The 57,671-nt window shown below is 63.0% G+C and carries 45 protein-coding genes and 1 pseudogene (1 of these 46 cut by a window edge); 20 read left to right on the forward strand and 26 right to left on the reverse strand.

What is annotated here, in order from left to right:
• Positions 1-48 precede the first annotated feature (48 nt).
• The 5 genes from FMA36_RS15090 to glpD form a co-directional block, all read right to left on the reverse strand.
• The gene (locus FMA36_RS15090) at positions 49-807 is read right to left on the reverse strand and encodes a DeoR/GlpR family DNA-binding transcription regulator (RefSeq protein ID WP_130731813.1); all 759 of its coding nucleotides are present in this window, start codon (positions 805-807) and stop codon (positions 49-51) included.
• 30 nt (positions 808-837) lie between these two features.
• Complete coding sequence (gene fbaA, locus FMA36_RS15095) at positions 838-1,944, reverse strand: class II fructose-bisphosphate aldolase (protein ID WP_159263120.1); 1,107 nt, start codon at positions 1,942-1,944, stop codon at positions 838-840.
• Between the two features lie 51 nt (positions 1,945-1,995).
• The gene (gene glpX / locus FMA36_RS15100) at positions 1,996-2,982 is read right to left on the reverse strand and encodes a class II fructose-bisphosphatase (RefSeq protein WP_159263121.1); all 987 of its coding nucleotides are present in this window, start codon (positions 2,980-2,982) and stop codon (positions 1,996-1,998) included.
• Positions 2,983-3,016: 34 nt separating this feature from the next.
• On the reverse strand, positions 3,017-4,516 hold the full coding sequence (gene glpK, locus FMA36_RS15105) for a glycerol kinase GlpK (RefSeq protein ID WP_159263122.1): 1,500 nt from the start codon (positions 4,514-4,516) through the stop codon (positions 3,017-3,019).
• Between the two features lie 78 nt (positions 4,517-4,594).
• Complete coding sequence (gene glpD / locus FMA36_RS15110) at positions 4,595-6,157, reverse strand: glycerol-3-phosphate dehydrogenase (RefSeq protein WP_159263123.1); 1,563 nt, start codon at positions 6,155-6,157, stop codon at positions 4,595-4,597.
• Between the two features lie 455 nt (positions 6,158-6,612).
• Here glpD and FMA36_RS15115 point away from each other — a divergent pair, with 455 nt between their 5' ends.
• The 4 genes from FMA36_RS15115 (at position 6,613) to FMA36_RS15130 (ending at position 9,919) form a co-directional block, all read left to right on the forward strand.
• Positions 6,613-7,425, forward strand: a complete 813-nt coding sequence (locus FMA36_RS15115; RefSeq protein ID WP_159263124.1) for an MIP/aquaporin family protein — start codon at positions 6,613-6,615, stop codon at positions 7,423-7,425.
• Positions 7,426-7,545: 120 nt separating this feature from the next.
• Positions 7,546-7,992, forward strand: a complete 447-nt coding sequence (locus tag FMA36_RS15120) for a hypothetical protein (RefSeq protein WP_159263125.1) — start codon at positions 7,546-7,548, stop codon at positions 7,990-7,992.
• 416 nt (positions 7,993-8,408) lie between these two features.
• Entirely contained in the window at positions 8,409-8,675 is a 267-nt protein-coding gene (locus FMA36_RS15125) for a hypothetical protein (RefSeq protein WP_159263126.1), read from the forward strand.
• An 11-nt stretch (positions 8,676-8,686) separates the two neighbouring features.
• Complete coding sequence (locus FMA36_RS15130) at positions 8,687-9,919, forward strand: AAA family ATPase (protein ID WP_159263127.1); 1,233 nt, start codon at positions 8,687-8,689, stop codon at positions 9,917-9,919.
• Between the two features lie 41 nt (positions 9,920-9,960).
• On the opposite strand, the gene FMA36_RS15135 is transcribed toward FMA36_RS15130, so the two are convergent.
• Positions 9,961-10,404 carry an Lrp/AsnC family transcriptional regulator gene (locus FMA36_RS15135; protein WP_130731805.1) on the reverse strand — a complete coding sequence of 148 codons (444 nt, stop codon included), beginning with the start codon at positions 10,402-10,404 and terminating at the stop codon, positions 9,961-9,963.
• Positions 10,405-10,541: 137 nt separating this feature from the next.
• Here FMA36_RS15135 and alr point away from each other — a divergent pair, with 137 nt between their 5' ends.
• The gene (alr, locus tag FMA36_RS15140) at positions 10,542-11,726 is read left to right on the forward strand and encodes an alanine racemase (RefSeq protein ID WP_159263128.1); all 1,185 of its coding nucleotides are present in this window, start codon (positions 10,542-10,544) and stop codon (positions 11,724-11,726) included.
• Complete coding sequence (locus FMA36_RS15145; RefSeq protein WP_159263129.1) at positions 11,726-12,982, forward strand: D-amino acid dehydrogenase; 1,257 nt, start codon at positions 11,726-11,728, stop codon at positions 12,980-12,982. Before alr ends, FMA36_RS15145 begins: the two co-directional genes overlap by 1 nt.
• Before the next feature lie 4 nt (positions 12,983-12,986).
• On the opposite strand, the gene FMA36_RS15150 is transcribed toward FMA36_RS15145, so the two are convergent.
• The 3 genes from FMA36_RS15150 to FMA36_RS15160 all read right to left on the reverse strand — a co-directional run bounded on the left by FMA36_RS15150 (position 12,987) and on the right by FMA36_RS15160 (position 18,160).
• A complete protein-coding gene (locus tag FMA36_RS15150) occupies positions 12,987-13,937 on the reverse strand; it encodes a LysR family transcriptional regulator (protein WP_159263130.1) in 951 nt (316 codons plus the stop codon).
• A 138-nt stretch (positions 13,938-14,075) separates the two neighbouring features.
• Positions 14,076-16,154 (reverse strand): FUSC family protein, encoded by a 2,079-nt coding sequence (locus FMA36_RS15155; protein WP_159263131.1) that lies wholly within the window; start codon positions 16,152-16,154, stop codon positions 14,076-14,078.
• Between the two features lie 293 nt (positions 16,155-16,447).
• Complete coding sequence (locus FMA36_RS15160; RefSeq protein ID WP_159263132.1) at positions 16,448-18,160, reverse strand: NAD-dependent malic enzyme; 1,713 nt, start codon at positions 18,158-18,160, stop codon at positions 16,448-16,450.
• 118 nt (positions 18,161-18,278) lie between these two features.
• On the opposite strand from FMA36_RS15160, the gene FMA36_RS15165 reads away from it, so the two are divergent.
• Entirely contained in the window at positions 18,279-19,184 is a 906-nt protein-coding gene (locus tag FMA36_RS15165; protein WP_159263133.1) for a LysR family transcriptional regulator, read from the forward strand.
• A 6-nt stretch (positions 19,185-19,190) separates the two neighbouring features.
• On the opposite strand, the gene FMA36_RS19790 is transcribed toward FMA36_RS15165, so the two are convergent.
• On the reverse strand, positions 19,191-19,319 hold the full coding sequence (locus FMA36_RS19790; RefSeq protein WP_276612589.1) for a hypothetical protein: 129 nt from the start codon (positions 19,317-19,319) through the stop codon (positions 19,191-19,193).
• 27 nt (positions 19,320-19,346) lie between these two features.
• Entirely contained in the window at positions 19,347-20,552 is a 1,206-nt protein-coding gene (locus FMA36_RS15170) for a sensor histidine kinase (protein ID WP_159263134.1), read from the reverse strand.
• Positions 20,553-21,010: 458 nt separating this feature from the next.
• Between FMA36_RS15170 and FMA36_RS15175 the strand changes: the two genes are divergently transcribed.
• The 5 genes from FMA36_RS15175 (at position 21,011) to FMA36_RS15195 (ending at position 26,863) form a co-directional block, all read left to right on the forward strand.
• Entirely contained in the window at positions 21,011-22,738 is a 1,728-nt protein-coding gene (locus tag FMA36_RS15175; RefSeq protein ID WP_159263135.1) for a carbohydrate porin, read from the forward strand.
• 179 nt (positions 22,739-22,917) lie between these two features.
• Positions 22,918-25,326, forward strand: a complete 2,409-nt coding sequence (locus FMA36_RS15180; protein ID WP_159263136.1) for a TonB-dependent receptor — start codon at positions 22,918-22,920, stop codon at positions 25,324-25,326.
• A 29-nt stretch (positions 25,327-25,355) separates the two neighbouring features.
• Complete coding sequence (locus FMA36_RS15185; RefSeq protein ID WP_159263137.1) at positions 25,356-26,045, forward strand: Fe2+-dependent dioxygenase; 690 nt, start codon at positions 25,356-25,358, stop codon at positions 26,043-26,045.
• A gap of 226 nt (positions 26,046-26,271) precedes the next feature.
• The gene (locus FMA36_RS15190; RefSeq protein WP_061271879.1) at positions 26,272-26,478 is read left to right on the forward strand and encodes a cold-shock protein; all 207 of its coding nucleotides are present in this window, start codon (positions 26,272-26,274) and stop codon (positions 26,476-26,478) included.
• A gap of 58 nt (positions 26,479-26,536) precedes the next feature.
• The gene (locus FMA36_RS15195; RefSeq protein WP_240906397.1) at positions 26,537-26,863 is read left to right on the forward strand and encodes a hypothetical protein; all 327 of its coding nucleotides are present in this window, start codon (positions 26,537-26,539) and stop codon (positions 26,861-26,863) included.
• 149 nt (positions 26,864-27,012) lie between these two features.
• Here the strand turns inward: FMA36_RS15195 and FMA36_RS15200 are convergent, their stop codons facing one another.
• Genes FMA36_RS15200 through FMA36_RS19795 form a run of 4 tightly spaced genes read right to left on the reverse strand, consistent with a single transcriptional unit; the run spans position 27,013 to position 33,467 of the window.
• A complete protein-coding gene (locus tag FMA36_RS15200; protein ID WP_159263139.1) occupies positions 27,013-30,525 on the reverse strand; it encodes a YhaN family protein in 3,513 nt (1,170 codons plus the stop codon).
• Positions 30,512-31,774 (reverse strand): metallophosphoesterase family protein, encoded by a 1,263-nt coding sequence (locus tag FMA36_RS15205; RefSeq protein WP_240906398.1) that lies wholly within the window; start codon positions 31,772-31,774, stop codon positions 30,512-30,514. Before FMA36_RS15205 ends, FMA36_RS15200 begins: the two co-directional genes overlap by 14 nt.
• Before the next feature lie 39 nt (positions 31,775-31,813).
• Positions 31,814-33,283 (reverse strand): NAD-dependent succinate-semialdehyde dehydrogenase, encoded by a 1,470-nt coding sequence (locus FMA36_RS15210; RefSeq protein ID WP_159263141.1) that lies wholly within the window; start codon positions 33,281-33,283, stop codon positions 31,814-31,816.
• A 52-nt stretch (positions 33,284-33,335) separates the two neighbouring features.
• Entirely contained in the window at positions 33,336-33,467 is a 132-nt protein-coding gene (locus tag FMA36_RS19795) for a hypothetical protein (RefSeq protein ID WP_276612590.1), read from the reverse strand.
• 182 nt (positions 33,468-33,649) lie between these two features.
• Here FMA36_RS19795 and FMA36_RS15215 point away from each other — a divergent pair, with 182 nt between their 5' ends.
• Positions 33,650-34,552, forward strand: coding sequence for a LysR family transcriptional regulator (locus FMA36_RS15215; protein WP_167518038.1), 903 nt, complete (start codon positions 33,650-33,652; stop codon positions 34,550-34,552).
• Positions 34,553-34,616: 64 nt separating this feature from the next.
• Here the strand turns inward: FMA36_RS15215 and FMA36_RS15220 are convergent, their stop codons facing one another.
• The 6 genes from FMA36_RS15220 to FMA36_RS15245 all read right to left on the reverse strand — a co-directional run bounded on the left by FMA36_RS15220 (position 34,617) and on the right by FMA36_RS15245 (position 40,544).
• Positions 34,617-35,120, reverse strand: a complete 504-nt coding sequence (locus FMA36_RS15220; RefSeq protein WP_159263142.1) for a hypothetical protein — start codon at positions 35,118-35,120, stop codon at positions 34,617-34,619.
• Positions 35,121-35,161: 41 nt separating this feature from the next.
• Positions 35,162-36,016: a carboxylating nicotinate-nucleotide diphosphorylase gene (nadC, locus tag FMA36_RS15225; protein WP_159263143.1), complete on the reverse strand. Its 855-nt coding sequence runs from the start codon at positions 36,014-36,016 to the stop codon at positions 35,162-35,164.
• Positions 36,017-36,033: 17 nt separating this feature from the next.
• The gene (locus tag FMA36_RS15230; protein ID WP_159263144.1) at positions 36,034-37,569 is read right to left on the reverse strand and encodes an L-aspartate oxidase; all 1,536 of its coding nucleotides are present in this window, start codon (positions 37,567-37,569) and stop codon (positions 36,034-36,036) included.
• Positions 37,566-38,546, reverse strand: a complete 981-nt coding sequence (gene nadA, locus FMA36_RS15235) for a quinolinate synthase NadA (RefSeq protein ID WP_159263145.1) — start codon at positions 38,544-38,546, stop codon at positions 37,566-37,568. Before nadA ends, FMA36_RS15230 begins: the two co-directional genes overlap by 4 nt.
• A 138-nt stretch (positions 38,547-38,684) precedes the next feature.
• The gene (locus FMA36_RS15240) at positions 38,685-39,575 is read right to left on the reverse strand and encodes an NUDIX hydrolase (RefSeq protein WP_159264032.1); all 891 of its coding nucleotides are present in this window, start codon (positions 39,573-39,575) and stop codon (positions 38,685-38,687) included.
• A gap of 66 nt (positions 39,576-39,641) precedes the next feature.
• Positions 39,642-40,544, reverse strand: a complete 903-nt coding sequence (locus tag FMA36_RS15245) for a diacylglycerol/lipid kinase family protein (RefSeq protein WP_240906399.1) — start codon at positions 40,542-40,544, stop codon at positions 39,642-39,644.
• 319 nt (positions 40,545-40,863) lie between these two features.
• On the opposite strand from FMA36_RS15245, the gene FMA36_RS15250 reads away from it, so the two are divergent.
• Positions 40,864-42,234, forward strand: coding sequence for an amino acid permease (locus FMA36_RS15250; RefSeq protein WP_159263147.1), 1,371 nt, complete (start codon positions 40,864-40,866; stop codon positions 42,232-42,234).
• On the opposite strand, the gene arsC is transcribed toward FMA36_RS15250, so the two are convergent.
• Positions 42,226-42,597: an arsenate reductase (glutaredoxin) gene (arsC, locus tag FMA36_RS15255; protein WP_159263148.1), complete on the reverse strand. Its 372-nt coding sequence runs from the start codon at positions 42,595-42,597 to the stop codon at positions 42,226-42,228. The genes FMA36_RS15250 and arsC overlap by 9 nt on opposite strands.
• A 97-nt stretch (positions 42,598-42,694) precedes the next feature.
• On the reverse strand, positions 42,695-43,372 hold the full coding sequence (locus FMA36_RS15260) for a hypothetical protein (RefSeq protein WP_159263149.1): 678 nt from the start codon (positions 43,370-43,372) through the stop codon (positions 42,695-42,697).
• Between the two features lie 81 nt (positions 43,373-43,453).
• Here FMA36_RS15260 and trhO point away from each other — a divergent pair, with 81 nt between their 5' ends.
• The 3 genes from trhO (at position 43,454) to FMA36_RS15275 (ending at position 47,534) form a co-directional block, all read left to right on the forward strand.
• On the forward strand, positions 43,454-44,536 hold the full coding sequence (gene trhO / locus FMA36_RS15265; protein ID WP_159264034.1) for an oxygen-dependent tRNA uridine(34) hydroxylase TrhO: 1,083 nt from the start codon (positions 43,454-43,456) through the stop codon (positions 44,534-44,536).
• A 366-nt stretch (positions 44,537-44,902) separates the two neighbouring features.
• Positions 44,903-45,397: a DUF1851 domain-containing protein gene (locus FMA36_RS15270; protein ID WP_159263150.1), complete on the forward strand. Its 495-nt coding sequence runs from the start codon at positions 44,903-44,905 to the stop codon at positions 45,395-45,397.
• 241 nt (positions 45,398-45,638) lie between these two features.
• A complete protein-coding gene (locus FMA36_RS15275; RefSeq protein WP_276612591.1) occupies positions 45,639-47,534 on the forward strand; it encodes an ABC transporter ATP-binding protein in 1,896 nt (631 codons plus the stop codon).
• Positions 47,535-47,552: 18 nt separating this feature from the next.
• Here the strand turns inward: FMA36_RS15275 and FMA36_RS15280 are convergent, their stop codons facing one another.
• Positions 47,553-48,326, reverse strand: a complete 774-nt coding sequence (locus tag FMA36_RS15280; RefSeq protein ID WP_159263151.1) for an SDR family oxidoreductase — start codon at positions 48,324-48,326, stop codon at positions 47,553-47,555.
• Between the two features lie 145 nt (positions 48,327-48,471).
• On the opposite strand from FMA36_RS15280, the gene FMA36_RS15285 reads away from it, so the two are divergent.
• Positions 48,472-49,392 (forward strand): LysR family transcriptional regulator, encoded by a 921-nt coding sequence (locus FMA36_RS15285; RefSeq protein ID WP_206065121.1) that lies wholly within the window; start codon positions 48,472-48,474, stop codon positions 49,390-49,392.
• Positions 49,393-49,470: 78 nt separating this feature from the next.
• Here FMA36_RS15285 and nhaA read toward each other — a convergent pair whose 3' ends face one another.
• Complete coding sequence (gene nhaA, locus FMA36_RS15290; protein WP_159263153.1) at positions 49,471-50,595, reverse strand: Na+/H+ antiporter NhaA; 1,125 nt, start codon at positions 50,593-50,595, stop codon at positions 49,471-49,473.
• A gap of 169 nt (positions 50,596-50,764) precedes the next feature.
• Complete coding sequence (locus FMA36_RS15295; protein ID WP_159263154.1) at positions 50,765-52,354, reverse strand: cation:proton antiporter; 1,590 nt, start codon at positions 52,352-52,354, stop codon at positions 50,765-50,767.
• 287 nt (positions 52,355-52,641) lie between these two features.
• On the opposite strand from FMA36_RS15295, the gene FMA36_RS15300 reads away from it, so the two are divergent.
• On the forward strand, positions 52,642-52,824 hold the full coding sequence (locus tag FMA36_RS15300; protein ID WP_159263155.1) for a hypothetical protein: 183 nt from the start codon (positions 52,642-52,644) through the stop codon (positions 52,822-52,824).
• Positions 52,825-52,876: 52 nt separating this feature from the next.
• Positions 52,877-57,671: pseudogene (locus FMA36_RS15305) on the forward strand (GH36-type glycosyl hydrolase domain-containing protein) (it continues 3,759 nt past the right edge of the window).

A 57,671-nucleotide genomic window follows, 5' to 3' on the forward strand; every position in this document is an offset into this window, starting at 1 on the left:
AAACGCCGCCTTAACAAAAGGCGGCACCTGAAAATTCCTGCCCAGACTTCAGGCGATGTGCAGTTCCACATCATGAGCGCGCAGCATGGCGCAGATCTGTTCGGAGGGCTGCCGGTCGGTAAAAAAGCCATGCACGTGGGAAAGATGCCCCAGCCGCCCCATGGGCCTGCGGCCGAATTTGGTCTGGTCGGCCAGCAGGTAGACACGCCTTGCATTGCGCATCATGGCCTGGGCCACGCTGATCTCATCGGCATCGAAATCGAGCAGCGTACCATCATCTTCTATGCCGCTGATGCCGATCACGGCAAAATCGGTGCGATACTGCTCGATGAAGGTGCTGGCGGTGGAGCCGGTAATGCCCCCATCGTAAAACCGCACCTGCCCCCCCGTCACGATCACCTGAAAATCGGTCTGGGCGGAAAGCGGGGTGGCCACATGCAGGTTGTTGGTAATGACCCGCAGCGCCTTGTGCCGCCGCAATGCCTTGGCAAAGGCCTCGGTCGTGGTGCCAATGCTGACAAAAAGCGATGAATTGTCAGGGATCTGGCGGGCTGCAAGGTTGCCAATGGCTTCCTTGGCCCGCCGGTTGAGCACCTGCCGCTCGGAATAGGCGATATTCTCGACCGACGAGGCCAGACCCGCCCCGCCATGATGCCGCGCCACCAGCCCGCGACGGGCGAGCAGGTTGACATCACGGCGGATGGTCTGGACCGCAACATTCAGCCTCTGGGCCAGATCCTCGTTGGAGACATAGCCCTGGGTACGCACCAGCGCGGTAATTTCCCGGTGACGTTCTTCTGCTGACACGTTGCCTGATACTCCCCCTTCAATACGGCTTTATATTGCGCGCGCCACGCTGCGCCCCGTTGCCCCAAGATCGGCAAACGACTGCTCGAGCCGCGCCACGATGCCCTGTTCACCCACGCGCAGCCACTTGCGCGGATCATACAGCTTCTTGGTCGGCTTGCCGGTGGAAGGCGCGATCTGGTGGCTGAAGGCCTCCGCATGCTCGTGCACGTAGCGGCCAACGCTGCTGGCAAAGGCGAACTGGATATCGGTGTCGATATTCATCTTGAACACGCCATAGGACACGGCCTCGGTAATCTTGGCCTGCTCCGAGCCAGACCCCCCATGGAACACCAGTGCCAGCGGCTTTTCGCCCAGATTGGTGGCCTTGGCCACCGCCGCCTGCGAGTTGCGCAGGATCTCGGGGCGCAGCTTGACGTTGCCCGGCGCATACACGCCATGCACGTTGCCAAACGAGGCCGCGATGGTCACGAACCCGAGCGGGGAAAGTGCCTCATAAGCCTTCAGCACATCTTCGGGCTGGGTGTAGAGATGCGCGTTATCGGCACCATCATCAAGGTCATGGCCAACACCGTCTTCCTCGCCGCCGGTAACCCCAAGCTCGATTTCAAGCCCGATGCCCAGCGGCGCCATGCGGCGCAGGAAGCGGGCGCATTCGGCAATATTGTCTTCCAGCGGTTCAGCCGAAAGGTCGATCATGTGCGAGGAGAACAGCGGGCGGCCGGTTTCCTTCACCGCCTCTTCGCTGGCATCGATCAGGCCTGAAATCCAGGGCAGCAGCTTGCGGTCGGCATGGTCGGTATGCAGGATCACGCACACGCCGTAAGCCGCGGCCACGGTATGGACATGACGGGCCGCCGCCACAGCACCCAGCACACGGGCCTGATCGGCATCCTTCATGCCCTCGCCCGCATAGAACCGCGCGCCACCGTTGGAAAGCTGGATGATCACATCCGCCCGGTTGCGCGCCGCCGCCTCGAGCACCGCGTTGATGCTGTCGGTGCCCACCACGTTGACCGCTGGCAGGGCATAGCCCTCATCGCGGCAGGTCTCGACAAGGCGGCGGTAATCCGCACCCGTTACGACGCCGGGGCGCAGGCCCAGGCGGCTCGAAGCGGTGTGTGCTGTATTGGTCATGTCGTTCCTCTATTGCCTGTTCTTGTTGTTATGCAATCGATGAAATACTGCTCACCAGGTCTTGGTCTGGTAATCGTGGTGGCCTTCCACAAACCGGATGGTGCCGGATTTGGAGCGCATGACCAGCGAATGCGTGACCGTGCGGATGCCGCTACGGCGGATGCCGTGGAGCAACGCCCCGCCCGTCACCCCTGTTGCGGAGAACAGCACGTCACCGCGCGCCATATCCTCGAGCGCCAGCTTGCGCGAGGGGTCGGCACCAGGGTTCATCTTGCGCGCGCGCGCCACCTGGCCGTCATCTTCAAACATGAGGCGGCCCTGCATCTGCCCATGCACGCAGCGCACGGCGGCGGCGGCCAGCACGCCTTCGGGCGCGCCGCCGGAACCGACATAGAGATCGATCTCGCTATCATCGAGACAGGCGGCAATGGCGGCAGCCACGTCGCCATCGCTCAGCAGGGTTACACGCGCGCCCGCGGCACGGGCGCGGGCGATCAGCTCCTCATGGCGCTCACGGTCGAGCGTGCAGAGCATGAGGTCGGACACCGCGCATTTCTTGGCCTGTGCCAGTGACTTGAGGTTGGCCTCGATGGTGCTGTCGAGATCCACCACGCCCTCGGGCAGATAGGGGCCGACGACGATCTTGTCCATGTAGATGTCAGGCGCATGCAGGAAGTTGCCGCTTTCAGCCAGTGCGACCACCGTCAGGGCGTTGGGCAGGTTCTTGGCGCACAGGTTGGTGCCTTCCAGCGGGTCCACGGCAATATCCATGCCCGGGCCGCCCGAGCCGACCTTCTCGCCAATGAACAGCATCGGCGCTTCGTCCATCTCGCCTTCGCCAATCACCACGGTGCCATCGATGGCGACCGTATCGAACGCGCGCCGCATGGCCTCCACCGCCGCGCCATCGGCTTCGTTCTTGAGGCCACGACCGGTCCAGGCCGATGCGGCGACCGCAGCCGCCTCGGTTACGCGCACGAGTTCAAGGGCGAGATTGCGATCGGTAACCTGATAGGGATTATGCCGTGTGGTGGTCATGAAACACTCTTTTCCTGTTGGTCAATAGTCTTGATTACGCAGCAACGGTGGAACTGAGCGTGCGGCGGACTGCCACATGCCATCCGGCTACCATAGTATCGCGCTGCGCCTTGTCCATCATCGGGCGGAACAGATGTCCGCGTGTCCAGGTGCCTTCCAGTTCGGCTATGCTCTCCCAAACTCCTGTCGCCAGCCCTGCCAGGAAGGCAGCGCCAAGCGCCGTGGTCTCGACCTGTCGGGGCCGCTCCACCGGGGTCAGCAGCATATCGGCCAGGAACTGGCAGAACCAGTCATTGACCGACATGCCGCCATCAACACGCAGTGCGTTGAGCTTGCCACCGCCATCTTCATGCATGGCGTCCATCAGGTCCATGGTCTGGTATGCTACCGATTCCAGCGCCGCGCGCGCAATGTGCGCCGCCGTGGCATCCAGCGTAAGGCCACAGATCAGGCCACGGGCGTCGGGGTCCCAGTGCGGCGCGCCAAGGCCCACGAAGCCGGGCACCATATACACGCCGTGACTGTGCGGCACGCGGGTGGCCATGTCATCGGTCTGGGAGGCATGGGTGATGAGGCTCAGCCCGTCGCGCAGCCAGCGGATGGCCGCACCCGCAACGAAAATCGAGCCTTCAAGGGCATAGGTCGTCTCGGCCCCGATGCGGTAGGCGATGGTGGTGAGCATCCGGTTTTCGGACATGACGGGTTTGGTGCCGGTGTTGAGCAGCGCGAAGCAGCCCGTGCCGTAAGTGGCCTTGGCAGTGCCGGGGCGGAAGCAGGCCTGCCCCACCATGGCAGCGTTCTGGTCGCCCGCCATGCCTGCAACCTTGAGTGGCTCGCCAAACAGGTCGGGCGCCGTCTCGCCAAACACTTCGCTGTTGGTTTTCACTTCCGGCAGGATGGCGCGCGGCACCTTGAACAGGGCCAGCAATTCGTCATCCCACGCGCAGGTATGGATGTTGAACAGGAGCGTGCGCGAGGCGTTGGTGGTATCGGTGGCGTGCACGCGGCCGCCGGTCAGCCGCCACAGAAGAAAGCTGTCGATGGTGCCGCAGGCGAGTTCGCCCTTCTCGGCGCGTGCGCGCGCACCTTCCACGTTATCGAGAATCCACGCAATCTTGGTGGCCGAGAAATAGGGGTCGAGCAGCAGGCCGGTGCGCTCGCGCACGAAGGGCTCCAGCCCCTCCTCATGCATGCGCGCGCAGACGGGCGTGGTGCGCCGGTCCTGCCAGACAATGGCGCGGTGGATGGGTTTGCCGGTCGCACGGTCCCACACCACGATGGTTTCGCGCTGGTTGGTAATGCCGATGCCCGCGATCACGCCGGGGCCGCCGGCCTTTTCAATCGCCTCACGCGCGGTAGAGAGAACATTGGACCAGATTTCCTCCGGGTCATGCTCCACCCATCCCTGGCTCGGATAATGCTGGGCAAACTCGATGCGGGAGACGGAAATGGCCGTGATATCGCGGTCGAACACGATGCTGCGGGTCGAGGTCGTTCCCTGGTCGATGGCGAGAATTCTGTTCTTCTTGTTCATTATCTTCTCCTGCCCCAACAGGGCGGATGCGAGTTTGGGCCGCAGGCGTGTGACGCCTGCGGCCTGAGTATTTTTTATTTATGCGGAAGCAGGCGCCATGCCCGGCCTGCGGGCCTTGAGGTAGGCCTCAAGGCGGGCCGTGTCCTCATCGGTCACATGCAGCCCGAGGCGGGAGCGGCGCCACAGGATATCCTGCGTGGTCTGCGCCCATTCGTTTGCGATCAGGTATTCCACCTCCCGCACGCTCAGGCCTGCGCCAAACAGTTCGCCCATATCCTCCATGCTACGGGCATCACCTACGATCTCGGTGGCGCGCGAGCCGTAATTGCGCACGAGGCGCCAGCTCAGGTCGGGGCCAAGGAACGGGGCCTGCGCGCGCAGGCGGGCCAGCGCGCCCTCGAACCCGCCCTCGCCCAGATCACCGCCGGGCAGCACCTTGTCCGCCGTCCAGCCCGGTGCCGACAACACGGGCAGGAAGGGCTGGAGCTTCTCGATCGCATGCTCGGCCAGGCGGCGGTAGGTGGTGATCTTGCCGCCAAAGATGGACAGCATGGGCGCCTGGTTGCCCTGCGTGTCCACATCGAGCACATAGTCACGCGTCACGGCGGAGGCGTTCTTGGCCGCGTCATCATAAAGCGGGCGTACGCCGGCGTAGCTCCACACCACATCCGCAGGCGTTACCGGCTTGGCGAAGTAGCGGCTCACGCTCTCGCACAGGTAGCTGATTTCCTCGGGCGAGATCTCGACATCGCCGGGAGCCTGCGTCCATGGCACGTCGGTCGTGCCGATCAGGGTGAATTTCTGCTCGTAGGGAATGGTGAAGACGATGCGCTTGTCCGGGTTTTGCAGGATATAGGCCTGCGGCCCGTCAAACAGGCGTGGCACCACGATGTGGCTGCCCTTGACGAGGCGCACGTTCTTGGTGGAGTTCACCTGCGCGCGCTCACGCAGCACTTCGCTCACCCACGGCCCACCGGCATTGACCAGCACGCGCGCACGCACGGTGGTGGTGGTACCATCGAGCATGTTCTCGATATCGGCTTCCCACACGCCATTTACGCGGCGGGCACGGACCATGCGGGTGCGGGTGCGGATATCGGCCCCGCGCGCCTTGGCATCCATGGCGTTAAGCACGACAAGGCGGCTGTCCTGCACCCAGCCATCGGAATAGGCGAAGCCGCGTGTGAGCTTGCCATTGAGCGGCTGGCCAGCCGATGACGTGCGGAAGTCGAGTGACTTGCACTTGGGCAGCGTCATGTTGGGTGCCAGGTGATCATACAGGAACAGGCCAAGGCGCAGCATCCATGCCGGGCGCGCCTGCGGTGTGTAGGGCAGCACGAAGCGCATGGGCCAGATGATGTGGGGAGCGATGCGCAGCAGCTTCTCGCGCTCGATCAGCGCCTCGCGCACCAGACGGAATTCATAATATTCCAGATAGCGCAGGCCGCCATGGATCAGCTTGGTGCTGGCCGATGAGGTGTGGCTGGCCAGATCATCCTGCTCGACAAGCAGGACCGATGCGCCGCGCCCGGCGGCATCGCGCGCTATGCCCGTGCCGTTCACACCCCCGCCCACGACCAGCAGGTCGAGCAGGCCACCCGGTGCCGGGGGGGTGCGGAATGTTTCGTCCATGGACGCCATAGTCAATGTTCCTCCTGATACTCATGTTCGTAACCGAACATTCTGATCGATTCAAGAGGCCGTGCGCACATTTCTGCATGCGGCATGGTTAAATAATTCTTTCTTTTTCCATGTGCGATAGTGCCCGGCATTAGCCACAAATTCGCCATTCCGTGTAATTCATATGCCTCAGCGATTTTTGTGCATGTGCGAAATCGCGCATCCTGGTCCGCAACCCCATCCCTCACTTTCCATCACCACCACAACATCACCTGCCCCCGAATCCGGAATGTTGGAGAAATTTCATGAAATATAATGAAATATATGGAAAAAGGAGACACTCTTACCCAACGGATCGCGCACACCCCTTTCCCGGCAAGGTATGTTCGTTTAAGAACATTCCAGGGCTACAAACCGGCCACAAGGCCGACAGCCCTTTCCCATCGAATGATAATAAAAGAATAAAGTGGGTTAAAATGCTGAAAAACAGACAATTTCTGGGTGAACTCATATCCGAATGCATCGCGGTCATGATCATCGTGCTGATCGGTGATTCGGTAGCTGCAATGTACGCGCTGTATGATCCCAGCCCCTACAAGCAGGCCTACTGGGGGGTGGCCGTTGTATGGGGGCTTGGCGTTACAATCGCCATCTACATTACCGGCAGCGTGTCAGGTACGCATGCCAACCCGGCCGTATCACTGGCTCTTGCACTCTTTCGCGGGTTTTCGTGGCGCAAAGTGCCCGGCTACTGGGCAGCGCAGGTGCTGGGCGGCGTGATCGGGGCAACACTGGTCTATACGCTGTACCAGCCCGTAATCGACCATTACAACGCGGCGCATGGCCTCACCCGCGGCGCTGGCGGGGCGGCGGGAGTGTTCTTTACCCATCCGGGCGAGGGCATTACGCCGCTGCATGCCTTTGTTGATGAAATCATCCTGACCGGGCTGCTGGTCTTTGGCATCTTCGCCATAACGTGTGAATACAATACCGTCGCGCCCCAGGCCAATTCGGGCGCGCTGATCATTGGCCTGCTTGTTGCCAGCATCGGGGCGTGTTCGGGCTACCTCGAGGCATGGGCCATCAACCCCGCGCGTGACTTCGGGCCGCGGCTGTTCTGCTTTGTGGCGGGCTGGGGAGACTCCGCCCTGCCCGGACCGGACCATTTCTGGTGGGTGCCCATTGCCGGGCCGCTGGTTGGCGGAGTGGTGGGAGCCGGGTGCTACCAGTTCCTGATCCGTCCGTTCATTCCCCGCACCGCCACGTCACCCATTCCGCCCGCGCCATAACCGCCTGCTCAACATTCCGGCCATGATCTGGTAAGATGTTCGGGCGCCGCCTTTATGTGATAGAGGCGGCGCCACGGGGCTTTTTCTGCAAAAGCCTGCGACATTCTTTCAGGCGGAATCATGAACTGGGCGGCGCAAGAGCATCATTTCAGGTGGGACGGGACACTGCGCGATATTTACATCGCCCCCACCACCATGGCTGACTGGCAACACGTGCTGACCCGCCTGCGCCACGAACCCGCCCTGCTGGACTACCGGCTTGATGGCACACCCACCCCCTTGCCCGCAACCGTCAAAGACATGTTCGCCGCCGCCAAAAGCCACGCCGCGACCCTTGCATGCCATCAGGGCAAGGTAGCCCCTGCCTGCCACTTCTTCAGCCCCGGACAGATCGAATTCGATCTTGATCCGCGCAACGTGCGGTCAGGCCACGACCTGCTGGACCTGCGGCACTTCATGACCACCCTCGCCCGTGCATGTGGCAGAACGGCTCTCCTGACCCATGAAAACGCACCTGAACTGGTCATTGCCCGCGTACTGCCCACCGGACGGATGCTCTGGCCCTGAGCCCGCGCCCTGCGAAGGCATTCTTACGTTTTGTAACATATTTTACCGTTGCCGTGCGGTTCCTTCCTTAATTTCACAAGGAATTTCATATTTCCTAATGTTGATATGTTATTTTATATAAATAGTGACAATACCAATAATCATCAAGGTTTATGCTATAGTGACAATAATTAGGGTTGACAAAAGCAATAAAAAATGTAGTCATTTTCCCATACACCACCCCCCGCAAATATGCAGCTAACTGCGCCAGATGGCATACAACGCGACAGGGGGGCGGCGACAATTCAAAAAGATATCCTAGATTATTTCAGATGGAAATATTCCGTAGCGTGCGAGAAAACAAAAACAGCGCTCGAAAGATTTGATATTGCCCTTGGGCAATCTTTGCTGACTGGGCTCTGGTTATCGAACGTGTCGTGATTGGCCTGCACAGAACAAGGGAATACATTGCCGCCGTTCAGAATGAGGATAGCGATGACCTTTCCAAGTTTAAAAATATGGTCAAGGCGCTGGCCCTTTACTCGGAAGTCGGCATCAGGCCATACGACAATACTGAAAAATATCCGATGGCTGATCATGGACCATATTTTCAGTCACTATACATAGTCTCAATGATGCATACGAAACTGGTTGCGTCCTTGGAGATCCGTGCCTTGACAATACCTTTCCCACAGAATGCCTGAACAGCAACAGCATGGCCCGATCGGCGCTGGCCCTGTTCAGAACTTTCGACCCACAGCATGACAGGAGAAATTTATTTGGGAAGATGCACATAATCCCTGTTTTTTTTGAGAATTTCAAAGAAAACAGAAGAGCGGTTGACCACCAGACATATCTCAGCAGAAAGGCAGTTGAATACATCATGAATGATCAGAATAATAATGATGACAATGCCCCGTTCCTGGATCTTGATGTAATAGATAGCGAGGATTTTCTGGAGAGTTTCTTTTCTGATGAAGCAGAAGACGTGGAGCCCCTTCCCCACACGGCCGCCAGAGCGCAAAGCGCACCAGAACAACAGCCCGCCCCATCAACTGCTGATGAAACATGCGTGACCGTTTTCCCCACGCCCGTGCCGCAGGATCTCATCAACAGGCATTCAGGCCGCACAGGCACCAATAACCGGATTGGCCTGTTTGCCGAACTGAACCGCCCCCTGCCCCTTGCCGAACCCGAAACGCTCGACATGACCCCACTGATCGCGCGCTTTCCGCATGCGGCGCATGCCATCACTGAAATGGCCCGGGTGTTTAACAGCAGGCAGCGCTTTGGCAAATTCATCCGCCCCAAACCCATTTTGCTTGCAGGCCCCTCAGGGTGCGGCAAGACCAGTCTGGCGCGCGGTTTTTTTGAACATATCGGCCTACCGTTCGATACCAGGAACGTCGCCAGTATTCACGATACGTTTTACCTGACCGGCACCCACAAGGGTTTTTCCGAATCAGGGCCGTCACAAGTGATCGAGCGCATCGCCATGACCCGTTGCCCGAACATGGCATTCATCCTCGATGAAGTGGACAAGGTCTCCAACAATCCCCAGCACGGATGCCTGCAGGATGCGCTGCTTGCGGTGGCGGACAAGAAGGAGGCGGAACATTTTCGCGATTTCTGGCTCGATCTCGACGCCGACCTGTCCTGGCTGTCATGGGTGTTTACCGTCAATGACCTTGATAAGGTCAGCCCGGCGCTCTGCTCGCGCTGCACCATCATCCCGCTCGAGGCCCCACAGCCTGAGCACATGCCCGCCATCGCCGCGAACCTGATGCGCGAAATCGAAGCCGAACGTGGCCTGTGCCCCGGATGGTACCGCCTCTCCACCCTTGAACTGCGCGCGCTAGGTGAAGTCTTTCAGGGCGACCTGCGCACTTTCAAGCGTTACGTGGAAGCCGTGGCGGATGATCAGGAAGACAACATGGCCCGCGCGTAAGCCACGCCACGCCACGCCACGCCACGCCACGCCGGGGCAGCCTAACGCTGCACCACGGTGCGAATGGCAAAATTGCTCTGTATGCGGGCAACCCCGGGCATGCGCGAGAGTTCCTCCTTGTGAATGCGCTCGTAGTCAGCCGCATCACGCGCCTCGACGCGCACGAGGTAATCGGCATCCCCCGTCATCAGGTAGCATTCACGCACATCGGCGCATTCGCGCACGCGGGCTTCAAAACGGCGCAGGCATTCCTCCGTCTGCCGCTCCAGCGTGATCTGCACGATGACGGTGGTCATGCCATGCACCGAGCGCTCATCTACCAGGGCGCGATAGCCACGTATAACCCCTTCTTTTTCCAGCATACGCACGCGGCGCAGGCAGGCCGAAGGCGACAGCCCCACCCGTTGGGCAAGATCCGCGTTGCTCATGCGTCCATCATGGCGGAGGTGGCGCAGGATGGCATCTGTCAGCCGATCGAAGGGCATAGTGAATTTTCCGCTTATTTTCGTATATAATTGTGCGCAGGCGCTCGTTAATCGCATGATCATGCACAAAACGACAGGACATTTTGTTACCACACGCATACGATCAGTCATGTTCCGCCCGATGGAGTAAGCGTGCCATGCCTGACCTGCCCTTCCCCCGGCCCCTGGCTTCAGGCTGGGCCCTTGACAGTGCTGGCGCCACGCTGGAAATCGATCTGGACGCCATCGCCGCCAATTACCGCCTGCTCGATGCCCGCACGGGCGCCGCCACCTGTGCGGCCGTAGTCAAGGCCGATGCCTATGGCCTGGGCGCTGACAGGCTCGCCCCCGTGCTGGAACAGGCCGGGGCGCGGGTTTTCTTTGTCGCCCATCTGGAAGAAGGCATCCGCCTGCGCCCGCATGTCTCGACCACGGCACGGATCTTTGTGCTGCATGGCCCCATGCCCGGCACCGAGGCGCTGTTCACCCGCCACGCCCTGCTGCCCGTGCTCAACAGCATGGAGCAGGTGGCCGGCTGGCGCACCCATGCGGCACAGGCGCAAAAAGTGCTGCCCGCCGCCCTGCAGGTTGATACCGGCATGTCACGCTTTGGCCTGTCGGAGGCGGATGTCACCACACTGGCACAGACCCCCGCCCTGCTTGCTGGCATCGACACCAGACTGGTCATGAGCCATCTTGCCTGCGCCGACACGCCCGAAAACCCGGCCAACGCCATGCAGCGTGACCGGCTGCGCGCCATGGCGGCCCGGCTGCCCGCGGCCCCATGGGCGCTTTCGGCCTCATCGGGCATCTTTCTTGGGCCGGACTATCATTTCAACCTCGTGCGCCCCGGCGCGGCGCTATATGGCCTCGCCCCCAACGCGCAGGCTCCCAACCCGCTGCGCCCCACGGTCAGGCTACGCGCGCGCATCGTGCAGCGCCGCGCCATCGGCGCGGGGGATGGCGTGGGTTACGGCCTGACATGGCATGCTACCGGCCCCCGGCGCATTGCAACCCTGGGCATAGGCTATGCCGATGGCTTCCTGCGCAGCGGAGCAAAAGGCGGCGGCTGCGCGTGGCTTGGTGACTACCGGCTGCCCATCCTGGGGCGCATTTCCATGGATTCCACCACGGTGGATGTCAATGACGTGCCCGAAAGCGTGCTTGATGCCGCAACGCATGTGGACATGATCGGCCCGCGCCGCAGCGTGGACGACGTGGCCCGTGACGCGGGCACCATCGGCTACGAAGTGCTGACCGCACTGGGTTCGCGTTTCCATCGCACATACCGGCAGCCTGTCGCGTGCGATGCTTCTCCCCGCCAGAACAAGGCCTCCGTGTAATGAAAATCATCGTACTGGGTAGTGGTGTCGTTGGCGTGACATCGGCATGGTATCTCGCGCAGGCGGGCCATGAGGTCACGGTTGTAGACCGCCAGCCCGAAGCCGGGCTTGAAACCAGCTTTGCCAATGCCGGGCAGGTCTCGCCGGGCTATTCCTCGCCATGGGCGGGGCCGGGCGTGCCGTTCAAGTCCATCAAGTGGCTGCTGATGAAGTATCGCCCCTTCGTGTTCTGGCCCATGCCCGACCCGCATCTGTGGAAGTGGCTGGTGCAGATGCTCGAGAACTGCACCACCACCGCCTATAACCGCAACAAAGGCCGCATGGTGCGCATTGCGGAATACAGCCGCGACATGATGATGGACCTGCGCGCCACCACCGCCATCACCTACGATGACCGCCAGCAGGGCACGCTGCAGGTGTTCCGCACCCAAAAGCAGCTTGACGGCATTGCAGGCGATATCCGCGTGCTCGAGCAGTATAACGTGCCCTATCAGGTGCTCACGCGTGAAGGTTGCGTGGAGGCCGAGCCGGGGCTGGCCGCATCGGCGCATAAAATCGTGGGCGGGCTGCGCCTGCCGGGTGACGAGACGGGCGATGCCTTCCTGTTCACCCAGCGCCTTGCCGCCAAGGCGGCCCAAGCCGGTGTCACTTTCCATTACGATACAAGCATCCGCGCCATGACATCCGAAGGCGGCCGCATTACCGGCATCGAGACCAGCCGGGGCCGGATGGTGGCGGATTCCTATGTCGTGTCGCTTGGCAGTTACTCGCCCGCCATGGTGCGCCGCCTTGGGCTTGACCTGCCGATCTATCCGGTCAAGGGCTACTCGCTCACCGCCGATATCGTGAACGAACAGCGCGCCCCGGTCTCGACCATCATGGACGAGACCTTCAAGATCGGCATCACCCGCCTTGGCAGCCGCATCCGCATTGGCGGCACGGCGGAACTCGCGGGCTTCAGCACCAGGCTGCGCGCGCCGCGCCGCGAAACGCTGGAGCATTCGGTGACCGACCTCTTCCCCGGTGGCGGCAACATCCCCGCCGCGCGCTTCTGGACCGGCCTGCGCCCCATGACGCCCGATGGCACCCCCATCATCGGCCGCACGAAATATGACAACCTGTTCCTCAACACCGGCCACGGCACGCTGGGCTGGACCATGGCCTGCGGCTCGGGCAAGGTTCTGGCGGACATCATCTCCGGCCGCATGCCCGACATCCCGCATGAAGATCTGGGCATCGTGCGTTACGGGCAGTAATCCTTCAGGGGCCTGCCGGGGGCGTAAACCCCTCCGGCAGTTCGCCACCACGTTCGCGCACGACACGATAGACCGTGTTGCGCAGCCAGCGATGCACCGGATCGCCATCGCGCCGTGGGTGCCATGCCTGAAAGGAATGCACCGTAGGCAGCGCGAAGGGAAATTCGAACGCAGCGAGGTGCATCGAGCGGATGGGCAGGTAGTCGATGGCGATGCCTGGCAGCGGCAGGATCATGTCGGTCATGCGCAGGGTCTCGACCATGGCGTAATAGGTCGGCACCACCATCACCACGCGCCGCCGCAGGCCGAACTGCTCCTTGAGCACGGCATCGATCGGCCCATGCAGCCTGCCACGGCGCGATACGCTGATATGCTCATACCGCGCGATGGCTTCCGGCGTGATCCCTTCCGCCAGAATGGGGTGGTCGGCCCGCACGAGGGCGCGGAACGCGGTGGGGAAGATGCTCTGGCGGCGTATTTCGGGCCGCATGTCATCCGAGGCGCCGAGATACAGGTCGATATGCCCTTCGCGCAGGTCGTTGCTGGGTTCATCATCCGTTTCGGGCACGAAGGTCAGGGTGCAGCCGGGGCAGTCATGGCGCAGGGCAGCAAGGATGGCCGCGCCAAACGCGCCCACGATCAGGTCATTGGCACGCAGCATGAAATGCGGCGACAGGCTGGCAATATCAGGGGTGTCCTGCTCTTCAAGCAGTGAATCAGCACCATCGACAATGGCGCGCAGCCGCTCACGCAGGCCGAGTGCAAAGGTGGTCACCACCATGCGCCGCCCCGATGCGACCAGAATCGGGTCATTGAACACCACGCGCAGCTTGGCAAGGCTGCGGCTCATGGCGGCCTCGCTCATCTGCAGCCTGCGCGCCGCGTGCGAGACGCCTTCCTCCTCGATCAGGGCCTGAAGGCTGCGGAGCAGGTCGAGATCATAGCGTTTTCTCATGCTCCGTGCGTCTCCCCCTTGGCCGAACCGGACCGGATGCGTTGCGATTATCCTAAAAAACCGGATTTGACCAATCCGCAGCTTTATCAAAATCAGTAAAAAATTCTTGGTCTCATGCACCAGCATGCAGGCGGAATATCATTCCACCCCGGCTTCCATCGCGCTCAGGCAGGCCGTGGCCGTGCGGGCAATGCCATCAAGGCAGGCCAGCACCTCAAGCAGCCTTCCATTGCCGGGGTCGGCTTTTTCCAGCCGCGCCAGCCGCCTGCGCGCCGCCCGCACCACGGCTACCCCGCGCGGGCTGATGGGCCGGTAGCGCACCAACGCACGCAGCAGGGTGGTGATGATGTCCGTCGCTTCATCGCGCCGCTGGCGCTTGAGCCCGCGCAGCAGCAGGATGTTCAGCCCCACGGAGGAGAACATGAGCATGAGCCGAATGCCGCCGCCTGCCGTATGATCGCCCGCCTGCGCCGCGTGGCGCACCATGCGCCCGATCCGGTCAACGCTCGTGCCGATCCACCACTGGGGCGAGGGCGGTAGGGGCACGAGGCACAGCCGCCGCAGTTCACCCCGCATATGCGCGCCAAAACGCAGCCGCTCGGCCCGCGCCCTGAAGGGCAGCACAAGCCGGAACACCAGCACGCTCAGCCCGACCGCCAGCACCGTGTGCAGCGCGTTGTTGAGGAAGGCGATCTCATCCACCCGGCTCTGGTTGCCGGTCATGAGCAGGTTGGGCATGAGCAGCCCGTAGGCCGCAGCCGCCCCCGCCGTGCCCCGGTTGCACTTGGCAAGCCCGCCCACGAACAGGAAGAGGCCCAGCACGAAGGCCAGTTCCTCATAATCGCTCAGATAGGGTATCAGCCACAGGCTGAGGCACCCCGCCGCCACGGCGGACCATACCGCACCTGACAGGAAGCGCGTCGTGGCCACGACCGGGTTCTCACGCGTGGCGAACAGCCCGCACACCAGCGTGGTGATGGCAATGAACCCCATGCCACCCGGCCAGGCCGTGCATTCATACACAAGGGCGGCGAGCATGATGGCCACAGCTCCGCGCAGCCCGTTATGGAATGCGAGGCGGATATCACGGTGGCCGCCAAGGTGAAAGCGGAAGCGGTCATGCGGTGGCGGGCTGAAAATGGCATAGGCGTGGTCAAGCGCTATCTGCAGGTCATCCATGGTGGCGGCCAGCACGCCATGGGTCACGCGGGCCATCTCGTGCGCACCGCGTGCGGCACGCTGTTCGAACAGGGTGCGCAGATGCGTGACCTGCTCGTAGAGATCATCCAGCGCGCCTGCCTCAAGGCGGCAGGCGGCCAGCCGGTCACACAGATGCAGCAGTTGCCCGCGTGTATCGGCCAGGGCTGCATCATCGGCCAGCATGGCCCGCTCCGCGCCGCCAGACAGGCCGACAAGGCGGGTGACCAGAATAGAGACCTCGGCCAGCACCGCGCGGGCATGATCGCCCGCATGCACCTGCCGCCCCATCTCGATAGCCGGAAACTCCAGCCCCTGATGCACCGATATCAGCATGCCGGAAAACTCACCGGCATGGACCAGTGTGTCACGCTCATGCAGCACGATCTCGCGTAGCAGGCCACCGAGCCGGTGCAGCACGTTTTCCACCTGCCCCACCATGGTGGCCTGCGCGCGCGTGGCAAGGTTGAAAGTGAACAGCACCCCCATCGCCGCCTCACACACCACGCCCAGCACGATATAGCTGGCGCGCGACATGGCGATGAAAAACACGTTATCGGGCTCGGATGCCGCCGCCACCGCAATGATCGAGCACGTATAGCCCGACAGCACGAACGCATAGGAGCGGAAGTTGAGGCAGAACGTGGCCAGAAAGCTGCACAGCCCGATCCATGTCGCAACGGCGGGAAAAAACAGCCATGACTGCTGCGGAAAGGCCCCGATGAACACCACGGCCGCCACCGCGCCGACCAGCGTGCCCACAATGCGCCACCGCGCCTTGGACATGCTCTCCCCACGCCGCACCTGGGCGACCGACCACACGGTGGCGACCGCCCATTGCGGGCTGTCGAGTTCCATCCACAGCGCAATGGCAAGCGCTATGAGCGAGGCTGCCGTATTGCGCAGCGCAAAGCCCACGGCCTGCGGCGTGGGGCAGAGCAGCCAGCGCAGCCAGTCCATCGCCCACGGCCAGCGCAGGCGGGCAACCGGGTTGGGCATGAGCAAGCGGGACAGATCCATCTAGGCCGCCCGACCCCGGCAGGGCTGGTCGCAGCCCATCCCCGCACGGGCTGCCCTGATGCGCATGCATGGTGGCCTCAGGACGCGGCTCCACATCGGGCTGGGGCGCATGGGCAGGGTAACGTCACGGCAGCAGGCATTGTCTTGATGCAAAACCTGTACGTGTGCCCGCCTGCCAGGCACGGGGCTGTCGTGCCAATGCGTCTGACACGACGCCGCATTAAAACGCCGCATTCCTGAAACAGGACGGCATGAGATCGCCTACACGCAATTCCATGTGAAAATACCGGAATTCAGGCTTTCTCGTACGGGCGATAGCGGGCGGTCCATACCGCATCACGCAGGGCGGTCTCAACATCGTGGTCGGCGGCCTGCGGGGCCACGCCTTCCTTCTGCCCCTGCATGATAACGGCGCGGGCCACGGTAGTGGCGACAAGCCGCAGTTCCGATACCGGTGGCAGCAGCGGCGCGGTCGTGGGGTCAGCCGCCTTGGCTGCGGGCGAGAGGGCGGCAAGCGCATGGGCGGCGGCAAGGAACATGCCATCGGTCATGCGCGTGATGCCACCGGCCACCACTGCGAGCCCCACGCCGGGAAAGACGTAGGAATTGTTGATCTGGTCAACCGGGCGCAGGCGACCGGCATATTCCACCGGCGCAAACGGGCCACCCGTGCCGATGATGGCGCGCCCCTGCGTCCAGGCCAGCAGGTCGGCGGGCGTGGCCTCGATATTGGCGGTGGGGTTGGACAGCGCGAAGATGACGGGCCGCGCCGCCTGCTGCGCCATCGGGGCCACGATCTCGCGCGTGAACGCCCCGCCCTGCCCTGATGTGCCGATCAGCATGGTGGGCTGTACATGGGCCATGACCTCGGCCAGCGTAATGTGGGCGGCATCATCCACGCGCCAGCCCGCCGCCACATCGGCAGGCTGGGCGAAAGGCTGCTGGCCTTCGGTCACACCCGGCATGCCTTCACGCACGAGGCCGTTGATATCAACCATGAAGAAACGGCGGCTGGCCTCCTGCGCCGTCATGCCGCCTGCCACCATCATCTGCACCAGCAGGTCGGCAATGCCACAACCGGCGCCACCCGCGCCAAAAATGACGATCTTCTGCGCATCGAGCGGTGCGCCTCCGGCCCTGATGGCCGCAAGCAGCGCACCGGCGGTTACCCCCGCCGTGCCCTGAATGTCATCGTTATAGGTGCACATCTCGCCGCGATAACGGCGCAGGATGCGTAGCGCGTCAGCACCTGAAAGATCTTCCCAATGCAGGGCAATGTTGGGCCAGCGCGCGTTCACCGCCTGCACGAATTCGGCAATGAAGGCATCATATTCCGCACCCCGCACGCGGGCGTGCCGCCAGCCGATATATTCGGGGTCGGCCAGCAGGGTCTCGTTATCGGTGCCCATATCGAGCAGGATGGGCAGCGCGCGGGCGGGATCGAGGCCGCCACATGCGGTATAGAGCGAGAGCTTGCCAATGGGGATGCCCATGCCATTGGCCCCCTGGTCGCCAATGCCAAGGATGCTGCCGCCATCGCTCACCACGATCACGCGGACGCCATCAAACTGCGGGTTGGCCAGGATCTCGGCAATGCGGCCGCGGTGGTCGGCATAGCTCAGGAACAGGCCGCGCGGGCGGGTCCAGATATGGCTGAACTCACGGCATGCCCGGCCAATGGCGGGGGTGTAGATGATGGGCAGCCAGGCTTCGAGCGCCTCGTCGATAATGGCGTAGAAAAGCGTTTCGTTCCGGTCCTGGATTTCGCGTAGCGCAATATGTCGCGCAAAATTGTCCGGCAGGGCGGCGAGGCGTGCGCGGGCAAGGTCGGCCTGCTCGGCCAGGGTAGCGACGGATGCAGGCAGAAAGCCATGCAGCCCGAACAGGTCACGTTCGCGCCTGTCAAATGCATTTCCCTTGTTCAGCACAGGGCAATCCAGAAGTTCCCTGCCAGATAAAGCCGTTTTGAGGGAAGAGGAAAGCATGGCCCGCGCTGTATCCGACATAATGACCCGACATTGTGATAACGATTGAAAGAGGCGCAGGATACGGATCTGCACATCTTCGTGTAGGGCATGGGTGTGCACGCCAACCGTACGCCAAACGCAATCATGGAGCCGCCAGTTGCCCGACGAGATCAGTGACCTGAGATTTTTCTGCATCCTTGCCGCGGCGGGCAGCATTGCGGGGTGCGCGCGCGCCATGGGCCTCTCGCCTGCTGCCATGAGCCGCAGGCTGAGCACCATGGAGGCCCGGCTGGGCACGCGGCTGGTCACCCGTACCTCGCGCCATTTCGCGCTCACGGCCGAAGGGCAGCGCCTGCACGAGCATGCCGTGCGCATCATGCAGGAAGTAGAAGAGGCGGAAGCCGAACTGACGGCACGCGCAGGCATTCCGCGCGGGCTGCTGCGCGTGGGCGTGCCATCAGAGATCGGGCGCAAGATGCTTGCGGGCGTAGTGGCAGCCTTTGTGGAGCAGTACCCCGAGGTGACCGTGCACCTCACCCTGTCCGATGCCGGGCTGGATGTGATTGATGACGGGCTGGACATTGCCATCCGCCCCGGCATGCCGCCCGATCAGGAGGTGATGACCACCAGCCTGATCAACAGCCGCCGCGTGGTGTGCGCCTCGCCCGAATACCGTGACCGCAAGGGCCTGCCTGCCACCCCGCACGACCTGCTCAAGCACGACTGCATCTGCCTGATCCGCCGCCAGCGCATCTTTAATGAATGGGTGTATTTTGATGGCAAGGCCCGCAAGGAAGTGCATGTCACCCCCCGCCTTGCCACATCAAGCAGCGAGGTTGTGCATGACTGGGCGGTGAGCGGGCGCGGCATTGCGCTGAAAGTACTGTGGGACATTGCCGATGACCTGAAATGCGGCAGGCTGATCGAATGCCTCAGCACCTACAGGTGGGAGGATGTGACCCTGTGCGCGGTCTACCCCTCGCGCACGCATCTGCCCTCACGCACGAGGCTGTTCCTTGATTTCGTGCGCAAGGAGCTGCGGCAGGCCTATTTCGGCACATAGGCCCGATCAGCCGGGATGGGTCGGGGCGCGATAGAAAAGACACACATCGCCGCTCTCCACCGCCGCAACCGGGTCTGCCGCCTGCACGTGCCATTCGTACCGCAACGGCCCGACCCATTGCCAGATGTCGGACACCAGTTCGGTCTCGGTCAGGATCGATAATTATAGGGCATTCGCGCTGCCCGGCAGCCATACCGTGCAGCAGGTACCCTGCCCCGGCGCGCTGGTGATATCGAGCCGCCCGCCATGCCGGTCAACGATATGGCGCACGATGGCCAGCCCAAGCCCCGTGCCCTGCTCGCCGCCTGCCCCCGGCGCGGGCGAGACACGGTAGAACCGCTCGGTCAGGCGCGGCAGGTGCTGTGGCGCGATACCCGGCCCGTTATCACGCACCGAGAGCAGCAGGCCGCCATTCTCCTGCCATTGCGCCGCGATTTCGATACGCGGTTCGGCTGGCGGCTGCGGCCTGCCATAACGCAGGGCGTTCTCGCTCAGATTGACCAGCACCTGCAATATCTGGTCCGCATCGCCGCGCAACGTGCCTGCGGGGGCGGGGTGCAGCACCAGGGCAGCGCGATCAGCCTCAGGCTTGCCCTGCACCTCATCATTGAAGCGGGCAAACAGGTCGGCCACCGCAATCATGCCCTGCGGGCGCTGGTGCTCGAGCATCTGCACGCGCGAGAGGTAGAGCAGCCGGTCGATCAGGCGCTGCATGCGGCTGGCCTGCCGGGCCATGATGGCAAGGAACTTGTGCCGCGCCGTGGCATCATTGGCGGCCGGGCCCTGCAGGGTCTCGATAAAGCCGATCAGGGCGGCAAGCGGCGTGCGCAGTTCATGGCTGGCATGGGCCACGAAATCACTGCGTGCGCGATCGAGCGCGTCACGCGCCGTGGCATCAAGCAGCACCACAACGCAGGCGGGCTGCCCGTGCCATACCCCTGCCCTGACAAAAGCCTGCACCACGCGGCGCACCGGCACATCGGCCTCGATGGTGACCTCCGTCACCCCGCCGGGGCGCAGTTCGGCCACGGCGCGCTGGAGTGCGGGGTGGCGCACCAACATGCCCAGGCCCTCGGCAAATTCCACCTGCGCGCGGGCACCGGCATGCAAAAGCCGCCCACCCCGCGCCAGCACCAGCAGCGACACGGGCAGGTCATCGACCTGCACCGTATCCTCATCCACGCCCACGGGTTCGGCCTGCAGGCGCACCGGGTAGCCCGACAGCCGCCCCGCCGCGCCATAACGCCACGCGCCGTACCCCCCAAGCAGCGCTCCCGCCGCAAAACCCATCACCACAAGCACAAGCGCCGACACACCCTTCTCCCCCTTACGCGAGCCTGCCCCACGGCACCACAGGCGCGATACCATGAATGGGAGAGCAGCGGAAACCAGAATGAATTGCGAAATAAAATTACAATTTGTGCGCTGCAAAATTAATATAGTTATTGCTTGTTTGACAATTTTATAATTTTAGTCCATTCTCCTCTAAAGCTTGGAGATTGTCTGGAAAAGCCTGCCCACAAACGCCTGCAGGCCGCACGGCGGCCGAATGAAGTGCTTTCAGGCAAGCGTTGCCACAACACCGCCCTGAAAAAGACGGGATCTGAAAACTTTCATTCTTACCGGCGGTTTGTTTTAAACAATCTTCTAAAAAAACAAGAACAATGGTGTCTCAAATCATGATCCAGTCCCTCCCGCGCAATAGCGCGCCTGTCGTTTTTCCCGCCACGTTCATGGTCCAGCCTCCCGGCTGAGGCTTGCATCCTTTTTTCCCGGCATTCCTGCCCCGTCCCATGATGGACCGGGCCGCGAGAAAATCGACAGACATGACAAGACATATCTCCCCGCGCGCCAATGGGCGTGCGCGCGCGCCGTTTCCTCCCGGCTGGGGATGGCTGCTGGCCGCAGGCGCCACCGCGCTGGCCCCGGCCCAGCAGACCCATGCCCAGGCGGTTGACCCCGGCATGAAGCCGGTGCCCTCCATCATGGCGCCTGGCGCGGTCTCGGCCATGCCCTCCGTTGGCATGACGCAGGAGGAACAGATCAGCATGCGCCTCGATGCCGAGCGGCTTGGCCCCCAGCCACAGGCCATCCGCAGGCCGCCCAACACGCCCATCCCGCCTAGCGGCGTGCCGGCCTTCCCGTCTGCGGGTCTTGCCACCATGAGCGTGGCTCCCGTCAGCAGCCCCGGTGACAACAAGGCTTTCCACCAGATCGAACTCGATGCGCTGACCCGCCATGAAGGTCCTTCCGGGCTGCTGCCCGGCTGGATCGATGCCCAGCATGACAGCGACCTGGAAGACCCATACTACGTACCCACCGCAGGCAGCGGCCACCTCGTGCCGCTGCTCGACCCGCTGCGCAGGCGCCTGCGCGACCACGGCGTGAGCTTCGCCTTTACCTACAAGGGCGAGGCGATGGGCGTGATTGATGGCGGCGTGCAGCGCGGCATGAGCTACGTGCATGAACTGACCGCGCAGGTGAACTTCGACCTGGAGAAAATGGCCGGAATCAAGGGCTGGTCAGTCCATACGCTGGTGATGGAACGCGCAGGCCGCGCCGTGAGCCATGACCGGGTGGGCGAATATTACGTCAACCTGCAGGAAGTGTATGGCCTGTCGGGCAACGTGGTGGCGCATCTGGTTGATTTCTATGCTGAAAAGAAACTGCTGAACAACCATCTCGACATCAGCTTCGGCCGCATGGCGCTGACCCATGTCTTTGCCACCTCACCGCTGCTGTGCTCGTTCATGGTCACCTGCTCGGCCCCCGTGGCGCTCAAGCTCGACCCCGGCTTTTCGGTCTACCCCAAGGCCACATGGGGCAGCCGCCTGCGCCTGCGCCCCACGCGTGACACAGCCATCCAGTTCGGTGCCTATTCGGTCAATGCGCTGACCGACAACCCCAGCGGCTGGGCGTGGGGCAGCGAGAAGGCGACCGGCGTGATGCTGCCGGTCGAGTTCACATGGCAGCCCTTCCTGACCCGTAACCGCCTGCCGGGGCATTACATACTGGGCTACGCACATGACACCACGCGCTACCCCGACGAGATCGGCATCGGCCTGCCCGCGGCCCTGCGCACGGCCGCAGGCCACCAGCGCTCGGCGCCGATGGACATGTTCTGGTTTGAAGGCGACCAGATGGTCTACCGCCGGGGCGGGCGCAACCAGATGGCCGGTGGCTACCTGATGGCGGGCTACATCCATAACACGCCCCATGTCACATCCATCTCGGATGAAGCCTATGGCGGCCTGTCATTCGCAGGGGTCATTCCATCACGCGTGACCGACCGGCTGGGCATCATGTATTCATGGTACCATGTCAGCCACCGCAAGGAGGAAGGGCAGATTCTGCGTTATGAGGCCGGTTATTCGCTCGGTGCCACCGTGCGCGCACCGCAGACGGACTCCCACATCATCGAGGCCTATTACGCCATTGACGCCATGCCCGGCATACTGGTGCAGCCTGAATTCGAATACATGATCCGCCCCGGCGAGACCAAACACATCCCCAACGCGGCTCTCGTGGGGCTGAAGGTCATCGCCAACCTCTAGCCACGCCGCCCCTGCCCTGCCCCGCGCCCCGAAAGGCGCGGGGTTTTTCATGCGCCGTGAATGAGAATGCGAATTTGTTGCAATTATGTGACACATTGCAACAAAGCTCGCGAGGTCATATTGCGACTAATTATCAGAATCGATATTGCAACCTTCTGCAATTAAGAGGCTGTTGCAATATGACCGATAAAACCATCCGCCAGAAACTCAGACCATTCTCCCTGCTCACCGCCTCCATGGCCCTCGCCTGCGCCACCACCAGCGCGCATGCCGCGCAGGACACGGTGCCCGCAACAGATACGCAGGCCACCACGCCTTCAGACGATGCGACGCCAAAGCACACCCAGAAGCAGGATTCCTATAACCATGAGGCGGAGCACGGGTTTGACGTAACCCACGTCACGGCCTCGCCCATGAACGTTCTGCATGAATCCATCGGCCTGAGCCGCATGCCGCAGGATGCCATGCACACGCCCCAGAACGTGAACGTGGTGCCGCAGGTGCTCATGCAACAGCAAAATGTCAAATCGCTTGATGAGGCGCTGAAAAACGTGCCCGGCATCACCGCATCGGTGGGTGAAGGCGAAGGCGGCATGGCGGGCGATCAGTTCCTGATCCGTGGTTTTGCAGCCCAGAACGACATTTATGAAAACGGCCTGCGGGATTTTGGCGTCTATGCGCGCGACAGCTTCTATTATGACCATGTCTCGGTCATCAAGGGCCCGTCATCGGAGGTGTTCGGCAATGGCACCACGGGTGGCGCCATCAACATCGTGACCAAGACACCGCATCTGGGCAACAGCTATCAGGCCAGCTTCTCGGGCGGTAGCGGGTCGTATTATCGCGGCACGCTCGATGTAAACTACCAGATCAACAGCACCACCGCCTTCCGCCTGACCGGCATGGGCAACGAGAACAACGTGGTCGGGCGCGACTACATCTATTCCCATCGCTGGGGCATTGCGCCCTCCATCGCGTTCGGGCTGGGCAAGAAGGTCTCGTTCGTTCTGGAATACTTCCACCAGAACGACAACCGCATCCCCGATTACGGCGTGCCGGTTGTCACCCCTAAAGGTGGCGTCGGCTACCCCGTGACCGAAAGGGGCGTCAGGCGCACCAACTGGTACGGCACGACCTACGACCAGGACAATACCAGCGATGACATGATCACCGGCCGCCTGACCGCCAAGGTCAGCCCCCTGCTCACGCTGTATAACGACATGCGCGGCGGCATCTTCCACCGCTATTTCTCGGCCTCGCAGGAGGCCTGCTCGAACATGTCATCCGGCGCGGCCTACAACAACAACATGATCAACGGCAGCGTGCCATCGGCCACATGCCAGTCGGATTTCCTGTCCGGCAACGCGGCAAATGCGCAGGTGGCGCGTAATGGCGGCGTGGGCGGCCCCGAGCCTTACCGGCAGAGCGACTGGTCCATTCAGGATGTGTTCTCGGGTGTTGCACATCTTCACACCGGGCATATCCGCCACGAGATCATTGGCGGGTTTGACATTGAGTATGTGACCGATCACCGCCAGAACTACGCCTATGGCTCCAACCGCCCCAGCACCAGCCTGCTCAATCCCTCGCCCTACGTGCCCGGCCTGACGCTGGGCGACTGCAGCCAGTACCCCAACCGGCTGGTCAATATCGGCAACGGCGTGGGCCGCAAGTGCTACAAGGACAGTTCTGCGCTTGATGTGGGCTTCTTCCTGTCCGATCAGGTGTGGCTGACGAAAAACCTGTCGGTCAAAGCGGGTTTCCGGTGGGATCACTGGAACAGCACCTACAGTGCGACCGGCGGCAGCACGGCCACGCCCGATGTGAGCTATGGGCAGAACGAGACCACCATCAACCCTTCCGTCAGCCTGATGTACACCCCGCGCAACAACCTGATGGTGTATTTCAACTGGTCGGAATCCACCACGCCGCTCAGCCTGTATGTCACCAACAGTTCCGAGCCGATGACCTCCAAGAGCCAGAGTGCCGCCCCCGAGCGCAGCAGGCTGTATGAGGTGGGCGCCAAATACAGCGCCTTCCACGACCGTATCGGCTTTACGGCAGCACTGTTCCGGCTGGAGAAAAACAACTCCACCCAGACCGACCCCACCACGGGCGATGTCAGTGCAACGAGCGACCAGGAGCGCAACCAGGGGCTTGAACTCAGCGTATCAGGCACGCTGCTGCCCAACTGGATGTTCTATGGCACCTACGCGCTGTATGACCCCACCATCACCAAGGCGGGTTCCACCTCATCCAAGCAGGGCGGGCAGATCCAGTACGTGCCCCATAACCAGGCCACCGCCTGGACCAGCTACGAGATCGCACCACGCAAGCCGTGGAACATGACCATTGGCGGCGGCATCACCTGGCGGCAGGGCGTGTGGCTTGACCAGCTCAACACCGCCCGCGCACCCGCCACGGTGGAGTTCGACGCCATGGTCGCCCACCGCTTCAACAACAACTGGAAAGTGGCCATGAACGCCTATAACCTTGATAACCGGCTCAATTATGGCAGCCTGTTCTCCAACCGGGTCACCCCTTCCGTAGGGCGGTCGTTCCTGTTCAACATCTCGGCGCAGTACTGACCCGCAACCCTCAGCCAAGGTTTCAGCCCATGCTGCTGCACATCCCCGCCCTGCTCAACGCCGATGAACTGGCCCATTGTCGCGCCCGGCTGCAAGGCGCTACATGGACCGATGGCCGCGAGACGGCAGGCGTGCAGTCGGCAAAAACCAAGAACAACCTGCAACTGCCGCGCGATTCCGAGGCGTGCCGCGAGCTTGGCGAGATCGTGCTGCGCGCGCTCGGGCGCAATGCCCTGTTCAACAGCGCGGTGCTGCCCTACCGGGTCAGCCCGCCGCTGTTCAACCGCTACGAAGGCGGCATGCGCTTTGGTGCGCATGTCGATAACGCCATACGCGGCATCCTTGCAGGCGGCATCCACACGCGCATCCGCACCGATGTGTCCTCCACGCTGTTCTTCTCCGACCCTGATGAGTATGACGGCGGTGAACTGACCATCCACGCCAATGGCAACGAGCAGGCCATAAAACTGCCCGCGGGCGACATGATTCTCTACCCCACCACGGTGCTGCACAGTGTAACCCCGGTCACGCGCGGGTGCAGGCTGGCAGCTTTTTTCTGGTCGCAGTCGATGATTGCGGAAGAGAGCCGCAGGCAGATCATGTTCGACCTCGACATGCAGGTCACATCGCTGCGCGAACGGCTGGGGGATGCCGATCCTGCCGTGCTGTCACTGACCAACATCTACCATAACATGATGCGCCAGTGGTGCCTGCTGTGAGCAATTATCCGGTGGGGTAGCGGAAATATTTCCGATTTTTTGAATATTTTACGTGCTATTTCCGGATAACCTCTATAGGAAGGTCCTCACGGCTGGACTTTTCAGCTACGGACAAGATTTCAGAGCAGCTACACCAAGCGGCCTTATGGCATCCCCGATAAAACGAAAAGTCTCGATCCCATGCATGTTCGCGTGGGGGTGCCGGTTATTCTAAGGAGGCCAAATTATGGCCGCAGGAACAGTTAAATGGTTCAACGCCCAGAAGGGCTTTGGATTTATCCAGCCTGATGACGGAAGCGCCGATGCTTTCGTGCACATTTCTGCCGTTGAGCAGGCTGGCCAGCAGACCCTGTCCGAAGGGCAGGCCGTGACGTATGACCTCGAGCGGGGCCGTAACGGCAAGTCTTCTGCAGTCAATCTCAAGATTGGCTGATGAACTCGGCAGGAACTTCGGTTCCTGCCGTTTTTATTTCTACCCTTTTTTACGCCTGATGCTCGCCTTCCGGCTGATCGTGACAGCCCTGCTCTGCCTGCCCGCCTGCGTGGCCCGGGCGCAGATGCCCCAGCCCGGTGGCTGGAACGGAAGCGTGGTCCTGCCTGCCGCCCCTATGGCGCCAGCTTATGCCCCACCCTCACTGAACCATTTCGCCCCCCTGCCCCATGCGGGCATGCCGCCTTCGCGCAGCTTCACTGCCGGGTCGGATGCGCCTTACGCGGGCGATTCATCACCCTCCTCCCAGCCCGACCGCTACGAGCAGGACTGGGCTGCGTTCGAGCGATCCGAACGTGCCATTGCCCGGCAGATGGGCCACAGGTAGCAATACCGCGCCGTAGCATCCTGCCCCCCTTTCGGCCACAGACCCGTTCCGTATGGCATTTTTGCAAAAAACTGTGTCAGGCGCGGCTTTTTTGAAAAAAAACAGTATCAGCACCTGTGCAAGAATCTGGTTTGCGCGCCCTGCGGCTTTCAGTCCTGTATCGCAGCAACCGGACGCGTGCTGGCCAGCGCAGGCAGTTCAAGCAGGTTGATCGCAGCGCCTTCGGCCTGCATGGCGCGGGCCATGTCGCGTATGCTGTCATGATGGGTGAACAATAGCACCTGCGTAGTACGCGCAAATTCGGCCAGCACGTTCAGCGTGCTGTGGCTGCGGGCATCATCAAACTGCACCAGCAGGTCATCAGCAATAAACGGCAGTGGCTCGGTAGTACGGCAATAGGTCTCCACGCTGGCCAGCCGGAAGGCCAGGAAAAGCTGGTCGCGCGTGCCCGCACTCATCTCGCTTACCGCAACCGTGCTGCCATCGGGGCGCACGCCGCGCACCACGGGCTCGTTACTGGCGTCGAGTTCCGTCTGTATGCCGCCAAAGGCGCCACCGGTCGCCTGCGCCATAAACGTGCCCGCCTGCCTCACCAGCGGGTCCTGCACCTGCGCGCGCACCCGGTCCATGGCGGCGGCAATCAGGTTACGCGCCAGGGTCAGTTCGGCATATTCCTCAACAATGCGGTGCAGGCTGGTTATCGCCGCTTCGCGCCGGGCGGCAGCCTGCGGGGCCACGGTATTGTGTTCGAATGCGGCCAGAGCGCTTTCGGCATGCTGCTCGGTACGCACGGCATCGTCACGAGCTGCGGCCAACTGCTCCTGCCGGGCCTGAAGAGCTGCAATTTCCGCCTGAAGTTCCGGCCCGTCACGCCCTTCAAGAGCTGCATGAAGCCCTGCGGGAGACTGGCCATCGGTCATGCAGGACAGGGTATGCAGCGCCTGTGCGTGAGCTTCAGCCACCTTGTCACGTTGTGCCAGACGCGTGGCAAGCTGGCGCAGCGCATCATTACCCTGCGCGTGGGTGCGGGCCTGAAGTGCCTCCAGCACACTGGCGGCGGCCTGCACGTCAGCTTCGCCCTGAACTACCATATTGTTGGCCTTGTCGCGTTCGGGTTGCAGGGCTTCACGCTGGTGGCGGGCCTTCTGGGCCTCGCGCCAGTGCTGCTCCAACTCATGGGCAGCCAGTGCCGCGTCAGTGGGCAGGCTCAGGGCAAGATGAGGGCGCAACCCGTCAAGGTCGTGTGCCAGTTCGGCTTCATGTGCTGCGGCCTGCGCCGTGGCTTCATCGAGTTCGGTCAACTGGATAATGGCGGCGGGTGCTGCCGCCCATTCATCGGCAAGGTTGCGGCCCGTCATGGGCAGGGCATCGGCGTTCAGGCCAATGGCCTGCATGGCAGGTGCCCAGCGGGCGGCCCATTGCTGCCGTTCGGCCTCAAGTGCCGCAGCCTGCCGGGCAAGCTGAGCGCGTTGGGGCATCAGGTCATCATGTTCACGCCGCAGCCGGTCATATTCCTCATGCGCGCTGGCATGCAGGCGCAGGGCACGGGTCACGGCCTCCACGCAGGCGGCGGGCGGCAGGTCAGGGTCCACGCCCAGCATGCGGGCCAGATGTGCAAGCCCGTCACGCTGCACGGCCACCCTGATATGCTCGTGCTCAAGAGCCGCGTGCTCGGTGGCGACCTGTTCGGCCTCGGCCAGCGCATCGCCACGCTGCTGCACGAATGCCTCGAGTGCCGCAGGCGTGGCCGCATGGGCCATGATGACGGAAAAGGGCGTGATGAATGCCTGCCAGTGCCGGGCAATCTGCCGTGCCGTATCATCCAGATTACGCTCATGGCAGGCGATCCTGTCGCTACACTGGGCAATGTCGTGGCGCAGCGCCTCGATGCGGGCAAGGCGGTCAGCCTGTGCCAGCAACTGGCGTGACAGGCTGTCCGCCTGCGTAATGGCACTCTCCAGCATCGTGACATTATGCTGGCGGGTAGCGGAGGGCGTGGTGGTGTCCGCACCCAGATAACCATCACGGATGGCATGCCACGCGCTATCGCGCTGCGCGCGGGCGGCGTGCAGCATTTCGGGCGTAATGGTGTTGCCCGTTTGCTCAAGCCGCGCAAGTTCGGGGCGCAGGGTAGCCAGCCTTTCGCGCTCCGTGGTCAGGGCCTGCGTGATGCGCTCATTGTGGATGTGCAGCCGCTGCTGCTCCGCGCCCGCTTCGCGCACGGCCTGCGCATCGGGGCACGGCAGGGCCTGCAGGGCCGCAACCGAGCCGACACCCAGCGTTCTGAGCCGCGCATCAAGCCTTTCCTGAATTGCGGCAAGGCTGTCCCTGCGCAGTTCAAGGCGCCTGATCTCGGCTGGCAGGGCAGCAAAGGCGGTGGCATCCGCATCCACAGGCCGATCGTGCCCCTGCCCCCGCAGGGTGTCGAGGCGGGTTGCCTTGCGGGCCAGGGCAAGGTCGGTCTCAGCGATCCGCTGCTCCAGCGCAGTAGCCGTATTGCGCCACTGCATCTGGGCATCGGCCATCTGGCGTATTTCTTCAAGCACCACGCGCTCGGGCATGAACTGGCGCAGGTCCGCATCCGGTCCCTTGTTGAGCCACTGGCGCAGGCTGGCAAGACTGAGGTTGATCTGCTGGCGTTTGGCCTCACGTTCGGGCCGGGCCGCGCGATTACGCCGGACCACCTCACCCAGCGCAATGACATGCTCCACGCGTGCACCCTGCGCAATGAGCTGGGCCTGCTCTGGTGGAACAGCCGTCTGGCGCTGCAGCCGCTCTGCCTGCGTGCAGGCAGCGGCGTGGCTGGCCTGGGCGGCGGCACTGACATCAAGGGCTGCGGTAATTTGTGCTCCCATGCCGGTGGGCAGCGGGTCGAGGTCGGCCAGCGTTGCGCGTTCGGCTTCCAGCAGGGTCAGGGCGTGGAGCTGGGGCAAGGCTTTTACAAGCTGTTCAAGCCGCGCGTGCAGGCGGCGTAGTTCGGCCTGTTCACGGTCGAAATCGGCCCGTTGCTGGCGGGCCGCGTCACGCTGCTGGCAATGGCTGGTATAGGCCTCATGCGTAAGCGAGGCTTCCTTCAGTCTGTCCTGTGCCGCGCGAAAGGCATCGGCAGCCTTGTAGAAGGCCCGCTCCGCCGCGCGACGGGGCGCGAACAGGGCCGCGCGCTTTTCATCAATCTCGGCCAGGCGTGTCATGAGGGCACGTAGCCCGCCGCCTGCCTCCACGATCAGCCGCCCGATATCACCATTGGCTTTGAGCAGGGCCGCCCCCCCGCTGCGCAGGGTTGCATCATTGAGGCCGAACAGGGCGGTAAAGCGCTCGCGCGTCATGCCGCCAAGGGCGGGGGCCAGCACGTCATCACTGACCGGCTGGCCATCGAGGCTGGCCAGCGTGCGGGTGCGGCCCTTGCGGCGGCTCAGTTCAAGCATGGTGCCGTTGGCCAGCATGAGGCAGGCCTCCAGCCGTATCCTGTCATTGCCGAACACCGCACCCGCATCCGACTGGTTGGGAATGCCGAACAGAAAATCGGTCATGGCGGAAAGCGTGGTGCTTTTGCCGGCCTCGTTCGGGCCATGAATGACATGCAGGCCGGGAACGGCGCCAAAATCCAGTTCCAGATTTTCAATGGCGCCATAGCGGATGATGCGCAGGTTACGAATGTGCATCGCGACTTTCTTCGGGGTTTTCCACCAATGACAGCGCCAGATCCACCGCGCGGGCGGGTATGTCGGCTGCAAGCCCCGCGCGCAGGGCCTCGGTGCGGGTATGGGCGGGCATGCGGTCGATCACGGCGGCAAGGATGGCATCAAGTTCCGCACGCAGGGCCTCAGGTGTTGCGCTGGCGCGGATATCGGCGGCAATACGCCCGCCAGTGGAGGTATCGGGCACGGGGGCACGGATGGTAGGCGCATGGGTCTGGACCTTGAGGCGTTCGAGCCAGATCTCATCGGAGATGCTGGCCAGAACGGTCTCGACCTCAAGCGTCAGGTCACGTGCGTTGCGGATCAGCCCCGCATGCAGTGCTGTTGCGCCTGCCAGTTCCAGCCGCAGGGCAATGGGGCGGCCATCTGCTTCGCGCACCACGCCCTCGACTGCATGGCGGATCAGGCCGGTCATCTCGCCGTGCGTGGTGGCGGTAGACAGGTCAACCCGCACGCTGGCCCAGCGCACCACGTCGAGCACCTGATGGGCCACATCCACCACGCTGCCCGCGCGCACGCTCACCAGTGAGGCTCCTTTCGGCCCGCCCTCGCGCGCGTGGCGGCCCTGCAGGTTGCCCGCATAGACCACATAGGGGTCGCGATGCAGGATCTCGCGCGTATGCACATGCCCCAGCGCCCAGTACTGGTAGCCATGATTGACCAGCTGCTCGACCGTGCAGGGTGCGTAAGGCTCATGCCCCTCGCGCCCCTGGCAGGCCGTGTGCAGGATGCCGATATTGAACAGGCCGGGCACCGGGGCGGGATAGTGCCGGGCAATATTGTCGGTCACATCACGGCGGCCGAAGCTGCGGCCATGCACGGCAACACCCAGATCCTCCATCACCTGTGTTTCGGCCTTGCGGGTATCGAACAGGTGCACGTTATCGGTCACGTGCAGGTGGCGCACAAAGCGGTTCTCGGCATCATGATTGCCCAGAATCATGAACACGCGGATACCCGCCTGCTTCAGCCGCGCCATGCCGTTGACAAAAAACAGCCCGCACTGCGCATCGCGCAGGTCGCCATCAAACACGTCGCCTGCCAGCACCACAAAGCGGCAGGCACTGCTGATGGCAAGGTCGATCATGTCCGTAAAAGCCCGGCGCGAGGCATCGCCAATCAGGCGGGCATATTCATCCGACCGCGCCCCCAGGCCCCGCAGCGGGCTGTCGAGATGCAGGTCGGCGGCATGAAGAAAGCGGAATTCGTTCATGCCGCCATCGTACTCCATTGAAAGCGGATGTAAATGTAATCAGGCGTCCGGATCGGTAATGTCAGTGCAGATGTATTTCATCTCCAGATATTCATCCATGCCGTAGCGCGAACCCTCACGCCCCATGCCCGACTGCTTGATGCCGCCAAAGGGAGCAACCTCGTTGGAGATCAGGCCGGTATTATGGCCCACCATGCCGTATTCCAGCGCTTCCGCCACACGGCAGGCGCGGGCATGGTCGCGGGTGAAGAAATAGGCGGCCAAGCCATATTCCGTATCATTGGCCATGGCGATGGCTTCCGCCTCGGTGTGAAAGCGCATGAGCGGAGCCACCGGGCCGAAGGTTTCCTCATGGGCGATGCGCATCGCGGGTGTGACATCGCGCAGCACGGTGGGGCGGTAGAACAGCGCGCCCTCGCGGTCGCGCGTGCCGCCACACAGCACGCCCGCGCCCTTTGTCACGGCATCACGCACATGGGCTTCCACCTTGTCACGCGCGCCTGCACTGATCAGCGGACCGATAACGGAATTGGGCGCATTGCCCGGCCCCACATGCAGCCCGTCCACCACCTTGGCGAAGCGGGTGGCGAAATCATCATAAATACTGTCATGCACCAGAAAACGGTTGGCACACACGCAGGTCTGGCCGGCGTTGCGGAATTTGGCGGCGATGGCGCTTTTGATGGCCTGTTCGATATGCGCATCCTCAAACACGATGAAGGGCGCGTTGCCACCAAGTTCAAGCGACAGGCGCTTGAGCGTGGGGGCCGACTGCGCCATGAGAATGCGCCCGACCTGCGTCGAGCCGGTAAAGGACAGCTTGCGGATGGCAGGACTTGCGCACAGCGCCTTGCCCAGCCGCACGCCATCACCGGGCAGCACCTGCACCAGCCCTGCGGGCACGCCTGCCTGATGGGCGAGTTCGACCAGTGCAAGCGCGGTGAGCGGGGTCAGTTCCGATGGCTTGATGATGATGGCACAACCCGCGGCCAGGGCGGGGGCGGCCTTGCGGGTAATCATGGCGGCGGGGAAATTCCACGGCGTAATCGCGGCACACACCCCCACAGGCTGGCGGATCACGCTCAGCCGGGTGGCAGGATTGGTGGGAGGGATCACATCGCCGTAGCCGCGCATGGCCTCGGCTGCGAACCATAGCAGGAAGCTTGCGGCATAGCGGATTTCGCCCGCCGCTTCCGCGCGTGGCTTGCCCTGCTCGGTCACGATCAGGGTGGCGAGGTCATCAAGGTTGTCCATGACCAGATCATGCCAGCGTGCCAGAATCACCTGCCGCTGGGCGCCGGTGCGGTTGCGCCATTGTGCCTGTGCCGCCACGGCCGCCTCAATGGCGCGTGCCACATCCGCCGCCCCGCATTCCGCCACTTCCGCCACCTCTGCGCCGGTGGCCGGGTTATGCACCGCGCGGCGCGCGCCATTCAGTGCGGGGGTCCATTCGCCGTGAATGAACGCATCCTTGCGCAAAAGCGATGTATTGGCGAGATGCACGGTCATGGTCAGGCTCCGATCGGGCGCAGTGGCGGGTTGGATAATGCTTATGCCTTCATCAGGGATCACGTCCGATGTCGTCAATGCCGCACAGGGTCAGGACGTGGCGCAACCTGTGGCTGCCCCCCCGTTTGGCCTGCACGAGCGCGGATCGTGACGTCCGTGCCGCCATGGCAGGCGTGCCATGCACCTGAGGTATATCCTTTCCGCCTGCTACCCGCATGCGTGGGAGCTGGCCTGAAACCACCCGTGCCCATGCCGGGCGCTGCTGGCGCGCGCCAGGCAAGGGTAGCGGCGCATGGGCCCAGGCCAGTGGTGCGCCCTGTCATTGTCAGATAAGTATGAGACCGTTTTTATCAGGATGGATGTGGCGTGTTTCTGCGACAGTTGACCTATCTCATAGCGCTTGATCGCTACCGGCACTTCTCCCGCGCTGCGGAAAGCTGCGGCGTGTCGCAGCCTGCGCTCTCCTCGGCCATACGCCAGCTTGAGACTGAACTGGGCATTACCATCATTCGCCGCACGCGCCGCTTCAATGGCCTGACCGATGAGGGGCAGCGCGTGCTCGACTGGGCACGCCAGACGCTGGCAGCCCTTGATGGCCTGCGGCAGGAAGCTGCCTTCGCGCAGGCAGTGGCGGGCGGGTCGCTGTCCATCGGTGTGATGCCGCCTGCGCTCCAGGCCTCGCCAGTGCTGCTGGAGAGTTTTCGCACCGCCATTCCCGGCCTGCACCTGCAGGTGCACCTTGGCTCATGTGCCGACACCATTCACCGCCTGCGCCAGCAGCAGCTTGATCTGGGGCTGGTCTATCTTGACCAGATCCCCCCTGATGGCCCCTTTGAGGCCCTGCCGCTCTATACCGAACAGCATGTGCTGGTGGCAGCCGAGCCGTTCGTGCTGCCCATGGGCCGACGCGAGTGGCACACCCTGGCCGACCTGCCGCTGTGCCTGCTCAGCACGGAAATGCGCACCCGCCAGATCGTGGATGCGGCCTTTCGCGGGGCAGGAGTGACGCCCCTCATCGTCATGGAAACCAATTCGCTTGAAGTGCTGCATGCCGAACTGCTGGCCGGGCGGCTGGCCAGCATCCTGCCCGTTGCCGCCCTGCCCACCCATACGGGGCATGGCCGCCTGCAGGTGCGCCCGCTGGGGCCATGCGCAACACCCGAAGTGGGTCTGGCGCGACTGACGCAGTCCCTGCCCACCGCATTGACCGTGCGGGTATGGGAGATCGCGGCAAACGTGGACATGCGCGACATCTTCGCCCTTGGGTAAAGCCGCAACCGGGGAACAGCGATAAAAACCCCGGCTTTACATTACGCCATGGCCCGGGCCGTGTTTATCGGCCCCATCCCTGACCGAACTGCTGCATCTGCTGCTGCTGTTGCTGCTGCATCTGCATGCGCTGCTGGCCAAGCTGATCTTGCTGCTGGCGGAACTGCTGGTCCATCTGCTGGGCCTGCTGGTCGCGCTGCTGGCGGATCTGCTCGCGCTGGCGCTCGATCTGTTCACGGCCGCCGGGCTGGTTGCCCATCTGCCGGGCCTGCTGGTCAAGCTGCATGTTCTGCTGACGGAACTGTTGGTCCATCTGCTGGCGTTGCTGATCACGCTGCATGCGCATCTGCTCGCGTTGCTGGTCAAGCTGCATCTGCTGCTGGCGGAACTGCTGGTCCATCTGCTGGCGCTGCTGGTCGCGCTGCATGCGCATCTGCGCGTCCTGCTGCTCACGCTGCATGCGCTGCTGCATGTCGGGCTGGGCCTGGGCCATGCCTGCAGCCATCAGGCCGCCTGCAACCGCAAATACTGCAAGGCGATGGAAAGATCGGGCGGAAAGACGGGCCATGACGGTTTCCTTCTGTTACAAACCCCTTCCTTCCTACAGGATCAGGGCTGGTAATCCAGCCCGATATCCATGACGCGCACGGTATGCGTCAGCCAACCCAGCGAGATCAGGTCCACCCCGGCCTGAGCCACGGCGGTGACCGTATCGGGCGTAATCCCGCCCGAGGCCTCGGTTATGGCTCGGCCATTCACCAGTTTCACGGCTTCGCGCAGCGTGTCAGGCGGCATGTTGTCGAGCAGGAACACATCCACGCCGCCGGTCTCAAGCCCCTCGCGCAGTTGTTCCAGCGTGTCCACCTCCAGTTCGATGCGCACCAGATGGCCCGCCGCCGCCCGCGCACGCTCAACCGCAGGCCTGACGCCACCGGCAAAGGCAAGGTGGTTGTCCTTGATCAGGATCGCATCATCCAGGCCAAAACGGTGGTTGCTGCCGCCGCCTGCCCGCACGGCGTATTTCTGGATGGCACGCAGGCCGGGCATGGTCTTGCGCGTGCAGGTGATACGGGCACGGTAAGGCCGCACAAGGTCAACCACCGCTGCCGTAGCAGTCGCGATGCCGCTGAGATGCGACAGGAAGTTCAGCCCCACCCGCTCGCCTGACAGGATGCCGCGTGCCGGGCCTTCCACCGTGGCCAGCACGTCGCCCGGCCCGACCCTGCCGCCATCGCGCAGCTTTGGGGTGAAGGCGATGCGCCGGTCCATCAGGGCAAAGGACAGGCGCGCCATATCCAGCCCCGCGATCACGCCTTCCTGCCGCGCCACAAAGGCAGCGCGGACGATGGTGTCGCCATCTCCGATCACGGCATCGGTAGTGAGATCGCCCGCACGGCCCAGATCCTCGAGCAGGCCCGCGCGCACGAGGGGTTCGAGCATGATGTCGGGCAAGGGATGGAGCATGGGGGCGTTTCTTTCCTTCATTGGGGCGTAGCCACGGGCGCGTCCACCGGCACGCGCAGGCGGGCAAGGTCTGCCAGTGTGAGGCGCGAGGCATGGGCCGTGGGTGCCGTGTGCGGATAATCGCTGCGGAAATGCCCGCCCCGGCTTTCGGTGCGCATCAGGGCCGCGTGCATGATGGCGGCGCAGACCAGCCGGGCATCACCTTGTGGCTGGGCAAGCACCTGCCGTAGCCCGGCCTCAAGCTCCGCCCCGCTGCGGATGACGCCGGCATACCGGCTCATGAGCCGCCGCAGGCCAACCGGCGGCGGCGTCCATGCCGGCCCCGTGGCGGCCACACTGGTCACGGGCCGGACCGGGCGGTCATGACCATCAAGCGCCTGGCCGATCCATGTGCCGAACGAGACCGCCTCCAGCAGGGAATTGCTGGCCAGCCGGTTGGCCCCGTGCAGGCCGGTGCAGGCGACCTCGCCCGCGGCCCACAGGCCCGGCACGCCGGTGCGCCCTGCATGGTCCACCGCTACGCCGCCCATATGATAATGGGCGGCGGGCCGCACCGGGATGGGCTGCGTGAGCGGATCGATGCCATGCGCCGCGCACAGCGCGGAAATGGCCGGGAAATGCTGCGTAAAAGCGGCCCCGATGGCCTTGCGGGCATCAAGATAGACCGTGTGCCCTTCCATCATGTGTCGCCACACCGCGCGCGATACGGCATCACGCGTGGCGAGTTCCTCGGTAAAGCGGGCGCCGGTCTCGTCAATCAGGGTGGCGCCCTCGCCCCGCACGGCCTCGCTGACAAGGCACAGGCGCTGGCCATCCGCCCCGGCGGAGAGCGCGGTGGGGTGAAACTGCACGAACTCCATGTTGCCCAGCACGGCGCCAGCCCGCGCCGCAATGGCCAGCCCGCTGCCCGTGGCGCCGGCGGGATTGGTGGTATCGGCAAACAGGCCGCCCACGCCGCCCGTGGCCAGCACGATGGCGGTGGCAGGCAAGGTGACTTCCGTGCCCGCGATGACGGCCTGCAGACCCGCCACCGCGCCATCATGCAGTACCAGATCACGCGCGTGGGCCTGTTCGATGACCGTAATGCGCGGGGTGCGCCGCACGCGGGCGATCAGGGCGCGCATGATGGCAGCCCCCGTTGCGTCCTCGCCCGCATGCACGATGCGGCGGCGCGCATGGGCGGCCTCCAGCCCGCGTTGCAGGCTGCCATCGGGGTTGCGGTCCCATGACACGCCGAATGCTGCAAGGCGCTCGACAGCAGCAGGGCCATCATCGGTTACCCGCGCCACAATGGCGGGATCGCACAGGCCAGCGCCTGCGGCCAGCGTATCAGCCGCGTGCAGGCCGGGCGTGTCATCCGCGCCCACGGCGGCCGCAAGCCCCCCCTGCGCCAGCCAGCTTGCGGCATGGGGCGGGCGTATTTCATCCAGCCTGCCCGCGCACAGCAGCACGCATGGCCGCGTGGTGGAGAGCGCGGTCATGACCCCCGCCAGCCCCGCCCCCACGATGAGCGGCTGCCCCACAAGCGACGGCAGTGGCGGGAGGGCGGTCATATCGCCAGCATGCGCTCGACGGCACGGCGGCCACGGCTGGCCATTTCCGGGTCGAGCGTGACCTCATGCGTCATGTTTTCCAGCGACTGGCGAATATTGGCCAGCGTGATGCGCTTCATATGCGGGCACATGTTGCACGGCCGGATGAACTCGGTCTGCGGATAGCGCACGGCCAGGTTGTCGCTCATGGAGCACTCGGTCACGAGCAGGATGCGCCCACCCTTATGGTCGCGCACGTAATCATCCATCATGGCGGTAGAACCGCTGAAATCCGATACCGCCACGACCTCGGGCGGGCATTCGGGGTGGGCCAGCACCACCAGGCCGGGATGGTCGGCACGCATGCGCTCGATCTCGCCGGGCGTAAAGCGCTCATGCACCTCGCAATGGCCCGCCCAGGTAATCATCTTGATGCCGGTCTCGGCCTCGATGTTGCGGGCAAGATATTCATCGGGGATCATGATGACCCGGTCCGTGCCCAGGCTTTCCACCACGCGTTTGGCATTGCCCGAGGTGCAGCAGATATCGCTCTCGGCCTTTACCTCGGCAGAGGTGTTCACATACGTCACCACCGGCACGCCGGGGTAGCGCTGGCGCAGAAGGCGCACATCGGCCCCCGTGATGGAATCGGCCAGAGAGCAGCCTGCCTTGAGGTCAGGGATCAGCACGGTGCTGTGCGGGTTGAGCATCTTGGCGGTCTCGGCCATGAAATGCACGCCCGCCATCACGATCACGTCGGCATCGGTATTCTGCGCCTCACGCGCCAGGGCGAGGCTGTCTCCACGGATATCGGACACGCAATGGAAGATTTCCGGCGTCTGGTAGTTATGCGCCAGAATAACGGCGTTGCGCTCGCGCTTGAGGGTCTCGATCGCGCGGATATCCTCGACAAAGGTCTCCCATTCCATTTCAGGGACCAGATGACGCACCCGGTCATACAGCCCGTCCGTTCCGCCACGTGGCGCAATCTGGTTCATGCCTGTTCTCCCTTCCCATTCCCGCATGCCATTTATGCTCATATTGAGTATAAGTCAGGCCGCAGGGACCGGCCCCACACTTCCAGAGCGAAACTGCCCGCTTGTCAATCAGGATTTTCGTGAGGTGAGCCCGTTCTCTCAGGGCTGCACCAGCGGGATCTTGGTGCCAACGAACTGCCGCGCCTGCCGCACCTCCCCACAGAAGCGGAACAGACGGGCCGGGCGGCCGCCGGTATTTTCCTCGATTTCGCCTGTTTCTTCAACCAGTTGCTGCTGCATGATCAGGCGGCGGAAATTCTGCTTGTGCACATGCACACCCGACAGGCTTTCCATCACGCGCTGGAGCTGGAGCAGGGTGAAGGCCTCGGGCATGAGTTCAAACACAACCGGGCGATAACGTATTCTTGCACGCAGCCGCGCCATGGCTGTTGCCAGAATGCGACGGTGGTCATGGTGCATGGGCTGCCCCGGCACCGCGCGATCGGGCGGGCAGCCCGCCTCGGCCACCAGCCCTGCCTCATACAGCAGTTCGTAACGCTGGAGCACCAGTTCGTCATTCCAGGCCACCATGTCGCCAATGGCGAACAGGCTGACACAGCGCTGCCACTGCCGCACGCGCTCGGCGGCGTGGCCCATGCCCGCCACCCAGTGGCACAGCAGGCGCTCGATCAGGGCCAGGCTGGCGCGCCCCTCGTCGCCCTTGCAGTTCTCCCACGGGAAATAGTCGTACCAGTCGCGCCACCCCGTCTCGCCCGCGTGGCTGCGCGTGAGCGCAAGGTAGGAAATGGCGATCATCCGCCCCTGCGTGCTCGACAGGATGCGGTCATGATCGGCAAAGGTGTAGAGTTGCTCGACATGCCCGATGGGATGGCCGGTCTGGCGCTCGACCCACGCCCTGACGCCTGCCTGCAGCGAGCGATGCGTGCTTTCCAGCGGACCGGAAGGCAGCTGCCGCCCATGGTCGATGGTCATGACCTGGGGAACATCCCCCCGCACGGCCGTCAGGACAGCGATCAGCTCGATCATCATATGGGTTGTCATGGCGGGCGGAAACCTATCACGCCATGGCCCGGTTTGGGGAGGGATTTTCCTGTCTTACCCCGCGCACGGGCAAATGGCGATGCGAATGGGCTGGTCATTGATCTGCGCGCGTATGGCGGTCTGGCCATGCGCATCGCCATCGCTCTGCACGGGCAGGCCGGTGGGAGCGGGAATGGCAACCGTGGTGGCCCGCAGCACCGTCACATCCTTCTGGCGGGGCAGCGTGCCGCGCAGCAGGGCCAGCCCGTAGCGCAGGGTGGCCCATGGCCCGGCACTGCCAAACAGCACGACGGAGAACGCCTTCTCCGCCTGCATGGAAGCAGGTACGAGCATATGCTGACCTGCATACAGCGCCCCTTTCGAGATGATGGCGGACGAGGCTTCATGCACCGTGCCATCCACCTCCACACGCAGCACGGGATAGCGGTAGCCCCACAGCGCCCGCAGCACCGACACCACATAGGCCGCGCGGCCCACCGCCTTTTTCAGCCGGGGCGAAACGGTATGGACCACATGGGCATCAAACCCCACCCCCGCCATCTGCACGAAAAGCGATTTGCCCTGCGCCGTATGCAGCACGCCCGGCCACACGGTGGTACTGGTGCCCGCGATGATACTGCGCGCAAGTGCCCTTTCATCAAACGGCAGGTCGAGTTCACGCGCCAGCACGTTGGCCGTGCCAACAGGCAGCACCGCCAGCACCACATCGGAGCCCGCAAGCCCGCGCGCCACTTCGGCCACGGTGCCATCGCCGCCGGTCGCAACGACATGGCTGCACCCGCCGTGACGCACCGCCGCGCGCGCCAGTTCGGTGGCATGACCCCGGTCGCGCGTATGGACAACCTGCACCGCAACACCCGCGCGGCGCAGGGCCCCGGCAAGACGGGTGGCATGGCCCGAACGCCGCCGCCCTGCGGTGGGGTTGACGATAATGGTAACGGATCGTGACGCCTGCATGGCCATAGCGTGTAGAACACCACGGGCGAAATGACTACCGGCCCCATTCAGCGGGCCATGCCCCAGGACAGGCCAGCACAGCACCCCGCCGTTATGCTGGAAAACCAGCGCGTTATGTCATCATGGCCTGCCTCCGCTCCCCTTTACAGACGGTGCGGCTTCCTGTCCTAATGATGTGCATGAAAGTGAAACGATTACAGATGCACGGGCAAGACCACGCCTGTCAGGCACTGACACGGGCTGCCCTGGTTGAGGCGGATTTCTCCCCCACAGGTGGCCCGCCCGTCATGTGCTCCGCGCTGGCACAATGGCAGACATCATGACTGACGGCACACCCCCCTGCTCCGCCCGGCCTGCATCGGTGCTCAGGCAGCGCCACATCATCATGATTGCGTTGGGCGGTGCCATCGGGGCCGGGCTGTTCGTGGGCAGCAGTGCGGCCATTGCTGCGGTGGGTCCTGCGGTGCTACTGGGCTTTGTCGCAGTGGGCATGCTGGTCATGCTCGTCATGCGCATGCTGGGGGAAATGGTGATTGCGAGCCCCGGCAAGGGATCGTTCGTGGAATATATCCGCACGGCCCATGGCAATGGTGCTGCGTTTACCACGGGGTGGCTGTACTGGTTTTTCTGGCTGGTGGCGCTGGGCAGCGAGGCGATTGCAGGCGCGATCCTGTTGCATGACTGGATCAGGCTGCCGGTCTGGGCGCTGGCTACAGCGCTGATCGTGGCGCTGAACCTGGTCAACCGCATGGCGGTGCATATTTTTGGCGAATGCGAGTTCTGGCTCTCGCTCATCAAGGTAGCCAGCATCGTGGCCTTTGTGGTGGCAGGCACCCTGTACGTGGCGCATGTTTTTGGCCCCGGCGTGCCGGTCGTGCACAATGCAACGGGTCACGGCGGGCTGTTCCCCAATGGCGGGATGGGGGTGCTGTCCATCATCCCCACCCTTCTGTTCACCATGATCGGCTCGGAAATCGCGACCGTGGCCGCCGGTGAATCCGCCGAACCGGCCAGGAACGTGGCCTATGTCACCCGCAGCCTCGGCACGCGCATCATGCTGTTCTACAGCCTGTCCATCGCGCTGATCCTGATGATCGTGCCATGGTGGACCATTGTGCCCGGTCATTCGCCCTTTGTGGCGGCCATGCAGGTCATGGGCATTCCGGGAGCGGCTGCGTGCATGCGGGTGGTGGTGCTGACGGCGGTGCTGTCGTGCATGAACTCCAGCCTTTACATCACCTCGCGCATTCTGGCCGAACTCGCCCGCCATGGCGATGCGCCCGCCCTGCTGCAGCGCCGCAACCGCCAGAACACGCCGGTCAATGCCATCATGGCCAATTCACTGGCCGGCGGCGTGGTGGCGTTTTCCTCCATCCTGGCACCTGATACGGTGTTCTCCTTCCTGCTCAGTTGCAGCGGGGGCGTGATCCTGCTGGTCTATTCGCTGATCGTCACTGCCTATGTGGTCACGCGCCGCGCGGCCACGCCCGCCATGCGCCAGGCGTGCTTTCGGCTGCCGTTCTTTCCCGTCATCAACATTGCAACGCTGGGGGGCGTGCTGGTCATTTTCGGGGCGATGCTGCTCAATCCGTCGCAGCGCATGACTGCTCTGGCCAGCCTGGGCACGACAGTGTTTTTTGTGCTGATCCACGCCCTGCGCCGCAAAAAAGCTGGCCTGATTTCAGGCTGAAGCGGGTCGGGCCTGCGGCAGGATCTCGAACAGCATCTCCTTCGGGCGGCACGGGCGGGCCTGCGTGTCGGTCATGACGACGGGGCGGTTGAGCAGGATGGGGTGTGCGGCGATGGCATCAAGGATCTGCCCATCGCTCAGCGCAGGGTTGTCGAGCCCGAGTTCGCCGTAGGGCGTGCCGCGCTCGCGCAGCAGGTCGCGTACCGGCACGACCAGCCTGCTGGCCAGCACGTCGAGTTCGGCCCGCGTGGGCGGTGTCCTGAGGTATTCCACCACCACGGGCTCGATCCCGGCGGCCCGGATCAGGGCCAGCACGTTGCGCGAGGTGCCACAGGCACGGTTATGGTACAAGGTTACGATCATGGCATGCCCCACATGGCGCGAGAGGAACAATCAGATGGGCCTAGCGGTCCGGCCATGGTGGTCCACCATTTCCGCACGGACGTAAAGGGGCTGCTGTTCAGAAAGGAATTTCATCCGCGCAGATCGCCGTTTTCGCTGCAATGCGGTAGGTATCGATGAACTGCGCATCACGCGGAAAGTGGAACTGTCGTAACGGCGGCACGGGCGAGGCTTGCTCCTCCGGCACGTCAACGGGCAGGATCAGGCCTGCCTTGAGGTTTTCGCTGACCAGATCGACTACAAACGGAATTTGCGTTCTGTTGACAATATTGGCCGTTGCAATGACATGCGCGCCCTTGAGCACGTAGGCATTATGCTGGCTGTCAAAGCACACGCTCAAACCGGCATCGACATCGCGCATGGCCGTGACGATGGTAGTGCGGATATGCGCCATCTCCTGCGTAAAGCCCACCCATGCCGCCCTGATGGCCTGCATGTAGGCAATGTGATGACGGATCAGGGTGCGCATGGATGCGACATTTTCCCGCACCTCGATGCCGAAAGACGGAAAGACAGTCCACCCCTCCTTTTCAAACGCGATGAGGGTCGAGCCACGCAGGGCCAGCTTCCGGCCTTTGTAAAGAAGCAGGTCAAAATCCTCAGTTGCACCGGAGGGATAGACCTGATCGACAAACGTGCTGATATTGGAAAAATCGTCACCCGAACGCATTTCCAGCAGGAAGTGCTCCCGGTCATCGCGCCGGTAAAAGATATTTCCTGTCAGATCATCCGTCATGTTGCCCGGCCCTGCTGGCGTTGCGGCGCATGGTGCATTCAGGCCGCGGTTCAGCTATATAGCATGGCTTCATGTATCCGCATGCCCGCATGTGGCCGTTTCCAGCGCAGGGTTGCCAGTGTGACAGATCCATCCCCTTCTTCCGCGTCTCCTGTGGCAGAACTGCCCATCCGCGTCGCGGCCCTTTATCACTTCACCCCGTTTGCGGATGTTGGCGCCGTGCGGGAGCACCTGCTCGCCGCCTGCCATGAACTGGGCATACGCGGCATATTGCTGGTGGCGCATGAAGGGATCAATGGCACCATTGCCGGAACAGATGCGGCGATTGATGCCATACTGGCCATCATCCGCGCCCTGCCCGACTGTGCCGGGCTTGAGGTGAAGTTCTCGCGCGCGCCTGCGCTGCCGTTTCACCGCATGAAGGTGCGCATCAAGCGCGAGATCGTGACCATGGGCATCGACGGCCTCGACCCACGCCGTGACGTGGGCCACTACGTGCCGCCCGAGGACTGGAATGCCCTGATTTCAGACCCCGACACCATCGTGATCGACACCCGCAATGATTATGAGGTGGCGATTGGCACCTTTCGCGGCGCGATTGATCCGGGCACGAAAACCTTCCGTGAATTTCCGCAATGGTTCCGCGAACGTCAGGCCGAACTGCTGCACGAAGGCCGCACGCCCAAAATTGCCATGTTCTGCACCGGCGGCATCCGCTGCGAGAAAGCCACCGCCTTTGTCCGTGCCGAAGGGGTGGAGGACGTGTTTCACTTGCAGGGTGGCATCCTGAAATACCTTGAAACCGTGCCCGAGGCCCAGAGCCTGTGGGAAGGCGAATGCTTTGTGTTTGACCAGCGCGTGAGCGTAGGCCACGGGCTCGCACCCGGCACGTTCGACATATGCCACGCCTGCCGCACGCCCCTCAGCGCCGCGGACCGGCAGTCACCCGATTATGAGGAAGGCGTGCGCTGCCCGCATTGCAGCACGGACCGCACCGAGGCCCAGCGCCAGCGCTATGCCGAACGCGAACGCCAGATCCAGCTGGCCAGAAGCCGCGGCGCCCACCACATGGGTCTGCCGCTGCCGGTTGGCGCAACTGATGGCGCAGAAGCGCCAAAAGAAGTTGCTCCATCTGCACAGAAGCAGAAGGTCGTTCCAAAATAATGGCCCGCCATACAGGCCAATGCGCAGGAGGTGCGCAACCTTTTCAAGAGACTATTAAAAAAAGAACAGTTTCGGGGTGTCGCCTCTTTTTTAAAGGCGGCATTTTCCGAAGCTGTTTGCAAAACAGCTTCACCAAAAATCTTTATGATTTAAGGGTATTATTGATCCTGTCTTTTCAAATACCCTCTCCAGAATCAAAAACACACCACATCCTGAATTTTCTTTTTCTCCGAACAGGGTGGCAGGAAAGTTAATACAGACAGGAAAAATAAAGAAGAGATCACGTTTAAATATTTTGATGATAAATTTAAAAAAGTTTCCTAATCCTGCAATAAAGAAAATAATTCTTATCCATACTCTTCCGATATGGCGGAAAGTTTATGCCATCTGTTTAAAAATTATGGTGGAGACTCGTTTAACGGTGGTTTGTACAGAATTGTAAAACCGGAAGACATCAAGACATGGTCAGAACGTGTTTGCCTGGCATTCCCCGATTACGAAAAAACAATGATATGCTTTGGATATGATTGGCTTGGCAGGGTATTTGCGACCAAAAATCCGGGAAAAGGCGATCATATATCATTGTTTGAATCAGAAACGGGCGATGTATTCAACATTGAAGGCGATATTTTTTCATTCCACAATGACGAGCTGGTCAGATATGGCGATGCTGCCCTGGCAGAAAATTTCTTCGCAGAATGGCAGGCAGCAACTGGTTTATCATTGAAATACAATGAATGCGTTTCCTATAAAATACCCCCATTCCTGAGCGGAAAGGATGAGATCGATAATTTGTACGTAGAAGATATTGATGTTTCCTGGAATATTATCGGACAAATACTAAACAAGATACGTGGATAAAAAATACAAATTATTGGGCATCTGCACGTAAATTGCATATCCATGTCCCGCATCGCATGGCGTTCACCGGGCTGGTGTTTTGCGGGGCAGCTGATCATCCTGTCATGAGAATGGTTGTGTGTGGTAAAGCTTCTTTCACGAAGGCCGTAAGGCACGCTGCATTAAAAAACAGACGGTGTGCGAAAATTTTTTTATGCAATAATTTGTTTTTAAACAGCTTTTTATCGGGAGCACAGACTGGTTGAACGCTGAGACCGAACCATCACGCCCTTCTTCCCCCCGGCCGGGAACGCACCAGCCATGGTCCGCGCGGCTGAAGCGGCGCTTTGGCGTGTATGCCCATGTACCGCGCATGTTCCGCCAGATCTGGCAGTGCAGTCCGGCGCTGACGGTAGCCAGCATCTGCCTGCGGCTGGTGCAGGCCATCCAGCCGCCGCTGGCGCTGTATCTGGGCAAGCTTATTGTTGATGAGGTCATCCGCCTTGGCGGCCATGCCATGCCCGCCGGGTCACTGGCCCACTGGGCGCTGCATGGTCCGGCCACGCGGCTGGAACTCTGGATCGCGCTGGAATTCGCGCTCATCATCCTGTCTGACCTGACATCACGCGCCATCTCGCTGGTCGATGGGCTGCTCAATGAGCGCTATATCAATTCTGTCAGCCTTGCGCTGATGGAACATTCCGCAACGCTCGACCTGCAGCAGTTCGAATCAAGCGCGTTGCAAGACCTGCTAGAGCGCGCGCGCCGCCAGGCCTCGGGGCGTAACAACCTGCTGGTGCAACTGTTCAACATCGCCCAGACCACGGTCACGGCGCTGGTGCTGGCGGCAGGAGTCATGGCGTTTGCGCCATGGCTGGTGGTGGTACTGCTCATAGCCCTGCTGCCTGCTGCTGCGGGGGAAGCGCATTTCAACGCCGAGGGCTACCGCCTGATCCGCGCCAAGACCGCCGAGCGCCGCGAGATGGAATATCTGCGCCATGTCGGCTCCAGTGCGGAACATGCCAAGGAACTCAAGCTGTTTGGCCTTGGCGGCTTTCTGGTCGGGCGCTTCAGCACGGCTGCGGCCACCGTGCTGGAACAGAACCGCAGGCTGGCGCTGCGCCGGTTTGCATGGAGCGGGGCGTTCGCCGCCATCGGCTCGGTGGCGTATTATGGCGTCTATATCGTGATTGTGTGGGACACGGTGCGCGGGCGCTTCTCGGTGGGTGACCTGACCTTTCTGTCAGGCTCGTTCCTGCGGCTGCACGGGCTGCTGTCGAGCCTGCTGCTCGGCGTGACGCAAACCGCCAGTCAGGCGCAGTATCTTGATGATTTCTTCACGTTTCTCGACCTGCGCCCGGCCATCCTCTCGCCCCCCGTGGCACGTCCCTTCCCTTCGCCCATCCGCCAGGGCATCCGCTTCGAGAATGTGGGCTTCCGCTATCCCGGCACGGACAGGTGGGCCCTGCGCGGCCTTGATCTGCACATTGGCGCGGGCGAGACTGTGGCGCTGGTTGGTGAGAACGGAGCAGGCAAGACCACGATCGTGAAGCTGCTCACCCGGCTTTATGAACCCGATGAGGGGCAGATCACGGTTGATGGTGTTGATCTGCGCGACATGGACCTTGCCGACCTGCGTGCCCATATCGGCGTGATCTTTCAGGATTTCATCCGCTACAGCCTGACCGCATCGGAAAACATTGCCGTGGGCCGGATTGAAGCACTCGATGACACCACACGCATTACCGCCGCCGCCCATGAGGGGCTGGCTGATGCCGTACTGGCCAAACTGCCCATGGGCCTTGACCAGCCTCTGGGCAAGCGGGTGGCCATGGGGCGCGAACTCTCGGGCGGCGAGTGGCAGAAAATCGCCATATCGCGCGCCTATATGCGCGATGCCGACCTGCTGATCCTTGATGAACCGACCTCGGCACTTGATGCCCGGGCCGAAACGGATGTGTTCGAGCGCCTGCGCGCGCTGCGCCAGGGCAAGGCGGCGCTGGTCATTTCGCACCGTTTTTCCACCGTGCGTACGGCAGACCGCATCGTGGTGCTCGAGCATGGGCGCGTGCTTGAAGCAGGCACGCATGAACAGCTCCTGGCCCAGGGCGGGCGCTATGCGGAACTGTTTGAATTACAGGCGGCGGGGTACCAGTAGCGCCCCGCCGCCCGCGGCCTACTTGGTGGTGTAACCGCCATTGACCAGAATGGTCTGCCCGGTCATCCACCACCCTTCCGATACGATGAAACGGATATAGGGGGCTATATCCTCGATCTCGGTCAGGCCGGTCCGGCTGAAGGGGGAAAGTGCTGCGGCCGATTTGTGGTAAGCCACGGCCTCGGGTGCTTCCTGCCCATAAAAGAAAGGCGTATCCATCGGGCCCGGCCCGATCGCGTTGACCGAAATGCCACGCGCGCCATATTCCTTCGACGCCGCGCGGGTAAAGTGCTCCACCGCCGCCTTCGAGCCAGCATAGGTAGAATAGAACGGCGTATAAGCTCCAAGCAGCGAGGTGACGAGCGTCAGCAGCTTGCCATTATCGTTCAGGTGGGTGCCCGCTTCCTTGATGAAGAAATACGCAACGCGCGTATTGACCGCGAACATGGCATCGAACTCGGCCTCGGTTGTCTCGGCAATCGGCTTCTTGAGCACCTGGCCTACGGTGTTGATGGCAATGTCTGGGCGGCCGATGGCGGCCACCGTATCGGCGAACAGTTTGGCCACCGCACCGTTTGCGGTCAGGTCGGCCTGAAAGGCCACGGCCTTTACACCTGCCGCCTTCAGCGCCGCCAGTGTTTTCTCGGCCTCGGGCCTGGCGGCCGCGCTGTGGTAGTGAATGGCAATGGCTTTTGCGCCATGGGCTGCAAGGTCATGCGCCACGAGCGCACCAAGATTCTTGGCCCCGCCTGTAATGAGAACCGTCTTACCCTTGATGCTGTGATCTACCATATCGAGCCTCCGTTCATGCGTGGCAAGCGCGGGTGGCGCTTTTGCTATCCGCACAGTATCAGTTAGGATCTGGCTATAAAGTTCCATTTTCTGACAACACCTGTCAGGAATAACGAACAAACACCCAATGTATGCCGGGGTTGCCGTGGATCGTATCGACCTGTTCCGTATCTTCACCCGCGTGGTGGAAACCACCAGCTTCACCCGCGCTGCCGATACGCTCAACATGCCGCGCTCCTCGGTCTCGGCCGCCATACAGGAACTCGAGAACCGGCTGGGCACAAGGCTGCTGGCCCGCACCACCCGCTCCGTCACCCCAACGCCCGATGGCACAGCGTTCTACGAGCACTGCGTGCGGCTGGTCACGGATGTGGAGGAAGCCGAAACCCTGTTTCAAAAAGATCGCACCGCGCCGCGTGGCCTGCTGCGGGTGAACCTGCCCGGGCGCATCGGGCGGCTGATCGTGGCCCCTGCCCTGCCTGCCTTCCTGCGCGACTACCCCGATATCGACATCGAGCTTGGTGTAAGCGACCGCACCGTGAACCTGATCGAGGATGGCATCGACTGCGTGCTGCGCGTCGGCCCGCTGGCGGACTCAGCATTGATTGCACGGCAGTTGGGTGAACTGCCGCTCATCAACGTGGCCAGCCCCACCTATCTGGCGCGCCGGGGCACGCCGCGCACGCCAGCCGACCTGCCGCAGCACGAGGCCGTGCGCTACGCCTCGCCCGCCACTGGCCGGGTGGAAGCATGGGAATGGATGGCGGACGGCACGGTGCATGGTTTGCAGATGCCCGGCCGGGTTACGGTCAACAGCGCCGAAGCCCTCGTGGCCTGCGCCCTGGCCGGTCTGGGGCTGATACAGGTGCCAGCCTATGATGTGCGCCACCATATTGCAGCGGGCGAACTCATTGACGTCATGCCCCGGTGGCGGCCCGAACCCATGCCCATGGCACTGCTCTACCCCCATCGCCGCCATCTGTCGCGCCGGGTGCAGGTGTTTGCCGACTGGCTTGCAACGCTGCTAGCGGAGGCAATGGATGAACACCCTGGCGAGGCGAATTGATAAAGTAAAAGTTTCCGGGTGCTGCTTTTAAAAGCAGCGTTCTTTCGAGGCTTTTTGCAAAAAATCCACCAGAAACTTCTATGACCTGCCCCCAAAACGGAGCCATGCCCAGCCCGACAGCGCAGCAATAAGGGAGCCTGCGAATATGCCCAGCTTCGCAGCCCCCACCAGGGCAGCATCCGTAAAGGCGAGGCTGGCAATGAACAGGCTGATGGTAAAGCCAATGCCACATAAAAGCGAAAGCCCGAACAGCATGTGCCCCGAGGTCGCCTCCGGCAGGCTTGCCACCCCCAGTCTGGCCGCCAGCACGCTTGCGCCAAAAACGCCCACGGGTTTGCCTACTACCAGCCCCAGCATGACCCCAAGCGGCACAGGGGCCAGCAGCATGCCCATATGCGCCCCAGCAAGCGAGACGCCCACATTGAGGAAACCAAACAGCGGCAGCACCAGCCATGTTACAACCGCATTCAGGCCCGGTCGGGCCAGCGGGGCGGGCAGGCAGGCGCCAACCGCCACACCCGCCAGCGTTGGCTGCACGCCTGCGCGCACGCACAGCCCCCATAACAGCACGCCACCCAGCCCATAAACGCCAGCATTGACCACCCCGCAGCGACGGGCCGCAACCAGCCCCGCCAGCACCATGCAGGCCCCCCCCAGCGCAGGCCAGCAGGGTGCTGAACCGTAGAAGACCGCAATCACCCCGATGCCCAGCAGATCATCAAAAACCGCCAGCGCCATGAGCCACACCCGTGCTGCCGGGGCTACGCGCGCACCGAGCAGCAGGATGATGGGCAGGGTAAAGGCCGCATCGGTTGCAATCGGTATGGCCCATCCCCGCGCTGCCTCCGCCGCACCACGGGTTATGAGGATGTAGGTAAGGGCCGGAGCCACCATGCCGCCCAGCGCGCCAATCAGCGGCAGGGCAACCCTGCGGGGTGAGGAAAGATGGCCATCGCTGATTTCCTGCCTGATTTCGAGGATGATGGTCAGGAAAAACAGCGCCATCAGCCCATCGGACACCCAGGCGGTCAAAGTGCGTGGCCCTTCTGCGCCCAGAATGGAAACGCTGAACGGCCACTGCGCCACCGCCCCATAAGCGCCGGCCCATGGCGAATTGGCCAGTCCGAACCCCAACACGGATGCCAGCAGCAATGCGCAGGCGCCCCCTGCGGGGGAACGCCAGAAAGCAGTCGGAACACTCATCCCGCTGTCATTGCACCCGAACGCAGCCGCATTGCAATAACCGGCCCCACCACACAAACACGGGGCAAAAAGCGTAACCACAAAACAGACGATCCAGCATACAAAAATTCTTGGTGAAGCTTTTTTCAAAAAGCTTCGAATAACGCTGGGGATGATTGAAAAAACCTGCTCAGATCAAAGCCCCTTCCGCTGTCATCTGCTGCAGGTCGAGTTCATGTTCAAGCTGGTGCAGCACGGCGTCATGGATCTCGCCACTGCGGTGCAGGCGCAGCAGTTCGGCGCGGCCTGCCTTTATGGTGGCCAGCAGGGCGCGGTAATGGGCATCCTGCCGCCCCTGCAGCGCCTCCTGCTCGTGGCTGAAACGCTCGGCCAGTTCCGCACGGTAGGCATATTGCTCAAGCAGGCGGTCATGCACCAGTTGTCCCTCCGCATCATAGGCCAGATGTTGCATGACGCGCTCCTGCACGCGGGCAATCAGGGCGCGCGCCTGCGAGACCGACAGGTAATGCCGCTGCCCCGGCACCTGCCCGCGCGCGCCCTCCGTCATGCGGATCAGCCAGCCGATGGTAGTGCCCTGGCCCAGCACGGTTGCCAAAATGACCACGAAGGTCGCGATCTGCATGATGTCGCGCTCGGGCATGCCCTCGGGCAGCGCCAGCACGATGGCCAGACTGACCACGCCACGCATGCCGCACCACCCCATGACGACAACATAGGTCATGAACCCCCGTACGCCTGGCCGCCGTGATGGCGGCACGCAGGCGATGCGCAGCCCCTCGGTCATGGCCATCCACACAAAGCGCGATATCATGACCGCCAGCACAATGCCCATGACGGGGCCGAACACATCCTGCACCACCCAGCCCGTGCCCCTGTGGCGCAGCACGATGGCATGCAGCGCCATGCCGATCAGCACGAAAACGAGGGATTCCAGCAAAAACACCAGCACCTCCCACACCGCTGCCCAGCGCAGGCGCTCATCGGCGCTGAACACGTCATGCTGCCGCCACCCCAGCACCAGCCCCGCCACAACCGTGGTGATGACCCCCGACGCCCCGAGCCACTCGCCACCGATATAGGCCACCCAGGGCAGCAGCAGCGTCATGGTAATGCTCAGGATCCGGTCGCGCACCCGGCGCAGCAGCCTGATCCACAGCCATCCCAGCCCGCCGCCCACCACCAGCCCGCCCATGGCCAGCCATGCAAAGGTGACAGTGGCATGAACAAGACTGAACGAGCCGGTCAGCACCGCAACGGTGGCAAAGCGGTAGATGACAAGGCTCGCCGCGTCATCCAGCAGGCTTTCGCCTTCCAGCAGCGTCGTGATCCGCTCCGGCAGGACCACGTGCTTGAGCACGGCCTTGGCCGCCACCGCATCGGGTGGGGCGACAATGGCGCCCAGCACGAAACACCCCGCCCACGGCATGGAGGGAATAAGCCAGTGCGCGGCCAGCCCCACGGCAAATGTGGTGAACGCAACCCCGCCCACCGCAAGTTGCAGGATACCAAACAGGTGCAGGCGAAACGCATGCCAGACGGAAAAATACGCCCCCGCCAGCAAAAGCGGCGGCAGGAACACGATCAGCACCAGGTCAGGATCGATTTCAAGCACCGGCAGGCCGGGGGCAAGCGCAATGGCAATGCCGCCCAGCACAAGGGCTGCAGCCGGTGGCAGGCGCATCTTGCGCGCGGCCAGTTCCAGCCCGACGATAAGCACGATCAGCATGAGGATATACTCAAAGCGCGCTACATTGGACATGAACATCATACCTGTCTCAGCCGGGCCTGTGCCTTTAACGCACAAGCCATGCCATCGATATCTGACAAAATATTCATGGCCATGAGTGGAAATAATTCATGTCTTTTTGGTGTCGCTGCGCACCAGTCAATCAATCATGACTACGTGCATGAAATAAAATACTGACACCGCCATGAAACGGCACCGCACGGTGTCCGTTCATGCCATGCAGGCGGCTCTTCCGCCCCGCGCGCCTGCACCATCGCCTTTACATGCGCCCACCCACTCCAGACAAAGGAGAACAGCCGATGGATGCACCCTGCACCCGCCCGGCACAAGGCCCGGACAAGCCCAAGGCCACGGTCAGATCCCCATCCCTCATACTGGCGTCCCCACGGCCCGATACACCACCGGCGCAGGCCCGGCCCTGCCTGTCGCACCGTCTCGCCAACCCGGCGCAACAGCCAAGGAAAAGCCTTTTCCGCAAATGAAAACACAGGGGCGCATGGCGGTTTAGCGTCATGCGCCCGGCTGGAGCATGACATGAACGCCACCACACGCCCCTCTCAACCCGGTGGTGCGTTGCGCTCCTGGCTGGCGCGCCTGCCCCGATGGACCGCCCAACCGGCATGGCAGGAAGATGCAGCACCGGTCAGAAGCGAGATTTTTGGCCCCGAACGGCTCGAAGCCCACGCCAGAAGCCTGGCCGCGGCCCAGACCATCACCCCGGACCCGCGCGGATACGGGCAGCCCCTGTCACGCAGGCTGGCGCAGAACAGCGCCTTCCTGCGCGCGGCCGATGTCCGCATTACCGAGGCCATTCAGGCCGGCAGGCAACTGACCCCCGCCGCGCAGTGGCTGGCCGATAATTACGCCCTGATCGACATGCAGATCCGCGAGACGGACCTCGACCTGCCGCCGGGCTATTACGCGCGCCTGCCCAAGCTTGCGAGCGGACCGTTTGCCGGCCTGCCACGGGTGTTTGGCGTGACATGGGCGCTCGTGGCGCATACCGACAGCAATATCCAGCCCGCCATGCTCTACGCCTATCTGCTGGCCTACCAGAGTGTGACACCACTGAACATTGGCGAACTGTGGGCCGTATCCATCACGCTGCGCATCGTGCTGATCGAGAACCTGCGCCGGGTCACGAGCGCCATCATGGCCAACAATGCCAGCAGGCGCGAAGCCGATGCCCTGGCGGACCGGCTTGCAGCCTGCCGGCAGGACACGCCCGCTGCCCTGTCCGCCCTGCTCGCCTCGGTGGCGCCACACACGCTCACCCATGCGTTTACCGCCCAGCTTGCCCACCGCTCGCGCGGGCTGGACCCGGAAAAGGACCCCGCCCTGATATGGCTGGCGCAACGCCTGGCCGACCGGGGCACCACCATGGATGACGCGGTGCACGACGACCTGCTTGAACAGGGCGCGTTCAACGCCACCATCCGCAACATCATCACCAGCCTGCGCCTGATCGCGGGGTTTGACTGGACCGAGGCTTTCGAGCGGGTCTGCCTCGTCAACCGGGTGTTTGCGGCGTATGACAGTTTCACCAAGGCTGATTTTGCCAGCCGCGACCTGTATCGCAAGGCCATAGAGGAACTCGCGCGCGGCAGCGAACTGAGCGAAATCGCCATAGCCGAACGCGCGGTGGCCCTGGCCCGGCAGGCCGAGACCACCACGCCTGATGACCCGCGCCGCGCCGACCCCGGCTATTACCTGCTCATGGCCGGACGGACACGGCTTGAGAACGCCATCGGTTTTCGTCCCCCTGCCAAGCTCACGCTGGTGCGGGCATTCTGCGCACGCGGCATTATGGCCTACAGCACTGTCGTCACCGCGCTGACGCTGCTGTTCCTCACCCTGCCGCTGTGGTTGTGCGATGCCGCGATGGGGGGGGCTTCATGGCTGCTGGCGGCGCTGGCCTTCGTGCCCGCATCCGAGGCGGCGGTAGCGTGCGTGAACCGCCTGGCGCTTGAGGTCATACAGGCCACCGCCCTGCCGGGATTTGAGTTCAGGGAGGGAATTCCAGCCACACAACGCAGTATGGTGGTGGTGCCCGCCCTGCTCACCTCGCCCGCCACCGTAGCCGCCCTGCTGGCCCGCATCGAGGTGCATTACCTTGCCACGCGTGATGACGCAGTGCACTTCGCCCTCCTGACCGACTGGCCCGACAACCCCAACCCGGACGCGCCTGATGACCAGCCCCTGCTGGCAGCGGCTCTGGCGGGGGTGGCAAAACTCAACCACAAATATGGCCCCGCCCCCGGTGGCACGCGCTTTTTCGTGCTGCACCGCAGGCGGGTATGGGTGGAGAGCGAACAGGTCTGGATGGGCTGGGAGCGCAAGCGTGGCAAGCTGCACGAACTCAACCGCCTGCTGCGCGGCGCGACCGACACCACCTTCATGCCAGCAGCACACCCCCTGCCACAGGCCATAAAATACATCATCACGCTTGATGCCGACACGCGCCTGCCGCTTGAAACCGTGCGCCGCCTGATCGGCAAGATCGCCCATCCGCTCAATGCCCCGCGCTTCGACCCCGTATCGGGCCGGGTGCATGAAGGCTATGCCATCCTCCAGCCCCGGGTAACGCCTGCCCTGCCGGTGGGCCACCACAGCACGCTGTTCCAGCGCATCTATGCCAGCGCCAGCGGCATAGATGCCTATTCCGCCGCCGTGTCCGACCTGTACCAGGACATGTTTGGCGAAGGGTCATATGCGGGCAAGGGCATATACGACATCGACGCCTTCGAGGCCGCCCTTGCACAGCGCGTGCCGGAATCCACGCTGCTCAGCCATGACCTGTTCGAGGGCATTTTTGCCCGCGCGGGACTGGTGTCCGACATCGAGGTGGTGGAGGAATTTCCCACCGATTACCTTGTCGCCGCCCAGCGCCTGCATCGCTGGACACGCGGCGACTGGCAGCTTCTGCCATGGGTCGTGTCGGGTGCGGGCCACACGCCACGCAGCCACGTTTCCGGCATCGCGCAGTGGAAGATGCTCGACAACCTGCGCCGTACGCTCAGCATGCCGCTGGCACTTGCAGCACTGGTGGGGGCGTGGTTCCTGCCTTTTCATGTGGCCCTTGTCTGGACCGCCTTCATGCTGCTGGCCATTGCCCTGCCCGCCTTCCTGCCCGTGCTGGCCGACCTCATGCCCCGGCAGGAATGGATCACGCTGCGCAGCTATTTCAGCGTGCTGGGGGCTGCCAGCGCCGAGGCAGGCGTGATGACCTTCCTCAACATCACCTTCCTGGCCCATCAGGCCAGCTTCATGGCCGATGCGATCGGGCGCACGCTGGTGCGCGTGTTCATCACGCGGCGGCACATGCTGCAATGGGTACCGGCCGACCAGTTGACCGACCGCATGCGCCCCGGCCTTGCGGGGTATTACGGGCATATGCTGTCGGGGCCGGTGATCGCGGCTGGCATTACATCTGGCGTCAGCCTGTGGGCACCGTGGAGCCTGTTCGTGTGCGTGCCGGCGGCGGTGCTGTGGGGGCTTTCGCCCGCCATTGCCATGTGGGCCAGCCGCACGCCGGTCATTGCCGCGCGCTCGCGCCCCTCGCGCACCGATATCCGCGCCCTGCGCATGACGGCGCGGCGGACATGGCGCTTTTTCGAGACCTATGTCACCCCCGCCGACAACATGCTGCCGCCTGACAATTTTCAGGAAGATCCCACCCCCCTGCTGGCGCGTCGCACCTCGCCCGCCAATATCGGCCTCTACCTGCTGTGCACCATCAGCGCGCGTGATTTTGGCTGGGCCGGGCTGGCTGATACCGTAGCCCGGCTGGAGGCGACCTTCGCCACCCTGGCGCGCATGCCACGCTACCGGGGGCATTTCCACAACTGGTATGCAACCGATGACCTGCGCCCGCTCGAGCCTGCCTATGTCTCGAGCGTAGATAGCGGCAACATGGCCGGTCACCTCATTGCGCTGGCCAGCGCGTGCCAGCGCTGGGCGGAACGCGGGCCGGAAACCGATCCGTGGCGCGAAGGCATTACCGATGCGCTCAACATCGCCATGGCCGACCTCACCTTCAGCAAGGGCGTGCGCCGCAATCATAGCACGCCCGAGCGGCAGCTGCTGCGCCTGCTCACGGGGCTGAAAAACGCGGTCCTGTCCGACACTGCCGCCCGGTCGGCAGCCGAACTCGCCCGCCTGCGCCGCCAGGCGGCGGCGGCGGTCGATCATGCCGCCGTGCTGTACAGCAACCTGCCCGACACGGCGCCTGACATCGCAACAGACCTGCTGTTCTGGGTCGCTGCCCCCCTGCGCGCGCTGGAGAGCCACGAGCGCGACCTTGACCCGGACCTGTACGCAGGCCTTGGGCCGCGCCTTATGGCCATCGCGCAGGCGGCACGGCACATGGCGCAGGAGATGGATTTCAAATTCCTGTGCGACCCCGCCCGCAAGCTGCTCTCGATCGGCTACCTTGTAACGGAAGATACGCAGGACACGAACTGCTACGACCTTCTGGCCTCCGAAGCACGGCTGGCGGTGTTTTTCGCCATCGCCAAGGGCGACATGCCCGCCCAGGACTGGTTCCGTCTTGGCCGCTCCATCACTCCGGTGGGCAACGGGGCGGCGCTGGTGTCGTGGTCGGGCTCGATGTTTGAATATCTCATGCCCTCGCTGGTCATGCGCGCGCCCATGGGCAGCCTGCTCGAACAGACCAATACGCTGATCGTGCAGCGCCAGATCGCCTACGGGCAGGCACGCGGCCTGCCGTGGGGCATATCGGAATCGGCCTATAACGTGCGCGACCTGGAATATACCTACCAGTATTCCAACTTCGGCGTGCCGGGACTGGGGCTCAAGCGCGGGCTGGGGCTGGACCGGGTCGTGGCCCCCTACGCCACGGCGCTTGCCGCCATGGTCGACCCGCAAAAGGCAGTGGCCAACCTGTACGTGCTGGAAAAAACCGGCGCGCTGGGCCGGTACGGGTTTTATGAATCACTCGATTACACGCCCGGCCGCGTGCCTGACCGCAGCCCTGTCGCGATCATACGGGCCTATATGGCGCACCATCAGGGCATGTCGATCCTTGCGGTGGCCGATACGCTCATGGGGGGTATCATGCGCACGCGCTTTCATGATGATCCGCTCATGGCCTCGGCCGAACTGCTGTTGCAGGAACGCGCGCCGCGCCGGGGTGCCGTGGCCCGGCCCCTCCCGCTTGAAGATGACAGCAAGGTGCCCGCCCCGGCCGTCACAATGCCTGCGGGCCGTTATCTTGACCGGGCCGACACGGTGCAGCCGGTAACCCATCTGCTTTCCAACGGGCGGTACACGGTCATGCTCACGGCAGCGGGGTCGGGCTACAGCCGCT

This window comes from Komagataeibacter xylinus (assembly GCF_009834365.1).
GTDB classification, from domain to species: domain Bacteria; phylum Pseudomonadota; class Alphaproteobacteria; order Acetobacterales; family Acetobacteraceae; genus Komagataeibacter; species Komagataeibacter xylinus_D.

Bases quoted from the DNA above. Each gene is read 5' to 3' on its own strand.
- fbaA (WP_159263120.1), bottom strand. From the start codon at position 1,944: ATGACCAATACAGCACACACCGCTTCGAGCCGCCTGGGCCTGCGCCCC.
- glpX (WP_159263121.1), bottom strand. From the start codon at position 2,982: ATGACCACCACACGGCATAATCCCTATCAGGTTACCGATCGCAATCTC.
- glpK (WP_159263122.1), bottom strand. From the start codon at position 4,516: ATGAACAAGAAGAACAGAATTCTCGCCATCGACCAGGGAACGACCTCG.
- glpD (WP_159263123.1), bottom strand. From the start codon at position 6,157: ATGGCGTCCATGGACGAAACATTCCGCACCCCCCCGGCACCGGGTGGC.
- FMA36_RS15115 (WP_159263124.1), top strand. From the start codon at position 6,613: ATGCTGAAAAACAGACAATTTCTGGGTGAACTCATATCCGAATGCATC.
- FMA36_RS15120 (WP_159263125.1), top strand. From the start codon at position 7,546: ATGAACTGGGCGGCGCAAGAGCATCATTTCAGGTGGGACGGGACACTG.
- FMA36_RS15130 (WP_159263127.1), top strand. From the start codon at position 8,687: ATGGCCCGATCGGCGCTGGCCCTGTTCAGAACTTTCGACCCACAGCAT.
- FMA36_RS15135 (WP_130731805.1), bottom strand. From the start codon at position 10,404: ATGCCCTTCGATCGGCTGACAGATGCCATCCTGCGCCACCTCCGCCAT.
- alr (WP_159263128.1), top strand. From the start codon at position 10,542: ATGCCTGACCTGCCCTTCCCCCGGCCCCTGGCTTCAGGCTGGGCCCTT.
- FMA36_RS15145 (WP_159263129.1), top strand. From the start codon at position 11,726: ATGAAAATCATCGTACTGGGTAGTGGTGTCGTTGGCGTGACATCGGCA.
- FMA36_RS15150 (WP_159263130.1), bottom strand. From the start codon at position 13,937: ATGAGAAAACGCTATGATCTCGACCTGCTCCGCAGCCTTCAGGCCCTG.
- FMA36_RS15155 (WP_159263131.1), bottom strand. From the start codon at position 16,154: ATGGATCTGTCCCGCTTGCTCATGCCCAACCCGGTTGCCCGCCTGCGC.
- FMA36_RS15160 (WP_159263132.1), bottom strand. From the start codon at position 18,160: ATGTCGGATACAGCGCGGGCCATGCTTTCCTCTTCCCTCAAAACGGCT.
- FMA36_RS15170 (WP_159263134.1), bottom strand. From the start codon at position 20,552: ATGGTATCGCGCCTGTGGTGCCGTGGGGCAGGCTCGCGTAAGGGGGAG.
- FMA36_RS15175 (WP_159263135.1), top strand. From the start codon at position 21,011: ATGACAAGACATATCTCCCCGCGCGCCAATGGGCGTGCGCGCGCGCCG.
- FMA36_RS15180 (WP_159263136.1), top strand. From the start codon at position 22,918: ATGACCGATAAAACCATCCGCCAGAAACTCAGACCATTCTCCCTGCTC.
- FMA36_RS15185 (WP_159263137.1), top strand. From the start codon at position 25,356: ATGCTGCTGCACATCCCCGCCCTGCTCAACGCCGATGAACTGGCCCAT.
- FMA36_RS15190 (WP_061271879.1), top strand. From the start codon at position 26,272: ATGGCCGCAGGAACAGTTAAATGGTTCAACGCCCAGAAGGGCTTTGGA.
- FMA36_RS15195 (WP_240906397.1), top strand. From the start codon at position 26,537: ATGCTCGCCTTCCGGCTGATCGTGACAGCCCTGCTCTGCCTGCCCGCC.
- FMA36_RS15200 (WP_159263139.1), bottom strand. From the start codon at position 30,525: ATGCACATTCGTAACCTGCGCATCATCCGCTATGGCGCCATTGAAAAT.
- FMA36_RS15205 (WP_240906398.1), bottom strand. From the start codon at position 31,774: ATGAACGAATTCCGCTTTCTTCATGCCGCCGACCTGCATCTCGACAGC.
- FMA36_RS15210 (WP_159263141.1), bottom strand. From the start codon at position 33,283: ATGACCGTGCATCTCGCCAATACATCGCTTTTGCGCAAGGATGCGTTC.
- FMA36_RS15220 (WP_159263142.1), bottom strand. From the start codon at position 35,120: ATGGCCCGTCTTTCCGCCCGATCTTTCCATCGCCTTGCAGTATTTGCG.
- nadC (WP_159263143.1), bottom strand. From the start codon at position 36,016: ATGCTCCATCCCTTGCCCGACATCATGCTCGAACCCCTCGTGCGCGCG.
- FMA36_RS15230 (WP_159263144.1), bottom strand. From the start codon at position 37,569: ATGACCGCCCTCCCGCCACTGCCGTCGCTTGTGGGGCAGCCGCTCATC.
- nadA (WP_159263145.1), bottom strand. From the start codon at position 38,546: ATGAACCAGATTGCGCCACGTGGCGGAACGGACGGGCTGTATGACCGG.
- FMA36_RS15240 (WP_159264032.1), bottom strand. From the start codon at position 39,575: ATGATGATCGAGCTGATCGCTGTCCTGACGGCCGTGCGGGGGGATGTT.
- FMA36_RS15245 (WP_240906399.1), bottom strand. From the start codon at position 40,544: ATGCAGGCGTCACGATCCGTTACCATTATCGTCAACCCCACCGCAGGG.
- FMA36_RS15250 (WP_159263147.1), top strand. From the start codon at position 40,864: ATGACTGACGGCACACCCCCCTGCTCCGCCCGGCCTGCATCGGTGCTC.
- arsC (WP_159263148.1), bottom strand. From the start codon at position 42,597: ATGATCGTAACCTTGTACCATAACCGTGCCTGTGGCACCTCGCGCAAC.
- FMA36_RS15260 (WP_159263149.1), bottom strand. From the start codon at position 43,372: ATGACGGATGATCTGACAGGAAATATCTTTTACCGGCGCGATGACCGG.
- trhO (WP_159264034.1), top strand. From the start codon at position 43,454: ATGCCCGCATGTGGCCGTTTCCAGCGCAGGGTTGCCAGTGTGACAGAT.
- FMA36_RS15270 (WP_159263150.1), top strand. From the start codon at position 44,903: ATGGCGGAAAGTTTATGCCATCTGTTTAAAAATTATGGTGGAGACTCG.
- FMA36_RS15280 (WP_159263151.1), bottom strand. From the start codon at position 48,326: ATGGTAGATCACAGCATCAAGGGTAAGACGGTTCTCATTACAGGCGGG.
- nhaA (WP_159263153.1), bottom strand. From the start codon at position 50,595: ATGAGTGTTCCGACTGCTTTCTGGCGTTCCCCCGCAGGGGGCGCCTGC.
- FMA36_RS15295 (WP_159263154.1), bottom strand. From the start codon at position 52,354: ATGTCCAATGTAGCGCGCTTTGAGTATATCCTCATGCTGATCGTGCTT.
- FMA36_RS15300 (WP_159263155.1), top strand. From the start codon at position 52,642: ATGGATGCACCCTGCACCCGCCCGGCACAAGGCCCGGACAAGCCCAAG.